Raw genomic sequence first — 57,671 nt, forward strand, 5'->3', positions numbered from 1 at the left:
AGCAGCGTTGTCATATCCTGATGAAGAGCAGAAGATGATTTTACTGCTAATATTGACTGGAGCACCCCTTGCTGAATCGGCAAATCTTTTTTTAAGGCAAATAGGAGTGCCTGCAGTCCTTTTTTGACATCAACTCCTTGAAGCTGTTCGATCCATTTCACTGCAGTTTTCAACTCTGTTTCGTTGATGACCGATTTTTCTTTTAAGAAGGCTGTAGCTGTTAGCATTATTTCAAGCCCATTTTTAAGTGACAGACCTTCTAATAATTTGGCTGCTGCATCCTTTAGCGTCTTGGGGTCTTGATCAAATTGTTGAACGGGCCTAAGTTTATTGAGGCTGCCTCCACCTACTTGTTCAAATTGGAACCAATAGAATGCATCTGCCTTTAGCTGAGCCGCTATCTGGGCTTTTATTTTAGTCGAGCCTATTTGAACAAGCGCTGTATCATCTCCAAGCATTTTGAGTACTTTGCCGAGAATTAACCGGTGCACATTTTCCTTACCTTCAGTATTTAGCGGAACAGATTCTGCTGTATTTAATCGGCTGTTCAGTGCTGTATGTATGTCTTCAACTCTTGTCATCCCAGGTAGCCTCCTTGTATCAAAAATTTATGAAATAACGGATTTAACTGGTGCAAACGATAATCGATGAATGGGGGTAGCACCATGTTTTTGAATAGCTGTCAGGTGATCTTTGGTCCCGTATCCTTTATGCTTTTCAAATTGATACTTAGGATACTGGCGTCCGTATTCTTCCATCATCTGATCTCTTGTCACCTTTGCAATACATGCACCAGCTGCAATGGATGCACTTTTTGCATCTCCTTTGATGATATTCTTCTGGTAAGTAGGAAGCGGGAGCGTCATCGCATCTATGAGTAGATAATCAGGTATATGAGTTAACTGCTCCACAGCTCTCACCATTGCCAATCTTGAAGCTTCGTAAATATTGATTTCATCAATCGTAGCCGCATCAACAATGCCGATTCCGACATCAAGTGCTTCCTCTTGAATCAGATCATAATAGGCCAACCTTTTTTTCTCAGATAATTGCTTTGAATCGTTTAAACCAAGCAGAACAGTCTCTTCTTTTAATATGACAGCTGCTGCGACAACTGGGCCTGCCAGCGGTCCTCTTCCTGCTTCATCTATACCAGCAATACACGTGTATCCCTGCGCCTTTGCTTGGTGTTCAAATTGCAGCATTTGATTCCATGCTGCATGTAGTTCTTGCTGCTTTTTTCTCTCTTTTCGCCACTTTTCGATGAGCTTTTGGACACTTTTTCTTGTATCATCTTTCACAAGCTCACGAATGTATGACTCGTCCTGGGCGTGCTCTTCTATGAGTTCTTTCATTCGTTTTACGGTGTACATCGACTTTTCGGCAGCCTCCTTTTTTATATCGGCAGTTTTTCACAAAAAATAAAGACCCGCATTGAGCTGCGTGTCTTTTAGCTTTCAGGCTTCTCGAAAGTGAGGGGACCAAATTTTTCAGTTCGGATATCCCGAATAATGATTTCGGTGGTTTTGTCGTAATTAATGAATCCTCCACTCATCAAACAGCCACGCTTTGTACCAATTGCATCAAACAGCTCAACCGTATCCTCAGGTATTTCTTTTAAGTCATAGCGTTTTTTTAATCGCTCTGGATAGTGCTCTTCTAGAAAACGCAGTGCATACACGGCGACATCCTGTAAGTTGATGATTGAGTCTTTGATTGCTCCAGTTACCGCTAACCGGAGTCCTACTTGCTCATCTTCAAATTTCGGCCAGAGGATTCCAGGGGTATCGAGCAGTTCAAGTTCTTTCCCCACCTTCACCCATTGCTGTGAAGTGGTAATACCAGGTCGATCTCCTGTTTTGGCGATGTTTTTCTTTGCTAATCGATTGATCAAAGTCGATTTTCCGACATTAGGAATTCCGATAATCAACGCTCGAATCGCGCGCGGCTTGACGCCTTTTGCTTCCATACGATCGAATTTTTCTTTTAAGATTTCTTTTGAAGTCGTGATGATCTGATTTAACCCTTGTCCATCGACAGAGTTAATGGCAAGTGACTTAACGCCTTGCTCTTCAAAATGAGTCTGCCACTCTTTTGTCATACGAGGATCTGCTTTGTCTGCTTTGTTTAAGAGCATGATTTTGTGTTTGTTTTGAAGGATTTCTTCGATCATTGGGTTTCTAGAGGACATCGGAATTCTTGCATCCGTTAATTCAAATACGATGTCGATGAGCTTTAATTTTTCTGTGACTTCTCGCCTTGCTTTTGCCATATGGCCTGGAAACCATTGGATCGTCATATGTGCCCCTTCTCTCTTCTATCGGTTGTCTCTATACATTGTACAAAAAAGAGCCTGTTACAGGTAACAAGCTCTTTCCTTTGATATCATTATCGTCTAATTTCTTTGATACGAGCCGCTTTACCGCGAAGTTCACGTAGGTAGTAAAGTTTTGCACGACGTACCTTACCGTGACGTACAACTTCGATCTTAGCGATTTTTGGTGTGTGTACAGGAAATGTACGCTCAACGCCTACACCGTAAGAAATCTTACGAACTGTGAAAGTTTCACTGATTCCACCACCACGACGCTTAATTACAACACCTTCAAAGATCTGAATACGCTCACGAGTACCCTCGACAACTTTAACGTGTACACGTAAAGTGTCACCAGGACGGAACGCAGGAAGATCAGTGCGTAATTGTTCTTTTGTGATTTCTTCAATTAAATGTTGCATCGTTTTCAACTCCTTCCAACAGATGCTCATGCCTCTTTCTTCACTGCAGCGGAACATCGTTTTCAAACTTGAATCGGCAAGCCGTCCAAGCCACAAGTAGTATCATACCACACCTCTATGCAGTGTGCAATACAATCTAGTCATTATGAAGCTGCCAAAGCCATCTTTTTTCTTCTTCCGTTAATGTTTTGCATGAATCAATCAAATCAGGACGTCTTGTATAGGTTCGCATCAAGGATTCTTTGCGCCGCCACTCTTCTATTTTGGCATGATTTCCAGAGAGCAGTACATCCGGCACTTTCAGTCCTTTATAATCAGCTGGTCTTGTATAGTGCGGGTGTTCAAGCAGACCTGTACTAAATGAATCTTCGATATGAGACGATTCTTTTCCAAGCACATGAGGCAAAAGCCTTACCACACTGTCTGCAATCATCATCGCCGGCAGCTCTCCGCCTGTGAGAACAAAATCTCCGATTGAGATTTCATCTGTGACAAGATGCTCCCTGATGCGCTCATCGTAGCCTTCATAGTGGCCGCAAATGAACATGAGATGTTCTTCTTTTGCAAGCTCTTCTGCTTTTTTTTGTGTATACCGCTCCCCTTGGGGACAGACAAGAATGATTCGGGGCTTCTTGCTCGCTTTCTTCGTCAAATCTTCTACCGCATCAAATACAGGCTGTGCTTTCAGTACCATGCCAGCACCGCCTCCATACGGATAGTCATCCACTGTCTTATGCTTATGATCCGAATACTCCCTAAAATTGACAACATCAAATGAGACGGCTTCTTTCTCCTGAGCTTTTTTTAAGATCGATGAGTGAAGCACCCCTTCAAACATTTCAGGGAATAGCGTTAAAAAGTCGATTTTCATTCGTCAATGAGCCCTTCCATCACTTCAATGTGTACTGTTTTGGATGAGATATCGATCTTTTTGACGACAGATGGAATATAAGGGATGAGGGCATCTTTTTTGCTTTTTCTTTCAACCACCCAGACATCATTTGCCCCTGGGGTTAAAATCTCTTTAATATGACCGATTAGTTTGTCCTGTTCATCATACACATTACAGCCAATGATTTCGTGAAAATAAAATTCCCCTTCATCTAATGAACTAAGATGTTCTTTTTCTACTTTTAAGATTGATTCTTTTAGTTGCTCTGCTTCATTTAATGAGCCCACTTCTTCAAATGTGAGCAAATCAAACTGTTTGTGCTGTCTATGTGATGCTACAGTGACCTTCAGCGGCTCCCTTTGACCTTGTTTAAAAATATAGAGGACGCTTCCTTTTTTGTAGCGTTCTTCTGGAAAATCGGTCTTTGACACAACGCGAACTTCACCACGCACACCATGTGTATTGACAACCTTTCCGACATTCAACCAATCTAGCTCCATGTTCTCAATCACCCCTGACGTATTTCAACGATGATGCCGTCTTTGACAACGATGACATTATCTTGCATTTTGTCATCCCATTTATCACCTATTTTCACTTCAACCAGTGCATCCACTTCTGTTTCTTTCATTTCACTTCCAAGAGGCAAAATATGTAGCTGCTCTACTTGAAAATCAATTTGTCTGATCTTCTCTTGCCTTTTATCAATGGCTTTTTGAAATTGAGGGATGGCCTCTTGCTGATGTGACTCTTTTTCGTGTTTCTTTAATTGAAAATAAAGTTGATTGCATTCACGTTCTAGTCTTTCTTTTTTCTCCAAAAAAGTCGTTAACAGTTTGTCCTTACTGCTTTCAGTTAATACTTGCATGACGGTGACATGTTGAATGATCTGCATCTTCCTTTTTGTCCCCCTATCCGAAGGCATTTGTCCTCTACAATATAACGAAAAATAGATTTGAACGTGTAAAAAAGGGGAGGTTCTATGCCCTCTCCCTTTTTAATCAGCAATCTCAAGTTGAACTTTCTTAGAAGACTCTGCACCTGCTGCAAAAATGACTGTTCGTATCGCTTTTGCTGTACGCCCCTGCTTTCCGATCACTTTTCCGGTATCTTTGGCATTGACAGACAGTGTATATATCACCTGCTCATCTTTTTCTAATGAAGAAACGTGAATATCTTCTGGGAAATCAACAAGTGGCTCAACGATGGACACAATCAATTCTTCCAAGGACAGCTTATTCATTATTTGCTGTTTTTCGCATTATGAAATTTTTCAAGAATTCCTTGGCTTGAGAAAAGGTTACGGACTGTATCAGATGGTTTCGCACCATTTTGAAGCCATTTAAGCGCTAATTCTTCGTTGATTTTCACCTCAGCTGGTGATACCACTGGGTTGTAAGTTCCAACTGTTTCGATGAAACGACCGTCACGTGGTGAACGAGAATCTGCTACAACAATACGATAGAAAGGAGATTTTTTTGCTCCCATACGTTTTAAACGAATTTTTACTGCCATTTTACTAGCACCTCCGAGAATATTTCAACAAAATAGTATATTAACAATGATAAAAGGGTTTGTAAAGTGTTTTTTCTTAACAACAGTTTTATCATGTATAACCAATTACATAAATGGTAATTTAAAACCTTTTTTCTTTCCTTTGGACATGTTGGTCATTTGCTTCATCATCTTTTTCATTTCGTCAAATTGCTTTAAAAGGCGATTGACTTCCTGTACTGATGTTCCGCTTCCCTTTGCAATCCTTTTTCTTCTGCTTGCATTAATGACCTCTGGCTGTTCTTTTTCTTCGGTCGTCATTGATTTAATGATCGCTTCGATATGATTGAGCTGCTTTTCGTCTACTTGAACGTTTTTGAGCCCTTTCATTTTACCAGCTCCCGGCATCATTTGGATCAGTTCATCAAGTGGACCCATATTGCGAACTTGGCCAAGCTGCTCGAGGAAATCATCAAGCGTGAAGCTCATTGTCCGCATTTTTTTTTCAAGCTCTTTTGCCTTATCTTGGTCTACGTTTGCCTGTGCTTTTTCAATAAGCGTGAGCACATCTCCCATGCCAAGAATTCTTGACGCCATCCGCTCTGGGTGGAATGGTTCAAGAGCATCAAGCTTTTCTCCTAGTGCAGCAAATTTAATCGGCGTATTTGTAACAGCTCGAATCGAAAGTGCTGCCCCGCCTCTTGTATCACCGTCTAGTTTCGTTAGAACAACACCTGTTAAGCCAAGCTGTTCGTTAAAGCTTTTTGCTACATTGACAGCATCTTGACCTGTCATGGAGTCAACAACAAGGAAAATTTCTTCTGGATTTGCTACTTCTTTTACTTTCTGTAGCTCATCCATCAATTCATGATCGATATGAAGACGTCCCGCTGTATCTAAAATCACATAATCGTGGTGTTCTTCTTTCGCTTTTTCAATCGCCTGTTTGGCAATTTCAACTGGGCTTACTTGATCACCTAACGAAAACACTGGCATATCAAGCTGTTTCCCAAGCGTTTGAAGCTGCTGGATAGCTGCTGGTCTGTAAATATCTGCAGCCACCATCATCGGTTTACGATTATGTTTTTTGCGAAGTAAATTGGCAAGCTTCCCAGTGGTGGTCGTTTTACCTGCCCCTTGAAGACCCACCATCATAATGACTGTTGGAGATTTTTTCGCCACGGCGATTTTACTTTCTTCTCCACCCATTAATTCAGTGAGTTCTTCTTTTACAACTTTAATGACCTGCTGTCCAGGGGTAAGGCTTTTCATGACCTCTTGTCCAGCTGCCCGCTCGCTTACTTTTTTCACAAAGTCTTTGACTACTTTAAAATTGACGTCAGCTTCAAGAAGGGCAAGGCGTACCTCGCGCATCATTTCTTTTACATCTTGCTCTGACACTTTTCCTTTGCCGCGGATTTTTGAAATCGTCTGCTGCAGTCGGTCGGCTAATCCTTCAAATGCCATACTGTGCCGCCTCCTAATCTAATTTCTCAAGCGATTCAATTAAAGCTTCTGCTTTTTCCTTTTGCGTGGAATCTGCTACAAGCTCTCTCATTTTTTTGAGAAGTTCTTTACGCTCTTTAAATTTCTTAAATAAGAGCAGCTTTTCTTCATATTGTTCAAGCATCGCTTCAGTCCGTTTAATATTATCATAAACAGCCTGTCTTGATACCTCATATTCATCCGCAATTTCACCGAGGGAAAAATCGTCTAGGTAGTAAAGCGACATGTAGCTCTTTTGCTTTGCGGTCAACAACGATTGATAGAAGTCAAACAAGTAGTTCATTCTCGTTGTCTTTTCAAGCGTCATGGGCTCTCTCCCCTTTGTTAAGTTCATTCCCTTTACAACTACTAAGTTTACACGGTTCTTATCTATGTGTCAAGTTTTTATCTTGTCAGTTCATGAGACAGCATGTAAATAAAAATGCCAGCAACTTAGCCTGCATTTTTTGTTAGTCTTCTTTATCAATGACATCTGAAAATAAACCGTACACATACGATTCAGCATCGAACTCTTGTAGGTCGTCAACCTTTTCACCTAAACCGACGAGCTTCACGGGGATGTTGAGTTCATTTCTAATCGCAAGAACAATCCCGCCTTTTGCAGTGCCGTCAAGCTTTGTTAAAGCGATCCCTGTCACATTTGTGGCTTTGGAGAATTCCTTTGCTTGTGCCATGGAGTTTTGTCCCGTCGTCGCATCAAGAGCAAGGAGTACTTCGTGCGGTGCATCTGGGGCTTCGCGCTCAATGACTCTCTTGACCTTTTCCAGTTCTTTCATCAAATTGACTTTGTTTTGAAGTCTTCCTGCAGTATCACAGATGAGGACATCCGCTTTTTTCGCTTTAGCTGATTGAACGGCATCATAGATGACCGCTGCTGGATCAGAGCCTGCTGTTTGTTTGACGACAGGAACGCCAGAGCGCTCTCCCCATACTTCAAGCTGCTCAATCGCCCCAGCACGGAACGTATCACCTGCTGCTAAAATAACGGATTTCCCTTCATTTTTCAGCTTGTTTGCCAGCTTACCAATTGTCGTGGTTTTCCCAACACCGTTGACGCCGACAAATAAAATGATATTTAAACGGCCGTTTTTGATATTCAGCTCAGAGATTTGTTCCTCTCCGCTATTGTAAATTTCAACAAGTTTTTCGGAGATGACCGCCTGTACTTCACTTGGATCTTGAATATTTCTTAATTTCACTTCTTTTTTCAGCTCATCAATCAGTTCCATCACAGTTGTGAAACCGACATCAGCACCGATTAAAACTTCTTCTAGTTCTTCAAAAAAGTCTTCATCGACCTTACGGTAGCGAGAAATTAGGTCGTTTACTTTCCCTTGAAATGAGTTTCTCGTTTTTTCAAGTCCATCTTTAAACTTTTCTGATACTGAATCGGTTTGCTGCGTAAATTTTTCTTTTAATTTCTTAAAAAAGCTCATTGGTTCAAAAACCTCCTTTAATTACTGAACAAGCTCTTTCGTTTCCTCTAATTTGACGGATACAAGTTTGGAGACACCTGATTCCTGCATTGTGACACCATACAAGACGTCTGCTTCTTCCATTGTTCCTTTACGGTGAGTAATGACAATGAACTGCGTTTCTTGGCTGTATTTCTTTAAATATTGTGCAAAGCGGAAGACATTGGCTTCATCAAGCGCTGCTTCTACCTCATCTAACACACAGAATGGAACAGGTCTGACTTTTAAGATAGAGAATAGTAAAGCGATCGCTGTTAATGCCCTCTCTCCGCCTGAAAGCAGGCTTAGGTTTTGCAGTTTTTTCCCTGGCGGCTGTGCAACAATATCGACTCCAGAGTTTAATAAATCGTTTGAATCTGTCAGCTTAAGGTCTGCTCTTCCCCCGCCAAATAATGCTTGGAAAACCGATTCAAAATGCCCACGGATTTGAGAGAATGTCTCAGAGAAGCGCTTTGTCATCTCTTGATCCATTTCTTCGATGACTTGGAATAACGTATTTTTCGCTTCTGTCAAATCATTTCGCTGTTCTGTTAAGAAGAGGTAACGTTCATTCACGCGTTCATACTCATCAATACTGCCTAAGTTCACTGTTCCAAGCTCTTCAATGGCTAGTTTGATCAGTTTCACTCGTTTTCTTGCTTCATCTGGTGTTAAGGTCAGATGATACATTTCTTTTGCTCCTTCAAACGAAAGCGCGTATTCTTCATTTAAATAGGCGATGAGGTTATCGAGCTCGACCTCCATTCGGCCCAGCTTAACCTCTTCATCTTTTAGGATTGTGGTGATCTGCTTGTAAAGTCTTTTTTGCTCTTTGAGTTCACGTTCAGCAAATTCTAATGTTTCAGAAAGTGACAGACGCTGTTTACGGCGCTCTGAAATGAGCGCTGTCGTTTTATTTTTATTTTCCAGCTTCTCTTTTGCAGCTTCTTCTAGCTGTTCTGCTCCGCTTGAGCTAGATGACATTTCACTTGTTAAAAGGGACAGATCTTCTTTTGTTTCCACCATCGTCTTTTCAGCCTCTTTTAATTCAGCCGTTAAGCTGGAAAGCTTTTCTTGTTCATTTGCTAAAGACTGCTCTTTTTTGGCAAGGGAGATTTTCAGCTCTGTTAATTTGGCAGAAATGGTTTCTTTCGTTGAGCTTTGGGTCTGCTTACGCTTGGTTAACGTGTTGATCTCTTCATCAAGAGACGTCAACTTCTCACCTATAGAAGCTTCAAGGGTTACCTGCTCTTTGTCCTTGCTCGCAAGTTCAGTAGAACGCTGCTGCAATTCTTCTTTTTCTTGATCATAGAGCTCGAGATGAGAATTAATATTTTTTTCTGCTACTTGCAATTCATATAGTTTCCCTTTCATCTCTTGCTGCTTTTCTCGAAGCGTTTCGCCGCGCTGACGCAACTCATTTAATTGGGTTTCGCTTGCTGCAATTGATTGCTTCGTTTCTTTTGTTTCTTTTTCAAGGATCGTTGTTTTTTCTTCCATTTCAAGGAGCTGCTTTGTTAATGTTTCGATCTCTCGGTTTCTTGAGAGGAGGGAGTTGTTCTTTTTTTTCACGTCGCCCCCAGTCATTGAACCACCTGGGTTAACGACATCTCCATCAAGGGTCACGATGCGATAACGATGTCCGAGCATTTTCGCCAGCTCATTTGCGCCTTTTAAGTCTCTGACGATAAGGACCGTTCCAAGCAAGCTTTGAATGACCTTTTGATACTTTTCATCAAAGGAAACGAGATGACTCGCTACGCCGATAAATGCAGCATGCTGCTCAGCTATTTGGACATCTCTAAACTGAATGGTTCTTTCTTTGATCACGTTTATTGGCAGGAAGGTAGCACGTCCAAAGGATTGCTGCTTTAAGTATCCAATGGCCTGTCTGGCTGCTGCTTCATGTTCAGTAACTATGTGCTGCGTGGCTCCACCTAGCGCAATTTCAATCGCTGTCTCGTGCTGTTGATCGGTTTGAATCAGCTCTGCAATGGCACCGTGAATACCGCCTAACCGATCCTTTGCCTTTAAGACCTCTTTGACTCCTTGGAAAAAGCCGGAGAAGTCTTCCTGCATTGATTCAAGCATCTCTTTTTTTGATTTTGCTTGCTGTACATATTGATAGGCTTGGTAAAGAGCCGTTTCTTTTTTCTCGTATTGACGTTTTATTTGCTCAAGCTTTTGTTCAGCCTCTTTAAATCGTTTCACCTGAGCCAAAATATCTTCTTCCAGTTTTGAAAGCTGCTTCTCAGCTTCCGTCTTCTTCTTTTTGACAGACACACGTTCTTCTATGTGTTTCTGGTTATTTTGCGTCAGACGCTGTAGCTGCATGGCCGCTTGGCGCTGCTGCTCTTCTAGAAATTTACGTTCATTGCGGATTGAAGCCTGCTCATTGAGTAGATCAAAATAGTCACTTTTCAGCTGTTCAATTTGACCTTCTACATCTTCACTATGAAGCGAAAGTTGATGCTGTCTTGTTTTCACTTCTTCTTTTAGCTGCTGCACTTCTTTTTGTAGGCTGTCCCGTGTGATTTTCTGTTGGGCAATCTTTTCGGTTAATAGTGCCTGCTTTTCGGTTAAACGAACGAGCGCTTCTTCCAACTGACTTTGGTTTGCTGTTGCATTTTTTTTTCGTTCTTTTAGAACTTCTTTTTTCCCTTCAAGCTTTTCTAATTCCTCACTTGTGAAAAGCAGAACTTCTTGCAGGTCATGTATCGATTCATCAAGCGCCTGAATTCGGTCTCTGGATTCCTCGTTTTTGGCTTCTTTTGCTTGAATGTCTGTGGACTGCTTCATTTCATCTTGTTTGAATCGCTCGACAGCTTCGCCTAGTGTTGTCCATTTTTCGTGAAGTACTTCGATATCATAGACAGTTAAAGCAATTTCTACATGTTCAAGCTCTTCTTTTTTTTGTAAATAGTCCTTTGCAATCGATGCTTGCATCCTTAATGGTTCTACTTGATCTTCTAATTCATGCAGAATATCTTCCACCCGGTTTAAGTTGTCCTGCGTTTCAATTAGTTTATTCTCGGCTTTTTTCTTTCTTGTTTTATATTTCAAGACACCTGCCGCTTCTTCAAAGATACTTCTTCTTTCTTCTGCCTTACTCGATAGAATCTCCTCTACCTTCCCTTGACTGATGATAGAAAAAGCTTCCTTGCCAAGGCCTGAATCCATGAAAAGATCGATAATATCCTTTAAGCGAACAGATTGATTGTTTATGAGAAATTCACTTTCTCCTGAACGATACACCCTTCTTGTCACACTGACTTCGTGAAAATCGATCGGTAAAAAGTGATCTTCATTATCTAACGTTAATGTCACCTCTGCTAAGTTGACTCTTTTTCTTGAGTCACTTCCTGCAAAAATGATGTCTTCCATTTTTCCTCCGCGGAGGCTTTTTGCTGATTGTTCTCCAAGTACCCAGCGGATGGCATCGGTAATATTACTTTTGCCACTTCCGTTTGGTCCAACAACAGAGGTGACACCTTTCACAAAGTCCACGGTCACTCGCTGTGCAAAAGATTTGAATCCTATCACGTCTAAGCGTTTGAGGAACATGAGAGTGATCCTCCTTATGTATTTAAAGTACTATCATCTTACCATATGAAGTGAGAAAAGATGATAGAAAACAGAGTGAAATCCCCCTGATTGACGAGGGGGATTTTATTGGTTCATATGATGTTTCTGCAATCTAGCAAGTGCTTCCTGTGCAGCGTGCTGTTCTGCTTCTTTTTTAGAGCGGCCGTTTCCAATTCCGAGCACTTCTCCGTGAATGGATACATTTGCTTCAAATTCCCTGTTATGTGCTGGTCCTTTTTCATGCAGGATTCGGTATTCTAGCACACCTTTTCCATCGCGCTGAACAAATTCTTGAAGTTGGCTTTTAAAATCCATCACATGTGAGAAGGCTCCGTCGTTAATTTTCGGATACACATAGGCTTCTAAGAATTGTTCAACAGGCTCCAGCCCCTGATCTAAATAAAGTGCTCCGATAAACGCCTCGAATACGTCAGCTAAAAGTGCTGGCCGCTTTCTACCACCTGTCATTTCTTCACCTTTTCCTAAAAGAACAAGGTCTCCGAAGGACAGCTCATGTGCTAGTGACACAAGTGACGGTTCACACACGATCGCCGCTCTCAGTTTTGTTAAATCTCCCTCGCTCATCGCTGGATATTTCGCAAATAAGAACTGGGAGATGGTCAATTCCAAAACAGCATCTCCTAAAAATTCAAGTCTTTCATTGTCCTCGTAAGGTTTTTTTCGGTGCTCATTCACATAAGAGGAATGTGTAAAGGCTTGATAGAGAAGTTTTTCATTTTTAAAGTGTACTGAAATGCGATGCTGGAATTCTCTAAATTGCTCTAGTTTCTTGCTCTGTTTTTGTTTGTCTTTATAGTGTTTTGGCATAGCAACCTCCAGGTAGGCTTAATTGCCTTTAAGGATACTGATTATATGGAGTCTCTCTTTCTACATGCAAGGAAACATTGCTCCCAGCATCTGAAAAAGGCTGACAATTGATCAGCTGAATGTGTTGAAACTAACATAAATTTTCAAAGTCCCGTCATGATAGTAGACGGGACTTTGTTACGCTTATTGCTGGCTATTTATGTAGTTCACAGCGTCACCGACTGTTGCAATTTTTTCAGCATCTTCGTCAGAAATTTCCATATCGAACTCATCTTCCAGTTCCATAACTAGCTCAACTACATCAAGGGAATCAGCGCCTAAATCTTCTTTAAATGAAGCTTCCATTTTCACGTCAGCCTCATCAACGCCAAGGCGGTCTACAATAATTTTTGATACACGCTCTAATACGTCTGCCATTGCCTTTCACCTCCCCTCAAAGTATTATAGTTGATTCGTTTTTAAAAAACTAGAGAAAACATAACGAAATTTTGATATTTCTTAGGACATGACCATTCCGCCATCTACTTGGATGGTTTGGCCTGTCATATAACCTGATCCCTCTGAAGCTAAAAAGACAACGACGTTGCTAATATCTTCTGGTGCACCAAAGCGTGCGAGCGGGATTTGCTTTAACATTTCTGATTGTACATTGTCATCAAGCTTGTCTGTCATATCTGTCGAAATAAAGCCGGGTGCTACTGCATTGACTGTAATATGACGGCTTGCCAGCTCTTTTGCAGTTGTTTTCGTTAAACCAATAACGCCAGCTTTTGCTGCGACGTAGTTCGCTTGTCCAGGATTTCCGCATACGCCGACCACTGATGCCAAGTTGATGATTCTTCCGCTTCGCTGCTTCATCATTTGGCGTGTCACGGCTTTTGTACAGTTAAAGACACCCTTTAAGTTTATGTTAATGACATCATCCCATTCATTTTCTTTCATTCTCATGAGCAGGTTATCCTTTGTAATACCAGCATTATTCACAAGAATGTCGATTGAACCAAATGTATCAATCGTTTGTTTCATTAATGCTTGTACTTCTTCAGCATTCGAGACATCAGCTTTGACAGCAAAAGCCTGTTGACCAAGTGCTTTGATTTCATCCACTACTTCATTTGCTTTCACTTCGTTTCCTGAATAGTTCACCACCACATTTGCACCATTTTTCGCTAAATCAATCGCAATGGAGCGGCCAATTCCGCGTGATGCACCTGTTACAATGGCTGTTTTATTTGTAAGCATCAAGAATCCCCCTTCAATGTTTGAATTGCTGCTTCAATTGTTTCTTGATCTGAAACGGAAATAGTCGTCAGACGGCGATTGACCTTCTTCACAAGTCCTGAAAGCACTTTGACAGGTCCAATTTCAATAAACGTTGTCACACCTAAATCGATAAGGCGTTCCACACTTTCTTCAAAACGAACTGGAGAATACAGTTGTTCAATGAGCTTTGTCTCAATTTCATCACGAGATGTCACGATGTCTGCTGTTACGTTTGAAATAACTGGCGTCTCGGCATCTGAAATGTCTAATTTTGATAAAACGTCTGTGAATTTTTCAGCCGCAGGTTTCATTAATGCAGAATGGAAAGGCCCGCTCACTTCAAGTGGAATCGCACGTTTTGCGCCCTTTTCTTTCGCTTTCTCTGATGCAAGTTCTACACCTTTTGCTGTACCAGAGATCACGATTTGACCAAAACAGTTTAAGTTAGCGAGTTCTACAAGATGACCGCTTCCTGTCACTTCTTTTGTCACTTCTAAAAGTGCCGCTTGGTCTAAGCCGAGAATCGCTGCCATAGCGCCTTCTCCTGCTGGAACGGCTTCATTCATTAATTCGCCGCGTTTTTTTACTGCATAAACGGCATCTTTAAACGAAAGAGCGCCTGCTGCAACAAGAGCTGTATATTCACCAAGACTGTGTCCTGCTGCATAATCTGCTTTGATTCCGCTCTCTTCAAATTTCTTTAAGATGGCGATGCTTGTCGTTAAAAGAGCTGGCTGCGCATTATATGTCAGCGTCAGTTCTTCTGCATCTCCTTCAAAAATCATAGAAGATAAATCAAAACCGAGGGTCTTGTCTGCTTCTTCAAACACAGCTTTAGATGCTGCTTCTTGGTCAAATAAATCTTTCCCCATGCCAATTTTTTGAGAGCCTTGGCCAGGGAATAAAAATGCGATTTTACTCATGCTGCTCTACCTCCATTAAGACTCATTCGTGTTTTCTTTTTGAACTTCTTGATAAATGATGGCTGAAACGTCTTTTTCAACGATATCGCGTGCCTGACGAATTGCATGGAAGATGGCATTTTCATCAGAGGAGCCATGCGCTTTAATGACAGGTGCTTTTAAACCAAATAAAGCGGCACCGCCATATTCGGAGTAATCCATTTTTGATTTCATCTGCATTAATTTCGGCTTCATCATGCCTGCTGCTATTTTTGCTGTGAAGCTGGATGTTAATGTTTCTTTCAGCATTTTAAATATGGAAAGGGCTGTGCCTTCAATCGTTTTAAGGACGATATTCCCTGTAAAACCATCTGTTACTACGACATCAGCTACACCTTCTAATAAGTCACGAGACTCGACATTTCCTACAAAATTTAAATCTGATGCTTTTAGTAATTCAAAGGTTTTTTTTGTTAAATCGTTGCCTTTTTTATCTTCTGTCCCTACATTTAAAAGTCCAACGCGCGGATTACTTTTCGGAAAGACACGCTCTACGTATATAGATCCCATCTCGGCATATTGCACAAGATGTTCGGGTTTGGCATCGACATTTGCGCCGACATCTAGCAGTAAGAATCCGCTGCCATCAAGTGTTGGCAAAGTTGGTGCAAGTGCTGGCCTGTCAATTCCATCGATTCTGCCTACGATAAACAGTCCTGCTGTCATAAGAGCTCCTGTATTTCCAGCTGAAATGCAGGCATCCGCTCTTCCTTCGCAAACTTCTCGCGCCATTTTCACCATGGATGAATCCTTTTTGCGTCTGACTGCTCGTACTGGCTCATCTGTCGGTTCAATGATTTCTTTGGCATCTAAAATCGTGATGCGCTCATGATTTGTTATGTATGGTTTGATTTTGTTTTCATCGCCGACAAGTGTAATGTCGATATCTGAAAATGCTACTAAGCTTTTTTGCACACCGTCAATAATGGCTTTAGGGGAATGATCTCCCCCCATTGCATCGACTGCAATTCTCATGTTATGTGCCACCTTTTACTTTTGTTTTGAGCGATACATGACGAAGTCACCTGAGAAGACAACTTCCTCACCCACATAGCTGTTTACTGCAACTACGGTTCTGCCTTTTTCTTTATTATGTGAGGCTACTTTGGCTTTTGAGACAACTCTTTCGCCTTGTTTGACCTGCCTTGTGAACTTGATATTCGCTTTTGCTGTTAAAGCCAGTTCATCGTCGATGACGGCAACTGCAAGCGAATTTGCCTGGGCAAAAAGATGATGTCCCCTGGCAATTTGGTTACGGCTAAATACATGTTCTTTTCTCACTTCAAAAATCGAAATGGCTTGATCATCAAGCTCTACATCAATCATTTCTCCAATCACCTCATCCAGCGGAAGTGACTTTACTTCATCCCCTAATGTCTTTTCGGCAACATGCTTAATTCTTTCGCGTAATTCAGGGATTGACAGCTCCAAACGATCAAGACGAACCGTTTGAATGCTTACACCGAATTTACCTGCCAATTCTTCATCAGTAATGAACGGAGTCGAGCTGATCGTTTGCTGGAGAAGCCTTTGACGTTCTTTTTTATTTAGTTTCATATGCAGACACCATCCGTACATTTATGACTAGGTACTAATAGTAGTATATAATCTCATAGATGATAAATCAATCCTTGTTTCAAAAAGACAAGAAAATTCCTCCAGCTCTTGATCAGCTTAATTTCTCTCCGCCTAGGACACCGCTATCTACTAGCATCTGCCGAAGTTCTTTGTATTCAGGCTCTGTCCAAAAGGAGTCAGATTGCACAAGGTCTGCCGCATCTTTTCTAGCGGTTTCAAGCGCTCTATAGTCATGGACCATATCTGCCACTTTAAATTCAGGCATTCCACTTTGCTTTTTGCCAAAGAAATCGCCAGGCCCTCGAAGTTCTAAGTCCTTTTCAGACAGCTCAAAGCCATCGGTTGTTTCGGACATGATCCGCATCCGCTCTTTCCCCGTCTCTGATTTCGGATCAGCCATTAAAATACAAAATGACTGATGCTCCCCGCGTCCGACTCGGCCTCTTAGCTGATGAAGCTGAGACAGTCCGAAGCGGTCCGCATCATAAATGACCATAATGGTGGCATTCGGCACGTTTACCCCAACTTCAACGACTGTAGTCGAAACGAGAATTTGGACTTCATTTGCGGTAAAGGCTCTCATCACCTGATCTTTTTCATCATTAGCGAGTTTCCCGTGCATTAAGCCAATCGACCATTTTCCGGGATACGCCTCCGTCAACATGTTATAAACATCAATCGCATTTTGAACATCCAGCTTGTCTGATTCTTCAATAAGCGGACAAATAATATACGCCTGTCTTCCCTTTCTCAGCTCTTTATCCACAAAAACAAGAATCCTCTCGAGCATGTCATGCTTCACCCAATACGTTTCGATTTGCTTTCGTCCGGCTGGCAATTCATCAATGACAGATACGTCCATTTCTCCAAATACAGTAATTGCGAGTGTTCTTGGAATTGGTGTTGCGGTCATAAACAAGACGTCTGGATCCTGCCCTTTACTTCTCAGTTTTTTTCGTTGTTCCACACCAAACCGGTGCTGTTCATCTGTGATAACAAGACCGAGCTGCTGAAATTCTACTTCATCTTGAATAAGAGCATGCGTCCCGACTAATACATCAATCTCGCCCTTCTTTAAACGTTCCAGCAATTCTCTGCGGTGCTTTCCTTTCACAGAACTAGTCAATAGAGCAATGTTCAAATCCCATTTTTCAAACAGCTGGTAAAGTGAATCTGCATGCTGCTCTGCCAAAATTTCTGTTGGCACCATCAGTGCACCTTGAAAACCGGATAAATGAGCGGCATAAAGCGCAATGGCGGCAACCGCGGTTTTCCCCGATCCAACATCTCCTTGGAGCAGCCGGTTCATGCGATACGGCGACACCATATCGGACATAATTTCATCAAGAACTCTTGATTGTGCTTTTGTGAGCGGGAAAGGCAGGTTATGAACAAATTCAAAGACAGCCTCTTTTGAAAATGGATGCTGGATGCCTGATGTTTTTTCTCGTTCTTTCTTTCTAATCGCCTGCATCTTCAGCTGAAAAATCAGAAATTCCTCGTAAACGAAGCGGCGTCTGGCTTGCTTGAGCGAGTCTCTTGTTTCAGGGAGATGAATGGTCTTTAATGCGTCTTGATAGGACATGAGTTTATAGGCAGATACAAGCTCCTTTGGCAGTGGTTCTTCGGCTTTGTCTACATAAAGTGACAGAGCTTGCTTTACAAAGCGTCTCATCATCTTCACTGTCACATTTTCTTTTACAGAATAGATAGGTTCTATGCTGCCATCTTGTTCGCGCGTGCCTTTTTTAAATTCCTGTACCATAATGGATTGACGGTTTTTATCCCATTTTCCTGTTATTGATACTGTATCACCTAAAACAAGACTCCGTTTTAAATAGGGGCGATTGAAGCATATGGCTGTAATCAAAAAACGACCGACAAGCAGCCTGAATGTCAGCCTGCTTCGTTTTTTTCCATAATAGGTGAGAACGGGCTCACTGTGCACTTTGCCTTCAACTGTGACACGTTCGTCATTCCTTACTTCTTCTAAGTTTCTAAGCTCATAGTCATCATATCGATAAGGAAAGTAGCCGAGTAAATCGGATACTGTATGGATTCCAAGTTCGTTTAATGTTTTTTCTGTTTCTTCTCCAATCCCTTTTAGGACAGAGACATTATCTTTCAGTTTCTGTATCACGAGATGAGGTCACACCTCCGAAAATCTTCTTTTCAAGCTCTCTTGCTGTCGGTGTTGCAGCGAGTCCGCCTTGCGCTGTCTCACGAAGAGCTGTTGGCATCGTTTGACCAATTTTATACATGGCATCAATGACCTCATCACATGGAATACGGCTTGTAATGCCGGCAAGTGCCATATCTGCTGCAATCATTGCATTTGAGGCACCCATTGCGTTTCGTTTCACACATGGCACCTCGACAAGTCCTGCTACTGGATCGCAAACAAGACCAAGCATATTTTTCAGTGTAATGGCCATTGCTTCAGCCGATTGCTGCGGCGTGCCGCCTGCCATTTCTACAATCGCTGCTGCTGCCATACCTGATGCTGAGCCTACCTCTGCCTGACAGCCGCCTGCTGCACCAGAGATACTTGCGTTATTTGCCACAACAAAACCAAATGCGCCAGAAGTAAATAAGAATCTAACCATTTGTTCCTTTGTTGGCTTTAATGTTTCTTTTACTGCAAACAGCGTTCCTGGCACAACACCTGCTGAGCCTGCTGTAGGTGTTGCACAGATGGTACCCATCGCTGCATTGACCTCGTTTGTGGCAACTGCCTTACTGACAGCATCTAAGATGGTATGACCAGACAATGTTTTGCCTGATGCGATATATGCTTGAAGTTTTACGGCATCTCCGCCTGTTAAACCTGATAATGATTTGACACCTTTTAGTCCGTTTTCAACCGCCTGCTCCATCACTTCTAAATTGCGATACATCTGCGAGAAAATCTCTTCGCATGACTTCCCTGTCACTTCCATTTCTTGTGAAATCATAATTTCTGAAATGGAGGTATTCCGTTCTTCTGTAAGCTGCACGAGTTCTTTGACGTTTTTAAACATCATACATAACCTCCTTGTTGTTACTCTGCAATTTGTGTGACTTGAATAATGTTAGGCAGCGTTTCAAGCTCTAAAAGGACATTAGGGTCAATATTTTGGTCCACTTCAATTGTCATCAATGCCTCTTGCCCGACATCTTTACGCGCCACTTCCATATGACCGATGTTAATAGCGAATTTTGCTAATACATTGGCGACTGCCGCAATCGTTCCGTAGCGATCGTTATGAACCACAAGAATGGCAGGGTGGTTTCCTGAAAGTCTGAGTTCAAAGCCATTTAATTCTGTGATTTCAATTTTACCTCCACCGATGGAAATCCCGATTAATTCAAGCTTTCCGTTCGCATCTGAAATCTCTACTTTTGCTGTATTCGGATGCGCTGGTACTGCATCTTCTTCTTTAAATTCGATGTCAATTTCCTTACTTTTTGCAATATCAATCGCTGTTTTGATTCGTTCATCAAATGTATCAAAGTCAAGAACACCCCCTATAATGGCTACATCTGTACCGTGCCCTTTATACGTATCTTTAAAAGAACCATAAAATGAAACGACAATTCGTTTCGGTTCTCTTCCGAATAAGCTACGAGCCACTCTTCCTATACGAGCCGCACCCGCTGTGTGCGAACTTGATGGACCAATCATAACGGGTCCAATAATATCAAACACACTTCTAAATTTCATAGGTCTTCCCCTCTCATAACCACTCACGTATTGGTTTGTTTCTTCCTTTAGACTAATGGATTCATTTGTTTCCCGCAACTCATTTCACCGATGAATCCTTCGTAAAAAATTGCAAAAGAAGAAGAAGAGCTTTATGTGCCCTTCTTTCATTATTCAACAGCAAAAATATATGAATAAAGCGGCTGTCTTCCATCGTGGACTTCAACTTCTACATCTTCAAATGTTTCCTCAATAAATGCTTCTAACGCTTCCATCTCCTCAGATGATGCGTCTTCTCCTTTAATAATCGTGACAATCTCATCGTCTTCTGTCACCATTTGGCTTAACAGCTCTTTGGCTGCATCCAATTGATTTTTAGCCGTTAAAGTGATTTTCCCATTGAATAGACCCATATAATCGTCTTTGGCAATGTCGATCCCATCTATTTGGGTATCTCTCACTGCAAAGGTAATCTGGCCGCTTTTTACATAATCAATCGCTTCTAACATTGCTGCTTCGTTGTCTTTGTTTGAAGCTGTTTCATTTAGAGAAAGAATTGCCGACATTCCTTGTGGTACGGTCTTCGTCGGAATCACTATGACCTCACGACTTGAGACAGTTGCCGCCTGTTTAGCTGCCATGACAATATTAGAGTTATTAGGTAAGATAAAAACGGTTTCGGCATGTATGTTTTCAATTGCTTTGACAATGTCTTCAGTGCTCGGATTCATCGTTTGTCCACCTTCGATGACGACGGAAGCCCCGATACTTTTAAACAAATCAGCAATTCCTTCTCCCATTGCGACACTCACTACTCCAAAGCGCTGCTTTTCAGCAGCAGGCGCTTTTGGTGCAGCAGACGAGTGATCTTTTTCTTCATTCACGATCGAGCTATGCTGGTCTCTCATGTTTTCTATTTTCATATTGATCAAGCTGCCGTAGCGCTGTGCATATGTTAAGACTTCTCCTGGCTGCTCTGCATGAATATGAACCTTCGCTAGCGTCTCATCAGATACCACAAGAAGGGAATCTCCAAATTCGCTTAAGTTTTCTCTGAAGGCATTTTCTTCAAAGGACTGTTTGTCATCTTCAAATTTCACCATAAATTCTGTACAATAGCCAAATTCAATATCTTCTGTGTTCATATGACTTTGTGCACTTTTATGATGCTCTGCACTGACTAGTTCTTTTAATGTTGGCAAAGAAGCTGTTTTAGGAGGGAGCTCTTCCCCTCTTAACGAAGCAAGGAAACCTTCATATACGCATAGAAGTCCTTTACCTCCACTATCTACAACGCCCACTTCTTTTAAGACAGGTAGCAGATCTGGTGTTCGATCAAGGGACGCTTTTGCCTCTTCAATCGTTAATTCAAGAACATGATCAATTTGATCTTCTGTCGCTGAAACAGCAACCGCTTTCTTTGCTGCATCCTTTGCAACCGTTAAGATCGTCCCTTCAATCGGTTTCATCACGGCTTTATATGCTGTATCAACACCCGCCTGTAAGGCAAGGGCAAATTCTTTGGCATCAATCGCCTCTTTTTGTTCTATATTTTTGCTGAAACCTCTGAAGAGCTGAGACAGGATCACACCTGAGTTTCCTCTTGCCCCCATCAATAGCCCTTTCGACAGAGCCACCCCGACCTTACCAATGTGATCGGTATTTGTTTCTTCAACTGCTTTTGCTCCTGAAGTCATCGACAAATTCATATTTGTCCCCGTGTCTCCGTCTGGCACTGGAAAAACATTTAACGCATCAACAATTTGTGCGTTTTGAGAAAGATGGTGAGCACCTGCAAGAATCATTTTTGCAAATGAGCGGCCATCAAGATTTCTAATAGACAATATAGTTCCTCCTTACTACGGGTTCGTAACTTTTACTCCTTGTACATAAATGTTGACTGAGTCAACAGAAAGTCCCATCGTGTGATGAATCGTATATTTGACTTTCGTTTGAACATTATGTGCGACTTCTGATATTTTTGTACCGTAGCTGACGATGATGTACATATCAATATGAATGCGGTCTTCTTTTTGACGCACAAGAACACCCCGGCTGAAGTTCTCTTTGCGGAGAATATCCGTCAAGCCGTCCTTCATTTGATTTTTGGACGCCATGCCAACAATACCATAGCAATCGATCGCAGCGCCTCCTGCCACCATTGCAATGACTTCATTTGATATATCAATTTGTCCGTATTTCGTTCTAAGTTCAATGGACACATTGGTTCCCCCTTTTTGAGAAATTGCCCTGAGTTATCACTATTTTACTATAAGACCCTTCTTTTTAAAAGAAATCATTAGTCTCGATTTTTTATCAAGTTGTCAAGGTATTTTTCTTGAAAGAGGAGTAAACAATCCTTGCAAACCCCTTGAAGCTGTGGTAAATTATTAAAGTATCTTGAGGCATCTCTAAGTACGTATATGAAGAATATGATGATGTTTTCGCAGTTAGGAGGGAAACAAATGGCACGTAAATGCGTTATTACAGGCAGAAAAACAAAAGCTGGGAACAACCGTTCTCACGCAATGAACTCTACAAAACGTACATGGGGCGCGAACCTTCAAAAAGTTCGTATTTTAGTGAACGGTAAGCCTAAAAGAGTATATGTATCAGCTCGAGCTTTGAAATCTGGTAAAGTTGAGCGTGTATAAGCAAGAGTAAACGCCTGCTACAGTTAATTGTAGCAGGCGTTTTATGTGGAAATAAAGGAGATTACTCATTAATCTTTCTTAAATGAACCAAGCATCGCACGGACAATGCCGCCAAGAAATCTAGGCAGTTTGATTGTATAAAATTTCATTTTGTCCCCCTCCTAAAAGTACCGCTACCAGCACAATTGAGCTTAATCAGCCATCCACATTGATAGGTTGGTCAATCTTTGCTTCTTACCATTAATAATATGCCTTCATGAAAAGAAAAAGTACCATTTGAGTGGATGAGTTCGTTACTAATACATAGTGTGGAACCAGGCTCAATATGACAATTTTTCAGTGGATATTTGAAACCTTTTAATGTCAGCTTTTCAACTGGTGTACCAAAGGAAAGAAACGATACATATTTTTTGTCTGAGTCTTGTTTGATTTCATATGTACCAGGTCCAAACATCTGAATGATATTTTGTTTGTCCACTAGGGTGATGTTCTGCTTGTGCTGAATGCCTTGGTAAAGGAGATGGATATTCCCCAGAAAATGATCAGCTCTTCCACCTGTGATGCCGTAAATTTGAATATGCGCCGGGTGCTGGTCCAAGGCCCAATGAAGCGCAAGCTCTAAATCGGTTTCATTTTTTTCTGCCTGAAATACATTCAGGGTAGGCAATGTCTTTTTTAGCTCGCGAAGCTCTTCTTCTGTCACACTATCAAAATCACCAAATGCTCTCGCAGGAACAATGCCGTGCTCTAGTAAGAAGAGGGTTCCTCGGTCTACACCGACCCAGAGAATGTCATCCTTTGATGCCTCATGTTCAAAGGCCGGGATATATTTAAAAGGACCGCCGGCTACAATATGTATGTTCATGTTATACGCTCCTCTCTATTTAAAAAGAACCAAAGATCACAATGACTTTGGTTCCTTTCTTTACGCTTCTCGAATCGCCTGAATGGCTGCTGCGCGGTTGTCTTTTCCATATACCGCTGAGCCGGCCACAAGTAAATTAGCGCCTGCTTCTTTACAGCTCTTTGCTGTTTCTACATTGACACCGCCGTCTATTTCAATGAGTAAGTCGGCTAATCCCTTTTGTTCACTAAGTACCTTGACCTCTTTTACCTTAGAGAGTACGGATGAAATAAACGCCTGTCCACCAAAACCAGGATTCACCGTCATGAATAACACCAGGTCCACATCCTCTAATACATGCTCAATTTGAGAAACGGGTGTATGCGGGTTGAGGACGACCCCTGCTTTTACACCTTGTTCTTTGATGTGCTGTATCGTCCGGTGTAAGTGCAGACACGCCTCAACATGAACAGAAATGATGTCAGCGCCCGCTTTTGCGAAGGCAGGGATATACCGGTCTGGCTGTTCAATCATTAAATGAACATCCAGCGGAAGACCTGTATGCGGCCTGATCGCCTCTACTACATTTGATCCAAATGTGATATTCGGTACGAAATGACCGTCCATGACATCGATATGAATATAATCCGCTCCGCCTTGTTCCACATCACGGATATCTCTCTCCAAATTGGCGAAATCTGCTGATAGAATGGATGGGGCAATATAAACCATGATTTAGTACCTCGGCTTTCTGTCTTTGATTTCAGTTAAAAACTCTAAATAATGCTGATAGCGATACTCTCTGATTTGCTCATGCTTTACCGCATCTTTGACGGCACAGCCAGGCTCTTTCACGTGTAAACAGCATCTAAACTTACAATCCGTACTCCGCTCTCTGATTTCTAAAAAGTACAGCCCTAAATCTTCCGCTTCGATACCGGCAAATTCGAGTGAGCTAAAGCCGGGTGTATCTGCAATGAGCCCTTCAGCTGTACGAATGAGTTCCACATGTCTTGTCGTATGTTTCCCCCTGCCAAGATGGGATGAAATATCATTTGTTTTCAGTGCCAAATCAGGGCTCATCGCATTTAAAAGGGAGGACTTTCCTACACCAGACTGACCTGCAAACACGGTGATTTTATTATGAAAATGCGGGATCAGCTTTTCAATTCCGTCCCCTACAATTGTAGAGGTTAAATGTACGTCATATCCAATTTGTCGATAGTCCTCTGCATATGCTTGTATTGTTTCACGCTCTTGCTCTGTCTTCAGCAAATCAATTTTTGTGATACAGATAATCGGCTCTATATGATTAGCTTCAACAAGCACTAGGAACCTGTCTAAAAGCGATGTGCTAAAGGTAGGCTCTGTCGCTGAGAACACAAGTACCGCTTGAGCGACGTTACTGATAGGTGGCCGAACAAGTTCATTTGTCCGCTCTTTTACTTCCAATAAGTAGCCTTCCTTATCGTTGTCTGCTTGATAGACGACATAATCTCCAACAAGAGGTGTAATTTTGTTTTTTCGAAAAATACCTCTTGCTCTGCACTGAATCACTTTTTCTTCAGACTGATCCAGTACATAATAAAAGCCGCTTAATGCTTTAATAATTTTGCCCTCAGGCATAAAGTCCCTCCTTTATTCATCATCAGGATATTCGATCGTTTTGGAGCTCACCACTTTATCATCAACCGTCACCTGATAATATCCTTTTTGACCTGGTTCAATTTTAAATTTTATGGTTCGTTTGGTTGGTGCAGTGATTTTAAAGGTTTCATATAAATCAGAAATGCTATGCTCTGCATCGTCAATGGAGATTTGGACATTCATTACTTGCCCTTCCGTTTCTGGTTCATATGGGATCGAAATCTTTTCCGTCACTGTTTTGGCCGGCTTTTTCTTCGGTCCAAGTGAAAATGTGATCTTGACTGTATCACCTATTTTGACAGTAGTTCCCGCACTTGGTTCCTGCTTCATGACCTCGCCTTTTGGAACATCATCAGAATACGCTTCTTTTTCATCAAGCTTGAGTCCATTGTCCTCTAAATAATTCGATGCAGCCTGTTTACTATATGTCGTTAAATCCCGCAATGTAATATCGGCAGGTCCTATGCTGACTGTCAAAGTCACTTCCTCATCAGCTGCGACAAGCTCTGTATTTGCTGAAGGTTTCTGTTCCAAGACAAGCCCTGATTCGGTGTCATTATCATTCACTTCCTCCACGACGACCTGTTTAAACCCTTTTTTCTCTAATAATTCTTTTGCCTTCTCAACCTTTTCGCCAGTTACATCAGGTAATTCGGTCTTTTCTTTGCCTGTACTTTTATAAAGCTGAATCTCCGTTCCTTCTTTTACCTTTGTGCCGATTTTCGGATCTGTTTTGACAACAAGTCCTTTTTCAACCTTCTCATCTGCGATATCAATGGGTCCAGAAACGACGGTCAATCCGGCTTTTTTCAAGGTATCTTCTGCTTTTTCAAACGTCATACCAGATACATCGACGACCTCAACATCTTTTGGAAAGAGCAATCCAGGAAACACAGTGATGGCTAAAATTGTTGCAGCTGTCAAAACAAATAAGATCGACGCCAAAATCCGCGGCCATTTTTTTCGTTTCTTTTTCGGTTTTTGTTTCTCTTTTTTCTTCGGTTTTTGAGGCGGATGGACGGCTGCTTTTTCATTGTGTTGGTCTACTTGATGATCTTTTATAATTGGGATGGCTTTCGTTGCTTCATGATCTTCTTCAATGACAAAACGCTTTTCTTTTAGTCTCGAAGGGTCGAAGGCTGTTTTTAAGTCTTTTTGCATTTCAGACGCATCTTCATATCGATAAAATGGATCCTTGGCCATCGCCTTTAAAATGATGTTTTCCACACTTTGTGGAACAGAAGGATTCCATCTTCTCACAGATGGCGGTTCTGATTGCAAATGCTTTAGCGCCACACTGACAGCTGATTCTCCTTCAAACGGCATGCATCCTGAGATGAGTTCATAAAGCACAATGCCTAGTGAATAGATGTCTGATTTTTTCGTTGCAAGACCTCCGCGTGCTTGTTCTGGAGATAAATAGTGCACGGAGCCTAGGACAGAATTTGTATGGGTGATGGTCGTTGAGCTGAGTGCCATAGCAATCCCAAAATCAGTCACTTTGATGTTCCCCATGTTGTCTATTAATATATTGTGAGGCTTAATGTCCCGATGGACGAGCTGTTTCGCATGGGCTTCTTCCATTGCCGCAACGATTTGCTCCATGATGCGAACGGCTTCTTTTGGATGAAGCGGTCCGTTGGCGTGTATGTATTCCTTCAGCGTCATCCCCTCGACATATTCCATGACAATATAATAAATGTCATCTTCTTCCCCTACATCGTAGATACTAACAATATTTGTATGATCTAAACTTGCCGCTGATTGCGCTTCTCGCCGAAACCGTCTAATTAAATCATCATCACTTGCAAAGTCAAACCGCAAAATTTTAATCGCTACTTCGCGATCTAAAATCATATCTTCTGCCAAATAAACGTTTGCCATTCCGCCTCCGCCTATGACACGAAGAATATGATAACGGCCGCTGATCCTTTTTCCGATCAACACTTGCTGTCACCCTCCTCTGTTTGGGAGGAGATTTCTAACAGTACTGCTGTAATGTTATCTTCACCGCCGTTGTCATTCGCTGTCTGAATTAACTCTGTTACTTTTTCATCAGGTGCAGTCGTTTGCGTTAAAATATGAACCAATATCTCTTCTTCTATTTTATTCGATAACCCATCTGAGCAAAGCAAAATTTGATCTCCTAGGTCAACTTCAAAGGTACGTGCATCGATTTGAACGTACTTGTCTGTGCCTAAGGCTTTTGTCAGTACATTTTTTCTTGGATGATACTCCGCATCTGCTTTTGAGATCTCACCCGTTTTCACAAGCTCATTGACAAGCGAGTGGTCATCCGTTAATTGGGTTAGCACTCCTTCTCTTAGTAAGTAGCAGCGGCTGTCTCCAATATGGGCAATAGTGACCGTTTGCAAATGAACAAGCGCACAAACAATGGTCGTTCCCATTCCTTGACACGCCTCATTGTTTTTCGCATGTTCATGTACTTGGTCATTAATTTCACTAATTTTTGAAATTAACCAGCTTTCTTGATCGGCTGGTTTATTTGGAATTGAAGATGTTTCCTCCCAGTGTTCTTTTAATGAAGAGACTACCATCTTGCTGGCTACATCACCAGCAAGATGACCTCCCATTCCATCTGCTACAACAGCGAGAAGTGTGTCTTCTTTTGCTTCAAAAATACCTGCATCATCTTCATTATGCTGACGGACTTTTCCTGTATCGGTTTGAAAGGCTGCCCTTATCAACATTCGTCACCTCGTCTCTTCCTGACGCTCCTTCGCTCTTAGCTGACCGCAAGCAGCATCAATATCATGTCCTTGCTCTCGTCTAATCGTTACATTTACGCCTCGTTCTTTCAGTGTTTTTTCAAATAGGAAGATTTGTTCTCTTGGTGTTCTGACATAATCTCTCTCCGGTACATAGTTCACCGGGATCAGGTTCACGTGGCATTTGATTCCTTTTAATAAATCAGCAAGCTCTTCAGCGTGATGAACTTGATCATTTACTCCGCCAAACAGGCCATATTCAAAGCTCACACGTCTGCCTGTTTTTTGAATGTAGTATTCAATGGCTTCCATTAATTTTGGCAGCTTATACGCTTTATTGATCGGCATCAGGCGGCTTCTAATCTCTGTATTTGGTGCGTGCAGTGAGACAGCAAAGTTGATTTGCATTTGCTCATCGGCAAATTGATAGATCTTTGGAATGATCCCGCTTGTAGAAACCGTAATATGACGCGCGCCAATATTTAAGCCATTGTCATGGTTAATGATTTTAAGGAATGCAAGCATTTCGTCAAAGTTATCAAACGGTTCACCAATTCCCATGATCACAACAGAGCTGACTCTTTCATCTGTTTCATCAAGTGCCTGCTGTACTTTTAATACTTGGGCAACGATCTCACCTGCTTCAAGGTTTCGTTTCAACCCGCCAAGTGTAGAAGCACAGAACGTACAGCCAATTCTACAGCCGACCTGTGTTGTGACACAAACAGAGTTGCCGTATTCATGACGCATGAGAACTGTTTCAATTGTATAGCCGTCGTGCAGTTCAAATAAAAATTTAATCGTTCCATCTTGAGATGTTTGTTTGATCACTGTTTTTAATGTGGTGATTGCAAATTGGCCCTTTAATTTTTCCCTTAAAGCCTTTGAAAGGTTAGACATTTGATCGTAGGATGTGACACGTTTCTCATAAAGCCACTCAAAAATTTGGGTTGCACGGAAAGGCTTTTCACCATGTTCTTTTAACCATTCTTTGATTTCATGAAGCTCAAATGAGTAGATCGACGGCATGTCTGTTTTCAGTTCTTTTCTTACTTTTTGTTTTTGTTCAGTCATTTTTTATCCCTTCTTTCTCATGCTGCAAATAAAGAAACCATCTGTTCCGAAATAATGAGGAAGAATTTGCACACTTCCGTTTTGAACAAACGGAGCAACCTGCTCAGGCAGCCGTTCATTAAGAGATAGATCGGGTTCGAATTCTTGGTGTTTCTGTAAAAACGCATGAATCACTTGTTGATTTTCTATTGGATCCATTGTACATGTACTGTATACAAGGATTCCCCTGGGTTTTAGAAGCGGGGCTGCTTCGTGTAGTATCGCTTGCTGAATTGTCGCAAGCCTTGCTGAGTCTTCTTTAGACTTTGTATATTTCATGTCTGGTTTTCTTCTGATGACGCCAAAACCTGAACATGGTGCATCAATTAGTATACGGTCAAACGAAGCTTCGCTATAATGTTCCGTTGCTTTCCTTGCATCAAGCGCTTTTGCCTCAATGTGAGTCAGGTTCAGCCGCTTTGCTGCTTGTTTAATGAGTTTCACTTTGTGTTCATGTAAATCAAGTGAAACAATTTTCCCCTCATCGTTCATTCGCTCTGCGATATGTGTTGATTTGCCGCCAGGCGCCGCGCAGGCGTCAAGTACCGTTTCTCCCGGTTGAGGGTCCAGCGCTCTTGCAACAAGCATTGAGCTTTCATCTTGAATGGTCACATAGCCTTTTTGAAAGGAAGGAATTGATACAATGGATCCTTTCATAAGCTTCAGTGCATCCTCAGATAAGTCGCCAAGCTCTGTTTCAATCCCTCCATCCATCAGTTCATGCTGTAATGTCACTCGATCAGTTTTCATTCGATTCACACGAAGGGCTTGCTTTGGCGGTACTAAATGAATGCGACACATGCTTTCTGCTTCTTCAAAGCCATAAGCTTGAACCCACTCCTTTACGAGCCATAATGGGTGGCTTGTTTCAATCGAGAGTCGCTTTACCGGTTCTTTGATTGCATCAAAAGACGGAACGCCTTCTCTTTGTACAGAACGAAGAACGCCGTTGACAAGTGATGAAATGCCTTTATGCCCGCCCTTTTTCGTTAGTTCGACTGCTTCATGGATGGTTGCACGATGTGGGATTTTTTTAAGGTAGACCATTTGATAAAGGGACATACGTAATAGCTGCATGACCCACGGGGCCACCTTTTGTGGTTTTTTCACAAAGGGAGCCAGCATATAGTCAAGTGCTAGCTTATTTTGCAGTGTACCGTACACAAGCTCCGTTAACAGTGGTTTGTCCTGATCAGCCAGCTCTTGATCTTTCATGACTGACTGCAAAAGCAAATTACTGTAAGCTTGGTTTTGTTCGAGTTTGATTAAAGCGTTTAGCGCTATTTCTCTCACATTACTTTTCTTCATTCATTAACCCTAATTTCTGTCCAATTTCTATATTTGCGCCTCTTAAGAAGTTTTCCCCGCTCATTTTTTTCTTTCCAGCTGGCTGTACACTTGTTAACAAAAGACCTTGCTGATTCCCAGTCGCAATAACTGGTCCTTGTTTTTGAAGCTCGATCACTTCTCCAGGCTCTCTTTGCACTTGAAGCGCAACTTTTTTCGCTTCCCAAATTTTCAAATTAGCGCCGTTCCATTCAGTATAGGCAACTGGCCATGGATTTAAGCCGCGAACTTGGTTGTAAAGCTCGTCTCCGGGTTTTGTCCAGTCTAATCTTTCTTGCTCTCGCTTAATATTTGGTGCATAGGTTGCCACCTCTTCATTTTGCGGGATCGGAGAGATGGATCGACTTAGAACGTTTGGAACAGTATCCTTTAGTAATGCTGCGCCTGCTATACTTAATTTATCATGCAATGTCCCCACGTTGTCTAATTCATCAATTTCTACTTCTACTTTGCTAATCATGTCACCTGCATCGAGCTTTTCAACCATGTACATGATCGTTATGCCTGTTTTCTTTTTACCTTGTAGGATCGCATAATGGATTGGCGCACCGCCTCTTAGCTCTGGCAGCAATGAGGCATGAACATTAATACAGCCAAATTCAGGCTCATCCAGTAATCTTTTTGGCAAAATTTGTCCAAATGCTGCTGTCACGATTAAATCCGGCTTTAGCGCAAGCACTTTATCGATTTCTTCATCAAGACGTACCTTTTCAGGCTGTAAAACAGGAATGCCATGTTTTAGGGCTTCTACTTTCACAGGAGGCGGTGTCAGCACTCGTTTTCTGCCTTTCGGGCGATCTGGCTGTGTGACGACCCCTGCGACTTCGTATCCGTCTGTAATTAGTGTTTCTAGCATAGGTACTGAGAAATCAGGGGTTCCCATAAATACAATACGTGCCATTTTCTTCACCCTTCCATTTCCGCAAGTTCTTTTTCTGTATAGGTTTGAATGATTTTCGACGTGAATAATACGCCGTCTAAATGATCAATTTCGTGCAATAATGCTCTTGCTAAAAATCCTTCTGCTTCTATTGTAAATGGTTTGCCTTTCTTATCAAAGGCTTTCACCTTCACATAACTTGCTCTTTCTACAGTGCCGTATAAGGATGGAAAGCTCAGGCAGCCTTCAATGTCTGTTTGGCTTCCTTTCACTTCAAGAATCCCGGGATTCACTAAGTCAATTCTGTCAGATTCTTCTCCTATATCTACAACTGCGATTCTTTTTGAGATGCCAATTTGCGGAGCTGCAAGTCCCACTCCATCTAGCTCAAGCATTGTATCGTACATATCATCTAGCAGTTTTTTGAGCTTTTTATCATAAGTATCGACAAGCGCTGTCTTTTGTTCAAGCACTTCTGCAGGATGTATGACTATTGGTTTTACTGCCACTGAAAGCCCTCCGTTTTACATCATCATATATGGATTCATATCTATTGAAATCATCAACTGTTTTTGTTCCATTTCTTTTTGATAATGATCTTGTATTTTCCGTAATAAACTTGCCAGTTCATTTTCCCTTTTGTATTTTATCACGCATTGATATCGATATCTATCTTTGATCTTAGCGATTGGAGATGCAGCCGGTCCAAGGATTCTTGTGTTCGGTGCACAGTTGATTTTCAGGAACTGAACAATGCTATCAGCGACATGTGCTGCCTTCTTCGCTTCTTCATGTGATACAGTTACCATTGCCAAAAAGTAAAATGGCGGATAGGACTGCTGACGACGATGCAGCATCTCCTGCTCATAAAAGGCTTCATAGTCATGGTGCTTTGTTAATTCAATGCTATAGTGCGAAGGCGTATACGATTGAATAATAACTGAGCCCACTTTTTCATGACGTCCCGCCCTTCCGCTGACTTGCGTGAGAAGCTGAAATGTTTTTTCACTTGCACGAAAATCAGGGATATGAAGGGACGTATCCGCACTCAGTACACCGACAAGTGTGACATCTGGAAAATCTAGGCCTTTTGCAATCATCTGCGTCCCTAGCAAAATATCCGCTTCTTTGTTGCCAAAAGAGGTTAAAAGCTTTTCATGCGCGCCTTTTCGAGAGGTTGTATCCACATCCATTCGGATCACCCTCGCTTCAGGCAATACCTTTGTGAGCTCTTCTTCAACACGCTGCGTGCCTGTACCAAAATAGCGAATATGTTCACTATGGCATTCTGGACATTCAACGGGTACAGGGGCTTCATGACCGCAATAATGACACTTTAGTCGTTTTTGATAGCGGTGATAGGTGAGAGAAATCTCGCAATGAGGACATTGCTCCACATATCCGCAATCACGGCACATCACAAAGGATGAATAACCTCTTTTATTCAAAAATAAGACAGCTTGTTCTTTCCTTTCAAGAACCTCTTTTAATCGGTTCATTAATTCTTCTGAAAACATGGACCGGTTGCCATTCCTTAATTCTTCTCTCATATCAATTAACGACACGTGCGGCAATTGCTGCTGGTTTACGCGGTGCTTTAGTGTTAGCAATGTATACACACCTTTTTTGGCACGCACATATGACTCAAGCGATGGTGTTGCACTTCCTAATACTACTGGACATTGATGCCGTCTTGCTCGTTCAATCGCCACATCCTTGGCATGGTAACGAGGCATTTCTTCTTGTTTATAGGAAGATTCATGCTCTTCATCTATGATAATCATTCCTAGATTTTCAAACGGCGCAAAAATAGCTGATCTTGCCCCTACGACAAGCTTGACTTCCTTGCGGTGAATTTTCCGCCATTCATCATATTTTTCCCCTGTCGATAATCCGCTATGAAGTACAGCCACATTTGAGCCAAATCGTTCTTTAAACCGCTGGACCATTTGAGGGGTTAAGGAGATTTCAGGAACTAATACGATCGCTTCTTTTCCTTTTTGAAGGACATGATCAATGGTTTGTAAATAAATCTCCGTTTTCCCGCTACCTGTCACCCCGTGAAGCAGAAAGGTTTTGTGCTTATGATCACTCACTGCTTGATGAATGTGTTTCGCCGCTTCTGCTTGCTCTGTAGTGAGATCGAGTGATTCAGATTGTGTAAACTCTCGGTCTTTATAAGGATCTCGATAGATCTCTTCATAGCTTTCTGTAAACAGACCTTCTTTAATAAAGGTTTTTAGCGTTTGAGAACTCACCCCTGTTTGCTGCTGTAAGTCTTTTGCTAAAAAGGTGGTCTCCTTCGAATGAAGTAAAAAGGACAGCAATTCTTTTTGTTTCACCGCATTTTTCTTTAGCTGCTGTTGCTTTTCTTCAAGCCTTTCTTTTGATAATGCGACCTGAAGCGTACGAACCTTTTTCTTTCCAGATTTTTGAGAGACATGATATCTCATTTCTAGATGGCCTTTTTGGACATGCTTTTGAACCTGTTTTAGTTGTTCAGGCGGGATGTCAGCGTAAAGAATACTTTCTTGCTGACCGAAAAGCTCTTTCAATGACTGCGGAAGTTCTTCATCTGCTAACATCTGAATTTCTTTTTCATATTTGGCCTTCATTGCTGCTGGCAGCATTGATTGAAGAGCCGTATTATGATAGGACAATGTTTTTTCCGTCAGCCAGTGGGAAAGCTCCAATAGCTCATCTGTCAGAACAGGAGATAAATCAAATAAATCCACAATGTCCTTGATGTTTCCTGTTTTTACGTCTGTTACATCTTTGACTTTTGTCACAAACCCTTGAATCTTTCTCGGACCAAAAGGAACGACGACCCTCATTCCTGCCTTAACGAGGTCTTTGAACCGATCTGGCACACGATAATCAAATGGCCGATCAACGGCTTTTGTCGTGACATCCACTATGACTTCAGTAATCATGCTCGATCACGCTCTTCTGGCAACAGCTGCTTTGCCTCCTTTAATATCTCAAAAGCGAGGTCTTTTTTGCTCATCATCGGCAGTTCTCTTTTTGTTCCGTCTGCTTTGATGATTGCAGCTACATTTGTATCCGTGCCAAAGCCTGCACCCTCTGCTGTTACATTGTTCGCGACAATCATATCTAAATGCTTGGATTGGATTTTCTTTTTTGCGTAATATTCTACGTCCTGCGTTTCAGCTGCAAAACCGACAAGCACTTGATGCTCTTTTCTTTCCCCTAGCTCTTTTAAAATATCTTTTGTCCGCATGAATTCAATCTCCAGTGCGCCATCCTGTTTTTTTATTTTGTGAGAATAATTCGTTACAGGGGTGTAATCGGCAACTGCTGCTGATTTAATCACAATGTCTGCTTCCTCGTACACATCTATTGCAGCCTGATACATGTCCTCAGCCGATTCAACGCGCACCACGTCTACATGGTCAGGAGCAGTCAAAGAAACAGGTCCTGAAATAAGCGTCACATCAGCTCCTATTTGCTGGGCAGCTTCTGCAATGGCATAGCCCATTTTGCCGGTAGATCGATTTGTAAAGAAACGGACAGGATCGATCACCTCTCGAGTAGGACCTGCTGTCACCACGACTTTTTTCCCTGAAAACGGCAAGCTTTTTGGCTCTTCGAAAAACGCACGAATATGCTCAACGATCTTCTCAGGCTCCTCTAATCTCCCTTTTCCAATGTATCCACAGGCTAAATAGCCTTCACTGGGCTCAATAAACCGGTATCCATCTTCATATAATGTGCGAATGTTCCGCTTCACAGCTGGGTGATCATACATATGCACATTCATCGCCGGTGCGATCCATACAGGTGCTGTTGAAGCAAGCAAGGTGGTTGTCAGCATATCATCTGCGAGTCCTGCAGCCATTTTTCCAATCGTATGTGCTGTTGCAGGGGCAACGAGAATGAGATCGGCCCAGTCAGCGACATCAATATGTGCAATGACTTTTGGATTGTTCTCTTTAAACGTATCGACATAGACCTCATTCCGAGATAGGGCTTGAAAGGTGAGCGGAGACACAAACTCACGGGCAGACTCCGTCATAATCACTCTTACATTTGCGCCTGCCTGTATGAGTTTACTAGTTAGTGCTGCTGTTTTATATACGGCAATTCCTCCACTGACGCCGAGCAAAATATTTTTTGACTGTAACATTTGTTTGTCCCCCTTAACGTCCTCTTTCACAAATTCGGTTACAATTCAAAAAAGTCAAAACCAATCGTAGTTTTGACTTTTTTGAACGTACCCTATCTGCGTTGCAGAAGCGATGGATTATTCTTGATCTTCTTTTTCAAATGTCAAAAGACCAGCGTCGATTTCTTCAAGTGCTTTCCCTACACATTTGTAAGACTTTGTATTTTCGATTTGTTGATCTTGAAGGATTTGCATTTCACGTGCCCGACGTGCAGACACTGTCACAAGCGTATATTTTGAATCAAGTTTGTTCATCAAAGAGTCAATTGAAGGATCTAACATGGTTTATTCTACCCCCAGCATTTTTTTATATCTTGGTGCGACTCTGTCTCTTCGCAAGTGCTCTGCAAGGACGATCGCTTTGATTCTTTCACAAGCAAGCTCGACATCATCGTTTTCAACGACATAGTCGTAAGCATCCATCATTTCAATCTCTTCTTTCGCAGCTGCCATTCGGTTTCGAATGAGGTCCTCAGACTCTGTACCACGTGTAATGATGCGGTTTTGAAGCTCTGAAAGACTAGGCGGTGCAAGGAAGATAAAAAGTCCTTCTGGGAATGCCTCTCTTACTTGAAGTGCACCCTGCACTTCGATCTCAAGGAAAACATCTTTTCCTTCGCTTAGTGTCTGTTCAACATAGTCAACAGGCGTACCGTAGTAATTCTCTACATATTCTGCCCATTCTAACAGCTTTTTGTTTTTAATCATATCTTCAAATTCTTCCCTGGTTTTAAAAAAATAATCGACACCATTTCTTTCACCTTCACGCGGTTTGCGCGTCGTCACAGAAATAGAGTATTCAAATTTCGTATCTTCTTGGGAGAAAATGGCTTGTCTGACCGTTCCTTTTCCAACTCCCGAAGGTCCAGAGAGAACGATTAAAAGTCCTCTTTCTTTCATAATGGCGTATTACCCCTGCCCTTCATCTATGATTTCTTCTTTTACAGAAAGTCTTTGCGCAACAGTCTCAGGCTGAACGGCAGATAAAATGACATGGTCACTGTCCATAATGACAACAGCACGGGTTCTTCTTCCGTATGTAGCATCTATGAGCATGCCTCGATCTCTTGCGTCTTGTATCATTCGTTTAATCGGTGCTGATTCTGGACTGACGATCGAAATCATCCGGTTCGCTGAAATGATGTTTCCAAATCCGATATTGATCAACTTTATGGTCATCTTCTTTCGTCCCCCTGTAATATAAACGTCTCTAGTCTCCCCGAAAGAGACGCACTGTAAACAGCATACACAATGACTATTCTATATTTTGCACTTGTTCTTTTATTTTTTCAATAGCACTTTTCATTTCAACCACCAGCTTTGTTAAATGGTGATGGTTCGCTTTTGATCCAATGGTGTTCACTTCACGGTTGAGCTCCTGTACAAGAAAGTCAAGTTTCCGGCCGACAGCGCCGCCTTGCGTCAGGATTTGCTGAAATTGCTGGAAATGACTTTTTAATCTCGTGATCTCTTCCGTAATGTCACATCGATCAGCAAAAATGGCAGCCTCTGTGACTAGCCGGTTTTCTTCAAGCGCCTCTCCGATCCATTCTTGCAATCTTTGATTCAATCGCTCTTTGTACTGACTCACAACCTCTGGTGCAAATTCTTTTATTTCTTCTGTATAGGCCTCTAGTTCAGATAGTCTGAGCTCACAATCTTTTTGAAGAGATGTCCCCTCTTGCTCCCTCATGAAGCAAAGCTCCTCGACAGCAGTTTCACAGGCTTCTATCAGCAAATGCTCCAGCTGCTCATTTCGGCTGACCGACTCTTCTACCTGAACGGCATGTTCCAGCTCAAGTAAGTCATGTGCATGCTTGATGCCAGAAATGTGATAGCGGTCCGCGAGGTCCTTTGCGGCTTTCATGTATTCATCAAGAAGCGACCAGTCAATCTGAAGAGACCGGCTTGCTAGTTTACCGCCTTCAATCGTAACAAACAGCTCAATTCTACCACGCTGAACGTGACGAAGAATGATTTTTTTCAATGTATCTTCTAAATATAAAAGCGGCCTCGGCAAACGGGCATGAACCTCTTTAAAACGGTGATTGACCGATTTTAGCTCGACTGACACTGTCAGTTCTTCATCGGTTTTACTCGCTTGGCCGAATCCCGTCATACTGCGTATCATGTCAAAACACCCAATTCTTTCATAAGAATAAAATGAAAAAGGTAATAGAAGACACTATTACCTCAAAATTATACCATAACGAATTATTTTTTTCTTGTCAAAAGTGATCCTGCCAGTAAAAAAGTTGGCAGTGCGGACATACCGATAATCAGCAGCCAATCAAATGGTGCAATTGCCACCGTTTTGAAAATTGGCTGAAGAGGCGGATAATAAATAACCACAAACATCAGAAGAAGAGATGACAAAACAGCTCCGATTAAGTATATATTCCCAAATGGATTACGTTCAAAAATAGATCGTTCACTGCGGCAGTCAAATACATGAATGAGCTGCGCCAACACAAGCGTGCTAAATGCGACAGTCTGTGCATATTGCAGTTCGTTTGGATCGCGGTAATATACAAACATAAATGCTAATAGGGTGGCTAGCCCGATGAGGAAGCCCCTTGATATGACCTTCCAGCCAAGCCCCCTCGCAAAAATTCCCTCTTTCATGTTCCGCGGCTTTCTCTTCATCACATCGCCTTCTGGCTTATCCATTCCAAGTGCCATAGCTGGTAGACCGTCTGTCACAAGGTTTACCCATAGAATTTGAATGGGAACGAGAGGAAGCGGAAGCGCAAGGAGCATCGCAAACAGCATAACCAAAATTTCTCCAACATTTGAGGCAAGCAAATAGCGGACAAATTTGCGAATGTTTTCGTAAATATTCCGTCCCTCTTTAATGGCGGATTTAATGGTCGCAAAATTGTCATCAAGTAAAATGAGGGAGGAAGCTTCTTTGGCTACGTCTGTTCCGGTGATGCCCATTGATATTCCGATATCTGCCTGTTTAATCGCGGGCGCATCATTGACTCCATCACCTGTCATCGCCACAATATGGCCATTTTTTTGGTAGGCCTTCACAATTCTCAGCTTATGCTCTGGAGATACCCGGGCAAAGACGTATACATTTTCAGCCATTTGCTCAAGCTTTTTGTCACTAAGCTGATCCAACGCTTTCCCGTCAAGCACCTTTCCTTGCTTTGGTAAAAGGCTCAAGTCCTTTGCAATGGCTTTGGCTGTTTCTACGTGATCTCCTGTAATCATAACGGTTTTAATTCCAGCATCCCGGCATTCTTTGATGGCTCGCCTAACTTCAGGACGAGGTGGATCGATCATGCCCTCTAACCCGATAAACGTTAAATCCATTTCAGCCTGCTGAACAGATGTGATTTTTTCTTTCAGACCAACTTTTTTATACGCAATGGCTATGGTTCTCAGTGCTTGCCTTGCTAAGCCTTGAATGGCGGCTTCTGTTTCTTGTCGATGGGTTTGAGTGAAAGAGGCTGTGCGTCCTCCGTGCATGATATGACTTGAACGGTTCATCAGCACATCTGGCGCACCTTTTGCAATAACATACCGCTCTTTCTCATTGGTTTCTATGACGACTGACATCATTTTTCTTTCTGAGTCAAAAGGAAACTCCTCTACTACGTGAAACCCTGCTTCTATAAATTGCTCAGTAAACCCCGCTTTACGCGCTGCGGTTAGAAGTGCCCCTTCTGTTGGATCTCCATCAAGCCTCATCTCCCCATCTTTTTCAACGATGGTCGATGTATTACAAAGCGCTCCATATAATAAAACCTTTTGTAGGCTTGGGTGTTTGTCAACATGGACAAGTTCTCCATTTAAGGTGAAATCACCAGACGGCTCATAGCCTGTGCCAGAAATATTCCACGTTTTCCCCTCTGCCCACACATGTGTCACTGTCATTTTATTTTGCGTCATTGTTCCTGTTTTGTCAGAGCAAATGATAGAGGCGCAGCCGAGTGTTTCCACTGCAGGGAGCTTTCTGACAATTGATTTTTGTTTAATCATCCGCTGCACACCTAATGAAAGTGCGACGGTTACAATAGCCGGCAGTCCTTCTGGAATGGCAGCAACAGCGAGAGAGACACCCGCTAAGAACATATGATACAAATCATGTCCTTGCACCACGCCAAGAACAACAACGAGCACAGTTAAAAATAAAGCAGCAACAATCAGGATTTTCCCTAGCTGTTCGAGACGTCTTTGCAGCGGTGTTTCCATATTACCTGCGGTATCCAGCATACCCGCTATTTGTCCCATGGCTGTATTCATTCCTGTACCGATGACAATACCCACACCGCTTCCTCTAGTGACAAGCGTTCCCATAAAGGCCATGTTCGTCAAATCTCCAAGCGATACATGGACTCGTGAAAGTGGACTTGCATGTTTGACCGCTGGGATGGACTCTCCAGTGAGGGCTGATTCTTCGATCTCTAAACTCTTTGTTTCTAGTAATCTGATATCTGCCCCAATCCGGTCCCCGCTTGAAAACTTCACAATATCCCCTGGTACGAGGTGTTTCGACGGGATTTTGACCCACTCATTGTTTCTCCTTGCATACACATGCGGAGTTGATAATTCCTTTAGCGCTTGTAGGGATTTTTCCGCCCGGCGCTCCTGGTAAAAGCCGAGTACACCATTAATGAGAACAATCGCTATAATCGCCACAGCATCAATGTATTCACCTAAAAAAGCAGAAATGATCGTTGCCGCAAGCAAGATTAACACCATAAAGTCTTTAAATTGTGCTAAAAAGAGGATCAAAGCCGACGCCTTTTTCCCTTCCTGCAATTCATTTGGCCCGTGCTTTTCAAGCCGCTTTTGTACATCTTTTTCTGACAGTCCGTCACCTATCGATGTATTCATTGTTTTTAATAAATCGGTTTGGTTCAGTTCATGCCAATTCATTTGACCTCGCCCACTCCTCTTTTGTTCTCTCTCATATGCAGTGTTCTATAAGCCAGTTTATTCAGACTCGTCCTAAATCATGCTATAATAATAAGACTGCCTAAAGAACGAGAAAGCGTAAGGTTCTTTCAGTAGATTTGTGTGAAAGAAGAGGGTGTATCCAACATGTCATTTGACGGCATTTTTACATACGGTATGACAAATGAATTACAAGACACTTTAACTGGCGGGAGAATTTCAAAAATACATCAGCCATATAAGCACGAGCTCATTTTTCATATCCGAGCAAACGGGAGAAATCATAAGCTCCTTTTATCGGCTCATCCGAGCTATGCGAGAGTGCAGCTCACTGAGCATCATTACGATAATCCAAGTGAGCCTCCAATGTTTTGTATGCTCCTGCGAAAGCATCTTGAGGGCGGATTCATTGAACGTTTTGAACAGGTTGGATTTGACCGGGTCATCGTGCTTCACGTACGAAGCCGAAATGAAATTGGCGATGAACAGACCCGAAAGCTATATATTGAAATCATGGGCCGGCACAGTAATTTGATTCTTGTTGAGGACGAAACGCAGCAGATCATTGACGGTCTGAAACATCTTTCTCCATCCGTGAACAGCTATCGAACGGTGCTCCCAGGTCATGAATACCTTCTGCCGCCCGCACAGCAAAAATTGAATCCTTTTGAAGTGACGAAGGGTGATATTTTAAAGCATTTGCGTTTTCAAGAAGGGAAAATTGCCAATCAAATTGTCGACACATTCTCTGGAGTTTCTCCTCTGTTTGCAAAGGAAGCCGTTCACAGAGCTGGCCTTGCTAATCAGGAAACGATTCCAAATACACTGCTAGATATGTTCCAGCTTATACGGACTCAGTCCTTTATACCGCAGTTCACAAGAAAAAATGGCAAAGAGTACTTTTATTTATTAGAACTTCAGCATGTAAGTGGCGACATGAAGACGTTCGATTCTCTTAGCCAGCTGCTTGATCGCTTTTATTTTGGAAAAGCTGAGAGGGACAGAGTCAAACAGCAGGCGGCTGACCTGGAACGGTTTGTTGTGAATGAAAAGAAGAAAAATGAAAACAAGCTGAAAAAACTAAAAAGAACCTTTGAAGAATCCCAAAAGGCACATAAGTACCAGCTCTATGGTGAATTGTTAACAGCCAATTTATATGCCATTAAAAAAGGTGATAAAGAAGCGACTGTCATCAATTATTACGATGAAGAAGGCAGAGAGATCACGATACCGCTAAAAACAAACAAAACCCCTTCTGAAAATGCGCAGGCATATTTTACAAAATATCAAAAGGCAAAAAATGCAGTAGAGGCGGTAAATGAACAAATCGAGCGGACACATGAAGAAATTATTTATTTTGAAGAGCTGATCCAGCAGCTGTCCTCTGCCTCACCAAAAGATTTAGAGGAAATGAGAGAAGAGCTTGTTGAAGGAAAATATTTACGCCCCAAACAAAAACGTCACGCCAAAAAGAAAAAACCGTCGGCCATTCAACTGGAAACGTATGAATCTTCTCAAGGCATTCCAATTTTGGTGGGAAAAAACAACAAACAAAACGAGTATTTGACCACAAAGGCTGCTGCTCGTGATGACATTTGGCTGCACACAAAGGATATTCCTGGATCACATGTCGTCATACGCCATCAAGCACCTGACGAACAAACCTTGCTTGAAGCCGCTCAAATTGCTGCCTATTTCTCTAAGGCACAGGAGTCAAGCTCTGTCCCTGTGGATTATACGACCATTCGGCATGTGAAAAAACCAAACGGAGCAAAGCCTGGCTTTGTTACGTATGATCAGCAGCAAACATTATTTGTCACGCCTGATAAAGATGTTGTACTAAAGCTGCGAACATAAAAAAAGCCGATAAAATCTTAAATAAGATTTTATCGGCTTTTTCTCTGTCGTGTTTTCCTTTCCACATAGAGGGCATCAAGGGCATCTACATCTTCTTGTTCAAGCAGATTCTCAATCGCTGAAGCCAGCTGCTTTGTCCGAGTAGGGCTTGCCCCGCTCGTTGATACTGAAATCGTCACTTTTCCTGCTTTGACAACCTTTGGCATGATCACATTACCGAGCTCTGATTGACTGACACAATTGACAAGCTGATGAGGCTGCGCTGTTTGCGTGATCCATTCGTTCACTGCAGGGTCGTTTGTTGCAGCAACAATGAAGAATGCACCTTTTAGATCTTCAGCGCTCACCTTTTTTTCCTTCCAATTCAGCTCATATGTATCAATGATACGCGCCATCTCATCACAAATGTGAGGACTAACGACCGTGACGCTACAAGACTCTGTACCTAATGCATTCGCCCTTCTTGCCGCTACCGATCCGCCGCCAGCGATGAGCACTTGTTTATTAGTTAGATCAAGATTGATTGGAAGCATGGCCTTCTCCTTGAAAACGAAACACATCCTCTTTGTTTAAAATGGTTTCTTTCACGCGTTCCATATAAGCGGCTTTCACATGGGGATGAAATCCAATATACCGGCATAAACGGACATCCTGAAGCCGTTCTCTCGCCTGATCTACTTCACTTTCAATCTCTTTCATTAAAATGCCCGTAAACAAAAGGTAAGGAATGATATACACAGGCTTATGCTCATCTAACGTTAACTGCGCTAGAACGTCTCGATAATTTGGCTCACATGCCGTAATAAAACATGGGAGAACCTCTGTACGAGGCAGCATGCTTCGGACGTCGTCTGCAATGCCAAATACGTCCCGCTTCACATCCGGATCAGAGCTACCGCGGCCAACTAAGAGGATCCTTGCTCTCTCACCTCGATAACCTGCCTCTTCAATCCTTACTACAACGGCTTTTGTGACTTCTTGATTCACGCCAATTGGTCTTCCGTATGTCACCTTGACTTGGGGGAATCGTTTTTTTACTTTCTCAATCTCGACTGGGATATCTGATTTCGCATGAACGGCAGTTAATAAGAGGAGCGGGACTATCGCTATGTGTGTTGCTCCTTTTTTCACGCAGATTTCAAACCCTTCTTCTATATAAGGCTCATTCAACTCTAAAAAACAAATCTCTTGTATATCTGCTTCAACTAACGGCATACAGCTTCTCATAAAAGAAATAGCTTTATCTTGTGCTTCTTTTACCCTGCTTCCATGCCCAACATAAAGTACAGCTTGTTTCATTTGACCCCTCCTTAATTTTGATCAGACGAAAAGACAAGATATATCCACGTGTTTTTCCCCTTCATCTCATTTTTCGACCAGTGCAGGTTCAAACCAGCTGAGCTTTTGATGAAAATGAACAACTTCTCCTACAACAATCAAACTCGGATGCTCGATTCCTTCTTTTTCAACTGTTTCAGACAGCGTAGCCACCGTGCAGCAAGTCGTCTTTTGCCTAGTAGTGGTTCCCCAGTGAATGAAAGCAGCTGGTGTGTCAGGATCACGTCCATTTTTCAGCAGAAGCCGCTGCACTCTTTCCACGTTTTTGACTCCCATATAGATCACAAGAGTATCAATGCCTGTTGCCAGCGCCTCCCACTTTTCTTCAAATTGTTCATCCTTTTGATAATGTCCTGTGACAAAGGCGACATTTGAGCTGAATTCACGATGCGTCACAGGAATACCCGCATAAGCAGCCGCTGCAATACCAGATGTAATCCCTGGGATGACCTCATACGTGATACCGTGCTCAGCTAAGCACTCTATTTCTTCACCGCCACGGCCAAATACAAAGGGGTCGCCGCCTTTCAAACGAACGACAACGTTCCCTTCTTTTGCATGAGCAACAATCGCTTCATTGATGGCTTCCTGTCTCATCGTATGGTGATTTGGCAGCTTTCCACAATATATCAATTCCGCCTCAGGTTTGGCGTGGGCGAGAATCTCTTGATTGACAAGACGATCATACAAAATGACATCTGCCTGCTGTATTGTTTTATGGGCCTTTAATGTAATTAAGTCTGGATCACCCGGTCCCGCACCAACAATGTATACTTTCCCCATCATGCTTTCTCCCCCTGCCATCAGGCGATTATTTCGTCGTTTCCTTTACATAATCAACAAGGTGCTGTTTGGATTCCTCGCGTGACAATTCACCTGTATCTAGGACAAGCTCAGGTGAAGCTGGTTCTTCGTACGGTGAATCAATTCCAGTGAAAAATAGAATTTCGCCGTTTCTTGCTTTTTTATATAACCCCTTTGGATCACGCTCTTCACACACATTGAGATCACATTTCAAAAACACTTCGTGAAATTCCCCATCTTCGACTAATTGTCGGACAATTTGGCGATCTTCTTGAAATGGTGAAATAAAGGCAGTGATGACAATTGTCCCTTGCGCAACAAATAGTTTCGCCACTTCTCCTATCCGCCGAATGTTCTCTTTTCTATCGTCATCTGAAAATCCTAAATCTTTATTGAGTCCATGTCGTACGTTGTCTCCATCAAGAACTGTGACTTGATAGCCCTGTTCAAACAGCTCTCTAGCCGCTGCGTTTGCGATCGTCGATTTACCTGAACCACTTAGACCAGTGAGCCAAATGATGCCGCTTGTATGATTATTTTTCTGTTGATATTCTTTTTTTGTAATAGATGAATCATGCCACACGATATGTTCGTTACTCATGTCATACACTCCTTTAAGATACCGTCTTTTTTAATCCTTTGATTAATGTTTCAATGACTTCTTTTCGGCTGAACGTACTCGGGGGTAATTCACCGTTTCTAAGCATTGTTCGAACCTTGGTACCTGAAAGAATGACATGCTCGCTTTTATCGTGCGGGCACGTTTTTGGCGTTGCCATCGCTTCACATGTATTGCAATAGAAGCTATGTTCAAATTTTAAAGGGGTGATACCGATCTCTTCACTCGTAAATTGATCAAATAGTTCCTGCGCCTCGTATGTGCCGTAATAATCGCCCACACCTGCATGATCTCTACCGACAATAAAGTGTGTGCAGCCATAATTTTTACGGACAAGCGCATGAAATATCGCTTCCTTTGGTCCAGCATAACGCATTGCAGCAGGAAAAACACCTAAAAAGACGCGATCTTTTGGATAATAACCGTTCAATAACACTTGATAGCTTTTCATCCTAACATCTGCTGGAATATCATCGGATTTTGTTTCACCAACAAGCGGATTTAAAAATAAGCCATCTACTGTTTCTAGTGCTGTTTTTTGAATATATTCATGGGCACGGTGGACTGGGTTTCTCGTTTGGAAACCAACAATCGTTTTCCATCCGTTTTCTTTAAAATGTCTTCTTGTTTCTTCTGGCTCATACGTAAACTGAGGGAATGGTTTTTCGCTTCGTTTCGTCAGTGTAATTTTACCACCAATATACGTGTCCCCGCGCTCAAATAATTTTTTCACCCCAGGATGATTCCGGTCATCGGTTTTATACACATTCACAGCTTCTTTTTCCTTATCTGGTGTATATTGATCTTCTACTTCAATGACCCCGTATACGGTTCCATTGTACGATAGACGTAAAATATCACCTTGATTGATCTCCTCTGCCTTTTCCTTTGTAACTGGCAGCGTAATAGGAAGAGACCAAACGACACCACTTGCAAGTCGCATACTGCTGACAACTGCTTCGTAATCTGCTTTTGTCAAAAACCCTTCAATTGGACTGTACCCACCAATTGCAATGAGTTCAAGGTCTGCAAAAGAGATGGCATCCAGTTCAATTTCTTTCGCAACTGTGCTGAGATCATATCCTTCATTTATTCGATTAATTAATACGCCACCATGTGGTGTTAAACTCATTTGTTCATCTTCCTCTCAATTTTCATATTTATTAGATGTTAATAGTCGGATTTGAGATTAAATCCCGCCGCCCTGTTCATGTATAGAGCTGCTTTCATTTTTGACTGCCTTCATCAGACTCAACGCACCGAGTGATGCAAGCAGTACACTTATCATGATAAAAATTGAATAGTAGTCTTCTTTTAAGAAAAGGCTTACCAGCAAATATGATAGGCTAAGTGATAAGAAGGGTGACACAACCCAGACCTTCAGCATTTTTTTCACGACATGCTTATGGAAAATGTTCGGTCCATCCTTAGCCATCCCGAGGCCAATAATGGACGAGGAGGTGATTTGGGTAAGTGGAACTGGCAACCCAAAAATAGAGCTGACGATCACAAGTCCAGCACCAGTACTAGATAACAAAATTCCTTCACCTGTTTGATAGCGGGTGATTTTCTTTCCGTTTGTTTCAAGTACTCTTCTACCAAGAAAAAGAGCACCTAGTGCAACGAAGGCCCCGCCATAAAGTGTCCCTTGACCAATGGACAAAACGCCTGAAGAAACAAGCGGACCTACAGCATTTGCAACGTTGTTCATCCCAGCTGAAAATGCCTCTAGAAACCCACTGATGATTAACACGATCGATAAAACCACTGTGCCTTTTTTTGATAATGGGCGTTTAGGGAACATTTTGATGATTTTGACCACAGCAAATGTAAACGCAAAAGCAACAATTGGAATGATGACCCAAAATGACACAATGACTAAAATAAATTTCACATATAATACTTTATATGCGACCGCAACACCAACGACAGCCCCTACTGTGACCTCACTCGTTGATAAAGGGATGGCCAATAAGTTAGCTATGAAGAGTGATAATGCAGCGGAGCCAATGATAATACAAACGATTTCAAGTGTAATCACAGATTCTGGCATAATCCCAGAGCTGATTGTTTTGACGACCTCAACTCCGCCAATCACTGAACCTGCTAAAATTCCAGCTGCACAAACGCTAAGTGCATAAATCGGCTTTTGAATGGCACCCGATCCATACGCTATCCCCATAGAAGCAGCTGCTCCGCTTGCGCCAATATTTAAAGCAAAGAATAAGCTAAATAAAATTGCGGCGATTTCCATAGATTATGCTCCCTTACTCATGTAATCCGCACTCTGTCTTTGCTGTACCTGACCATCTTCCAGAACGCAAATCATCTGCAGTGAAGGCAGGCTGTGTACATGGTGCACAGCCAATACTAGGATATCCTTGGTCATGAAGCAGATTATAAGGAAGATTCTCTCTAGACGCATATCTCCATATGTCCTTCCACGTCCAATGAATGAGCGGGCATACTTTCACTGATTTAAATTTTTCATCCTTATTTAAAAATTTAGTACCAGCTCGTTTTGGTGATTGCTCTCTTCTTAAGCCAGAAAGCCATGCCGGATAGTCAGATAGTGCTTCTTGCAAAGGAATGACCTTCCGCATATGGCAGCAGCTTTGAGGATTTGTTTCCCATAATTTATCACCATGCTGCTCGTTTTGCTGTTCAACCGTCAGCTCAGGTGTTTTCAGCACGATGTCTAAACCGGAGTATCTTTCCTTAATTGCATCAATTGTGTCGTATGTTTCCTTGAAATGTAGACCTGTATCTAAAAAGACAATTCTCGCATCCTTTTTGACTTTCGCAATTAAATCGATTAGGACAATGCCCTCAATGCCAAAACTGCATGCATAAACAAGTTGATCACCATAATGACCGTACGCCCATTTCAGCACGGATAGGGTTTCTTTATACAAATCTTCCTCTTGAAACGTAATGGACGGCTCTTGCCAATTTTCATAAGTTAACATTGTTTCTCCCCTTCCGGAGTACTCGTCATCTTGAATCGCTCGCACTACTTTCATCTAACTTTTTCATTTTTCTCTACTTACATCAATTGTTCTTCCACCTCATTGTTAAAATAAAAAAACTTTCTTTCAGTCCGAAAGAAAGATGAGGAAGCTTACGGTTTCCTTATCTTTCAAAACAGAATCATTTTGCAGGAAGTAGCACCTTGCTAATTGCAGGTTGCCGGGCTTCATCGGGCCAGTCCCTCCACCTCTCTGGATAAGAGTTTTAATTTGTATTAAATATTAACACAATTCCAATAAAAGTCAACCCGACTTTATTGATAGGATTAGTTTCCATTGGAATTTGAGTCTATTTTACTATTTTAACCAAATGAAAAAGCTATGCAGCTAGGCACAGCTTTTAGTCCGTTTCTTCCATCCAAGATGCAGAGGAAGGATCTTGTCTCCAGCGTTTTAATTTATTCATAGCCGAAGGCTCGATTGCTTTTAGCTCTAGAGCCACTTCTATCAGTGTGTCATAGTCTGTTAGTGTGACATATGGAATGTTTTTTTTCTGAAAAGCAGCAACTGCCTTTGGCAGTCCGTATGTGAAAATAGCCACAACGCCAAGTACGTCACAGTCTTCTTCTTGAAGTGCAGCGACAACTTCAAGGACACTGCCCCCAGTTGAAATGAGGTCTTCTACAACGACAACCTTTTGGCCAAACGATACGGCCCCTTCAATTTGATTCCCTTTACCGTGTGCCTTTGGCTTACTTCTGACATAACACATCGGAACGTTCAGACGGTCTGCCGCTAATGCCGCATGCGGAATGCCTGCTGTTGCAGTACCTGCGACCACCTCCGCTCCCTCGAAATGAGTAAGAATCAGATCTTTTAGTCCATCAGCAATGTCCTGTCTCACTTCTGGGTACGACAAGGTCAGGCGATTGTCACAGTAAATCGGTGATTTGATGCCGCTAGCCCATGTAAACGGTTCGTCTGGTTTTAATGCGACAGCTTTGATTTGCAATAGATGTTGAGCAATTTTCGTTTTCATCCGGCAGTCACTCCCACTCTTTCTTAATTTGATAATAAGCTTCCAAAGGGTTTGCGGCTTTCGTGATGGATCTTCCAACAACAATTTGTGAAACACCTTGCTCTTTTGCAAAGGCAGGTGTCGCCACACGCTTTTGGTCATCGGTTTGATCATTCGTTAAACGAATCCCTGGTGTCACAGTGAGAAAGGAAGGTGAGATTTGCTCATGTAGCGATTTTGACTCATGAACAGAACATACAACACCGTCGAGTCCGCTCTCGTACGCCATTTGCCCGTAATGTAGCACAGTCTCTTGCAGTGGCCGGTCAATTAGTAATTCTTTTTTCATGATGTCTTCAGACGTACTTGTGAGCTGAGTCACAGCAATAATGACTGGTCTGCTTTGTCCAGCAGGCGTTCCGCTTTCAAGCCCCTCTACCGCAGTTTGCATCATTCTTTTCCCGCCAGATGCATGCACATTGACCATATCAACGCCAAGCGTGGCAAGCCGGTTCATTGCTTTTTGCACCGTTGTTGGAATGTCATGTAACTTCAAGTCAAGGAAAATACGACAATTTTTTTCTTTCAGTGTTTCAAGAATAGCAGGTCCTTCTTGGTAAAAAAGCTCCATGCCGACCTTCACAAATAATGGTGTCCCTTCAAAGGGATCTAAAAAGGCAAGCGCCTCACGCCCTGATGGAAAATCAAGCGCGATGATGGGCAAGTGCTTCATTCTTCCAGCTCCTTCCAATACATTCCTCTACAGATGAATAACCATAAGCCGCTAACACATTCGGCAGCTCTTCAATGATTTCTGGGCAAATAAATGGGTTCACAAAATTAGCTGTCCCGACAGCTACTGCACTGGCACCTGCTAATAAAAATTCAAGTACATCTTCAGCACTTTGCACCCCTCCCATCCCGATAATCGGAATAGAAACCGCTTGACTGACCTCATGCACCATTCGAACTGCGACAGGTTTTACAGCCGGGCCTGATAATCCGCCTGTTTTATTGGCCAAAATGGGTTTCCCTGTTTTTAAATCAAGACGCATGCCAATTAAGGTGTTAATCATAGTGAGCCCATCCGCTCCAGCAGCTTCAATCGCTCTAGCAATCTCAACAATATTGGCTACATTAGGAGACAGTTTCACATAGACAGGAACGGAAGAGACTTCCTTGACCTCTTTTGTCAATGTCGCGGCCATCTGCTGATCCGTACCAAATGCGATCCCGCCTGTTTTGACATTCGGACAGGAGATATTCAGTTCGAGGGCATGGACATTCTTTGCTTGACTGATTTGTTTTGCTACTTCGACATAATCATCAACCTGCGAACCTGCAACGTTTGCAATAATCGGTGTTTCAAACCGTTCAAGCCAAGGCAATTCATTTTCAAGCACCCCGTTCAGACCTGGGTTTTGAAGGCCGATCGCATTCAGCATACCGGCTCCAGTCTCGGCTACCCTCGGTGTTGGGTTGCCAAATCTCGGTTCAAGGGTGGTGGCTTTGATCATGATGCCGCCAAGCATAGATAAATCATATAATGAAGCAAATTCTCTTCCGAATCCAAAGCATCCTGATGCAGGAATAATTGGGTTCTTTAAAGATAAACCGGGTAATTCAACGCTTAACATGACAATGCCACCTCCTCTGCTTTAAAGACAGGTCCATCAAGACAAACTTTGACGTAAGGCTTTTCGTGCTGATCGGTATGACAAACACAAGCAAAGCATGCACCAATGCCGCAGCCCATTCGTTCTTCCATTGAAATATAGACTGGCTTATCCGGATATGTGTCCTTTAGTGCTTTTAGCATAGGTGTCGGTCCGCATGAAAGCAGCACATCAAAGCTTAAGTTCTTCTCTTCGATGACACTTGTCACGAAGCCTTTTGAACCGTACGTTCCATCAACAGTCGCGATAAAAGTATTTCCGAGTGCTTGAAATGTCTCCTCGTAAAATACGTCCTTTTTCGATTGAAAGCCGAGGACATGTTTCACGATAACGCCTTTTTTCTTTAAACGCTTCGATAGCTCATATAGCGGCGGCACACCAATTCCTCCACCGACCAGTAATGCCGTCTGCCCGGGCTGAACGACTGAAGGATCGTATCCGTTCCCAAGCGGCCCTAATACATCAACTGATTCTCCCGCTCGCTTTTGGGAAAGGAGCTTTGTGCCCTCTCCCTCTGCGCGGAAAATGATGGTTGCTTCTTTTTTCTCGGCATGAATGTTGGCAATACTGATCGGTCTTCTCAGTAGCGGTGTCATGGATTCGCTGACCTTTATATGAAGAAACTGTCCAGCCGTTTGAAATGATTCCACAAGGTCACCTTTTAATGTCATTTCGTAAATATGATCAGCGATCTCTCGGTTAGAGACGACCGTCAAGTATGCTTTTTTCATATTGTTACTGTCACCTCAGCATTCGTTTTCACTTCTGGCATTTCGTCTGCTCTAAATGTCATGCTCTCCAGCACTCTTAAAATGGCTTCTGCCGTATCTAGTGACGTTAAGCAAGCCACTCCATTTTCAACAGATTCACGTCTGATTTTAAAGCCATCTCTTGCCGGCTGTTTTCCTTTTGTCAGTGTGTTGATGACAAATTGGGCTTCACCGTTTCGAATGACATCGAGAAGATTCTTTCCTTCTTCTCCTATTTTGCCGACAACACTTGATGGGATGGATGCTCGTTTTAAGTATTTAGCTGTTCCTTCTGTCGCTAAAATATGATAGCCGATGGAATGGAACCTTCTTGCAATCTCAAGTCCTTCTTCTTTATCCTTGTCAGCGACTGTCAAGAGAACCGTTCCGTCATTTGGAATTTGAATCCCTGATGCAATCAATCCTTTATAGAGGGCTTTTTCGATTGTGACATCTTTCCCCATGACTTCACCTGTTGATTTCATCTCAGGCCCAAGTGTAATATCCACTCTTCTTAGTTTTGCAAAAGAGAAGACTGGGACTTTCACGTACACCCCATCTTGCTCTGCGCGAAGTCCTTCTTGATAGCCATAGTTTTTGAGCTTGTCACCTAAAATGACTTTTGTTGCTAGATTCGCCATAGGAATGCCCGTAATTTTACTTAGGAATGGGACCGTCCGGCTTGAACGCGGATTCACTTCAAGCACGTACACTTCTCCTTTTGATAGAACAAATTGAATGTTAAGCAGCCCAATAATGTTGAGTCCTTTTGCGAGTTTCATTGTGTATTCTGCGATCTTCGCTTTGATGTCTTCAGATAATGTCTGCGGCGGATAGACCGCAATGGAGTCACCAGAGTGAACCCCTGCTCTTTCAATATGTTCCATAATGCCTGGGATCACGACAGTTTCTCCGTCAGATACTGCATCTACTTCAATTTCTTTTCCTGTCAAATACTTGTCAATTAAAACTGGGTGTTGCGGATTAACTTTCACCGCATTCTCCATATAATGAAGGAGCTCGGCTTCTTGGTACACAATTTCCATCGCCCGACCGCCTAACACATAGGAAGGACGGACAAGGACTGGGTAGCCGATCTGATTTGCAATCGATACGGCCTCTGGCACAGAAGTGGCTGTTTTTCCTTTTGGCTGAGGAACGCCGAGTGTTTCTAATGTTTGTTCAAACTTGTCACGGTTTTCCGCCCGGTCAAGGTCTTCAAGAGAAGTCCCAAGAATCTTAACCCCTCTATTTGATAATTCATCTGCTAAGTTGATTGCTGTTTGTCCGCCAAACTGAACAACGACACCTTCTGGTTTTTCAAGGTCGATGATGTGCATCACATCTTCTACAGTGAGTGGTTCAAAGTAGAGTTTATCTGAAATACTGAAATCTGTTGAGACTGTTTCAGGGTTGTTGTTAATAATAATGGCTTCATACCCTGCTTGTTTGATCGCCCACACAGAATGGACGGTCGCATAATCAAATTCAACCCCTTGTCCAATTCGGATTGGACCTGAGCCTAGTACGATGACACTTTTCTTGTCTGTTTGTTCTGATTCATTTTCATCTTCATATGTGCTGTAGAAATATGGTGTTTCTGATTCAAATTCAGCCGCACATGTATCAACCATTTTATAAACTGGAACGATGCCTGCTTCTTGTCTTAGATTATAGACATCTGCTTCGTTCATGTTCCACTCGCGGCTAATATAGATGTCTGAGAAACCTTTATGTTTCGCTTCTTTTAATACGTCTACATTGCCTTTCTTTTCTTTTAACGTCTTTTCAAATGCGATGATGCCTTCTAGTTTATGAAGGAAGAAATAATCAATTTTTGAGAATTCATGAATCTGTTCGACTGTATAGCCCCTTCTAAGCGCCTCAGCGATATAAAATAGTCGCTCGTCTCCTGCTTTGATAATTCGCTTTTCGAGTACTTCGTTTGTGATGTCAGCTTCATCTTTTAATTCAATATGATGCACATCCGCTTCAAGTGAGCGTACAGCCTTTAAAAGAGACTCCTCTAATGTACGGCCGATCGCCATGACTTCACCCGTTGCTTTCATTTGAGTACCAAGACGTCTGTTGGCAGATTCAAATTTATCGAACGGCCAGCGCGGGATTTTTGAAACGATATAGTCAAGTGCTGGCTCGAAAGCGGCATATGTTTTACCTGTGACTGGGTTCATCATTTCATCAAGCGTTAGGCCGACAGCAATTTTCGCTGCAAGTTTTGCAATTGGATATCCTGTCGCTTTAGATGCAAGCGCAGAAGAACGGCTTACGCGCGGGTTTACTTCGATGATATAGTATTGAAAGCTGCTCGGGTCAAGCGCCAGCTGTACGTTACAGCCGCCTTCAATGCCAAGTGCGCGGATCAGCTTGAGGGAGACATTACGAAGCAGCTGATATTCACGGTCACTTAAGGTTTGGCTTGGCGCAACGACAATACTATCACCTGTGTGGATGCCGACAGGATCAAAGTTTTCCATGTTGCAAACAACGATCGCATGGTCACCACTGTCACGCATGACTTCATATTCAATTTCTTTAAAGCCTGCAATACTCTTTTCAAGTAAGCATTGTGTGACCGGGCTTAGCTTAAGACCGTTCTCGACGATTTCTTTCAGTTCTTGCTCGTTTGTACAAATTCCGCCGCCCGTTCCGCCTAATGTATAGGCTGGTCTTACAATGACAGGGAAGCCGATTTGATTCGTAAACGCCATCGCTTCTTCAAGATTATGAATGATTTCACTTTCTGGTACAGGTTCATTTAGTTCGTTCATCAGATTACGGAATAAATCTCTGTCCTCTGCTTTTTGAATAGCTGAGAGCTTTGTTCCAAGTACTTCAACGCCGCATTCAGCTAATACGCCAAGGTCTGATAATTCAACGGCAAGGTTCAGCCCAGTTTGTCCGCCAAGTGTAGGTAAGATCGCATCAGGACGTTCTTTTCGAATGATTCGTGTTAAAAATTCTGGTGTCAGTGGTTCGATGTATACCTTGTCCGCCATTTCTGTATCTGTCATGATCGTCGCAGGATTGGAATTGACAAGAACGACTTCATAGCCCTCTTCTTTTAGTGCTAAGCAAGCCTGTGTGCCTGCATAGTCAAACTCCGCTGCCTGACCGATGATGATGGGACCTGATCCGATAACTAAAATCTTTTTGATGTCTAAGCGTTTTGGCATACTTCTTCCCCTTCTTTCTCAGTCGTATGAATCATTTCCATGAATTGATCAAATAAGTAATTGGCATCTTCTGGACCAGGTGACGCTTCTGGGTGATACTGTACAGTGAATGCTGGTGCTTCTTTATGCTTTAATCCTTCAACCGTATTGTCATTTAGTGCAATATGAGTGACTTCGAGTAAGTCTTCGTTAATCGCACTTACCGTGTAGCCATGGTTTTGAGACGTCAAGGTCACCTTTCCAGTGGCTAGTTCTTTGACTGGGTGATTTGATCCTCTATGGCCAAACTTCATTTTTTCTGTACTAGCACCGCAAGCAAGAGCGAATAACTGGTGTCCTAAACAAATACCAAAGAGTGGTACCTTTCCAATGAGCTGTTTAATCATTTCAACCGCTTCTGGTACATCGACTGGGTCCCCAGGTCCGTTTGAAAGCATGATGCCGTCAGGCTTTAACTGCAGCACTTCATCTGCAGTGATATTGTATGGCACCACAACGACATCACAGTCACGCTTATTGAGCTCGCGCAAAATGCCGTGCTTCATGCCGAAATCCACAAGCACAATTCTTTTTCCTCTTCCTGGGCTTGGGTACGCATTTTTCACAGATACTTGACTCACTTGATCTGTTGGCATCTGCATCGTTTGAAGGCGGCGCACAACATCATCCACTTGTTCACCCGGTCCTGCAAAAGCCCCTCTTAATGCCCCTGCACTTCGAATCATTCTTGTCAGCTTTCGTGAGTCGATTCCGCTAAGACCCGGAATGTTTTTCATTTTTAAGTATTCATCGAGTGAATATGAAGAGCGCCAGTTTGAGGGCTTTTCACAAAGCTCTTTCACAATCAGCCCTTTCACAAACGGTGTGATCGATTCAAAATCATCACGGTTAATGCCATAGTTGCCGATAAGCGGGTAAGTGAGTGTGACAATTTGTCCGCAGTATGATGGGTCAGACAAAATCTCTTGATAGCCCGTCATCCCTGTGTTAAAGACGACTTCTCCGACTGACGCTTTTAAGCTGCCAAAGCCTGTCCCTTCGAATACTGTTCCGTTTTCTAGCACTAAGCGTCTCTTCATTTTACTAGTCTCCCCTCTTCATAAACGACTTTCCCAGATGCAAGTGTCATGACCGGCCATCCTGATACAGTCAATTTGTCAAACGGTGTATTTTGTCCTTTAGATAAGAAGCTTTTTTTATCGATTTCCATTTCTTTGTTTAAATCAATCAGTGTGATATCAGCTACTTGGCCCTCTTCTAGCTTTCCGTATGGAAGAGAAAAGGCTTTTGCTGGTTTGATGGTCATATAATCAACGAGTTCTTTTAAAGTCCATTCGCCTGTTTTCACAAAGCGTGTGTACAGAAGCGGGAAGGCTGTTTCAAGGCCTACAATCCCAAAAGGTGCACACTGCATCGTTTCATGTTTTTCTTCTTCTGTATGCGGCGCATGGTCTGTCGCGATGAAATCAATCGTTCCATCTAAAAGTCCCTCGATGAGTGCCTCGCGATCCTCTATCCCTCTTAGCGGCGGGTTCATTTTATAGTTTGTATCAAGACCCGGGATGTCCGTATCACATAAAAGCAAATGATGGGGCGAAACCTCAGCCGTCACACGAATGCCTGCTTTTTTTGCATCACGAACGACTCGCACAGATTCTTTCGTACTGATATGACATACATGATAATGACAGTTCGCTGCTTCTGCTAAGAGAACATCTCTTGCAATATGCACCGATTCACAAATGGACGGTATTCCGTTTAACCCATTTACTTGTGAAAATTCCCCTTCATGAACGCACCCTCCGTAAATAAGCGAGTTATCTTCACAGTGCGCCACAATCGCTTGATCAAGGCTAGCTGCCTTTTTCATGGATTCGTACATCATACCCGCTGTTTGGATGCCAACTCCGTCATCCGTAAAGGCAAAGGCACCTGCTTCTTTTAACGCTGCAAAGTCCGTCATTTCTTCTCCAATTTGTCTAGTGGTAATAGAGGCGTATGGCAGCACTCTTACAGATGAGGTCTCTTCGATTCGATTCATGAGCCATTCCATTTGCTCTTTTGTATCTGGAACTGGTCGTGTATTAGGCATAGCAGCAATCGTCGTATAACCGCCTCTTGCCGCTGCCTTAGAACCTGTTTCAATGGTTTCCTTTTTCTCTCCGCCTGGCTCTCTTAAATGCACATGCAGATCAATCAAACCTGGTGACACAAATAGTCCTTTAGCATCAATGACCTCTTCTCCGTCTTCTCTTTCTAAGTGACCAATTGCTTTGATCACTTCTCTTTCTACCCTAATATCCTGCTGCACTCTTTTCCCTGTGCTTGTTAAGATAAAACCGTTTTTAATGAGATATGACATAGACAGAATCTCTCCCTTTTTGATGTAGTCTGCTATTTTGAAAAGCTCTTTTTAAAACAGCCATTCGGATATACACACCATTTTCCATTTGTTTGAAAATCCTTGACTGCTTTGATTCCACTAAAGAATCATCGATTTCAACACCTCTGTTCACAGGTGCTGGATGCATAATAATGGCTCGTTCTTTCATTTTGCTTGCCCTATCTACTGTTAATCCATAGGTAGATAAGTAATCCTCACTGCCCATCTTTTCTGTATGCCTTTCATGCTGAATTCTCAGCAGCATCACCACATCAGAGCGTTTGATGGCTTCATCAACTTCGACATACGTTCCGTGAGGGTTTTGTTTATCTTGGAAGGAAGTTGGTCCTGAAAAGAGCACTGTTGCTCCTAGTCTTGAGAGGACCTCAGCATTCGACCTTGCCACCCGGCTATGTTTGATATCTCCATGAATCGAAATCGTTAAGCCTTCAAAACCGCCAAACTCTTCGAAGATCGTCATTAGGTCAAGCAGTGATTGTGTAGGGTGCTGTCCGCAGCCATCTCCAGCATTGATGATTGGAATCCCTACCTTCCCAATTAGCTCGTTGTAATATTCATCGGTGCTGTCCCGGATGACACAAGCCTTGACTCCTATGGATTCTAGCGTTTTAACAGTATCGTAAAGCGTCTCTCCCTTTTGAACAGAGGTACTTGCTGCATCTAGGCTAAGCACATTCATTCCAAGCTTCTTTTCCGCTACTTCGAAGCTAAAGCGTGTTCTTGTACTTGGTTCAAAGAAAAGGTTCGCCACAAAT

At 42.4% G+C, this 57,671-nt stretch carries 58 protein-coding genes and 1 riboswitch (2 of these 59 only partly in view); of the genes, 2 read left to right on the top strand and 56 right to left on the bottom strand.

From position 1 onward, the window contains the following. The 24 genes from WAX46_RS00950 to WAX46_RS01065 form a co-directional block, all read right to left on the bottom strand. On the bottom strand, nt 1-581 hold the 5' portion of the coding sequence (locus WAX46_RS00950; protein WP_336493213.1) for a glycosyltransferase. 1,144 nt of this gene lie to the left of the window's left edge; only the first 581 of its 1,725 coding nucleotides appear in the window; the start codon lies at nt 579-581; its stop codon lies beyond the left edge, outside the window. 27 nt (nt 582-608) lie between these two features. After that, complete coding sequence (locus tag WAX46_RS00955; RefSeq protein ID WP_336493214.1) at nt 609-1,373, bottom strand: ribonuclease HII; 765 nt, start codon at nt 1,371-1,373, stop codon at nt 609-611. A gap of 77 nt (nt 1,374-1,450) precedes the next feature. Then, nucleotides 1,451-2,299 carry a ribosome biogenesis GTPase YlqF gene (gene ylqF / locus WAX46_RS00960; RefSeq protein WP_336493215.1) on the bottom strand — a complete coding sequence of 283 codons (849 nt, stop codon included), beginning with the start codon at nt 2,297-2,299 and terminating at the stop codon, nt 1,451-1,453. A gap of 89 nt (nt 2,300-2,388) precedes the next feature. Further along, a complete protein-coding gene (gene rplS, locus WAX46_RS00965) occupies nt 2,389-2,736 on the bottom strand; it encodes a 50S ribosomal protein L19 (RefSeq protein ID WP_008354510.1) in 348 nt (115 codons plus the stop codon). Nucleotides 2,737-2,872: 136 nt separating this feature from the next. Beyond that, nucleotides 2,873-3,607 (bottom strand): tRNA (guanosine(37)-N1)-methyltransferase TrmD, encoded by a 735-nt coding sequence (gene trmD / locus WAX46_RS00970; RefSeq protein WP_226566428.1) that lies wholly within the window; start codon nt 3,605-3,607, stop codon nt 2,873-2,875. Next, nucleotides 3,604-4,128: a ribosome maturation factor RimM gene (rimM, locus tag WAX46_RS00975; RefSeq protein ID WP_226566429.1), complete on the bottom strand. Its 525-nt coding sequence runs from the start codon at nt 4,126-4,128 to the stop codon at nt 3,604-3,606. Before rimM ends, trmD begins: the two co-directional genes overlap by 4 nt. An 8-nt stretch (nt 4,129-4,136) precedes the next feature. Beyond that, entirely contained in the window at nt 4,137-4,523 is a 387-nt protein-coding gene (locus WAX46_RS00980) for a YlqD family protein (protein WP_226566430.1), read from the bottom strand. A gap of 102 nt (nt 4,524-4,625) precedes the next feature. Further along, nucleotides 4,626-4,871, bottom strand: coding sequence for a KH domain-containing protein (locus WAX46_RS00985; protein ID WP_226566431.1), 246 nt, complete (start codon nt 4,869-4,871; stop codon nt 4,626-4,628). After that, nucleotides 4,871-5,143 carry a 30S ribosomal protein S16 gene (rpsP, locus tag WAX46_RS00990; RefSeq protein ID WP_008344841.1) on the bottom strand — a complete coding sequence of 91 codons (273 nt, stop codon included), beginning with the start codon at nt 5,141-5,143 and terminating at the stop codon, nt 4,871-4,873. The genes WAX46_RS00985 and rpsP overlap by 1 nt, the downstream gene beginning before the upstream one ends. Nucleotides 5,144-5,248: 105 nt before the next feature. Next, a complete protein-coding gene (gene ffh, locus WAX46_RS00995) occupies nt 5,249-6,589 on the bottom strand; it encodes a signal recognition particle protein (protein WP_226566432.1) in 1,341 nt (446 codons plus the stop codon). Nucleotides 6,590-6,602: 13 nt separating this feature from the next. Then, the gene (locus WAX46_RS01000) at nt 6,603-6,935 is read right to left on the bottom strand and encodes a putative DNA-binding protein (protein ID WP_226566433.1); all 333 of its coding nucleotides are present in this window, start codon (nt 6,933-6,935) and stop codon (nt 6,603-6,605) included. Between the two features lie 142 nt (nt 6,936-7,077). Beyond that, complete coding sequence (gene ftsY, locus WAX46_RS01005) at nt 7,078-8,064, bottom strand: signal recognition particle-docking protein FtsY (protein WP_226566871.1); 987 nt, start codon at nt 8,062-8,064, stop codon at nt 7,078-7,080. Between the two features lie 21 nt (nt 8,065-8,085). Beyond that, nucleotides 8,086-11,646, bottom strand: a complete 3,561-nt coding sequence (gene smc, locus WAX46_RS01010; RefSeq protein ID WP_336493216.1) for a chromosome segregation protein SMC — start codon at nt 11,644-11,646, stop codon at nt 8,086-8,088. 105 nt (nt 11,647-11,751) lie between these two features. Then, nucleotides 11,752-12,495 carry a ribonuclease III gene (rnc, locus tag WAX46_RS01015; RefSeq protein ID WP_226566873.1) on the bottom strand — a complete coding sequence of 248 codons (744 nt, stop codon included), beginning with the start codon at nt 12,493-12,495 and terminating at the stop codon, nt 11,752-11,754. Between the two features lie 183 nt (nt 12,496-12,678). Further along, the gene (gene acpP, locus WAX46_RS01020) at nt 12,679-12,912 is read right to left on the bottom strand and encodes an acyl carrier protein (protein WP_003212028.1); all 234 of its coding nucleotides are present in this window, start codon (nt 12,910-12,912) and stop codon (nt 12,679-12,681) included. Nucleotides 12,913-12,993: 81 nt separating this feature from the next. Beyond that, entirely contained in the window at nt 12,994-13,737 is a 744-nt protein-coding gene (fabG, locus tag WAX46_RS01025; RefSeq protein WP_226566874.1) for a 3-oxoacyl-[acyl-carrier-protein] reductase, read from the bottom strand. Beyond that, entirely contained in the window at nt 13,737-14,681 is a 945-nt protein-coding gene (fabD, locus tag WAX46_RS01030) for an ACP S-malonyltransferase (protein ID WP_336493217.1), read from the bottom strand. Before fabD ends, fabG begins: the two co-directional genes overlap by 1 nt. A 15-nt stretch (nt 14,682-14,696) precedes the next feature. Beyond that, nucleotides 14,697-15,695 carry a phosphate acyltransferase PlsX gene (gene plsX / locus WAX46_RS01035; RefSeq protein ID WP_336493218.1) on the bottom strand — a complete coding sequence of 333 codons (999 nt, stop codon included), beginning with the start codon at nt 15,693-15,695 and terminating at the stop codon, nt 14,697-14,699. A 15-nt stretch (nt 15,696-15,710) separates the two neighbouring features. Then, nucleotides 15,711-16,277, bottom strand: coding sequence for a transcription factor FapR (gene fapR / locus WAX46_RS01040; protein ID WP_226566877.1), 567 nt, complete (start codon nt 16,275-16,277; stop codon nt 15,711-15,713). 112 nt (nt 16,278-16,389) lie between these two features. Continuing rightward, complete coding sequence (recG, locus tag WAX46_RS01045) at nt 16,390-18,438, bottom strand: ATP-dependent DNA helicase RecG (protein WP_226566878.1); 2,049 nt, start codon at nt 18,436-18,438, stop codon at nt 16,390-16,392. Next, a complete protein-coding gene (sdaAA, locus tag WAX46_RS01050) occupies nt 18,416-19,318 on the bottom strand; it encodes an L-serine ammonia-lyase, iron-sulfur-dependent, subunit alpha (protein ID WP_226566966.1) in 903 nt (300 codons plus the stop codon). The genes recG and sdaAA overlap by 23 nt, the downstream gene beginning before the upstream one ends. A 20-nt stretch (nt 19,319-19,338) precedes the next feature. Next, entirely contained in the window at nt 19,339-20,001 is a 663-nt protein-coding gene (gene sdaAB, locus WAX46_RS01055; RefSeq protein WP_226566879.1) for an L-serine ammonia-lyase, iron-sulfur-dependent subunit beta, read from the bottom strand. A gap of 149 nt (nt 20,002-20,150) precedes the next feature. Next, the gene (locus WAX46_RS01060) at nt 20,151-21,824 is read right to left on the bottom strand and encodes a DAK2 domain-containing protein (protein WP_226566880.1); all 1,674 of its coding nucleotides are present in this window, start codon (nt 21,822-21,824) and stop codon (nt 20,151-20,153) included. Between the two features lie 15 nt (nt 21,825-21,839). Then, entirely contained in the window at nt 21,840-22,202 is a 363-nt protein-coding gene (locus tag WAX46_RS01065) for an Asp23/Gls24 family envelope stress response protein (protein WP_226566881.1), read from the bottom strand. 243 nt (nt 22,203-22,445) lie between these two features. On the opposite strand from WAX46_RS01065, the gene rpmB reads away from it, so the two are divergent. Then, nucleotides 22,446-22,634: a 50S ribosomal protein L28 gene (gene rpmB / locus WAX46_RS01070; protein WP_226566882.1), complete on the top strand. Its 189-nt coding sequence runs from the start codon at nt 22,446-22,448 to the stop codon at nt 22,632-22,634. A gap of 68 nt (nt 22,635-22,702) precedes the next feature. Here the strand turns inward: rpmB and spoVM are convergent, their stop codons facing one another. The 17 genes from spoVM to WAX46_RS01155 form a co-directional block, all read right to left on the bottom strand. Continuing rightward, complete coding sequence (spoVM, locus tag WAX46_RS01075; RefSeq protein WP_008354550.1) at nt 22,703-22,783, bottom strand: stage V sporulation protein SpoVM; 81 nt, start codon at nt 22,781-22,783, stop codon at nt 22,703-22,705. 71 nt (nt 22,784-22,854) lie between these two features. Continuing rightward, nucleotides 22,855-23,499, bottom strand: a complete 645-nt coding sequence (locus WAX46_RS01080) for a thiamine diphosphokinase (protein ID WP_226566883.1) — start codon at nt 23,497-23,499, stop codon at nt 22,855-22,857. Between the two features lie 60 nt (nt 23,500-23,559). Then, entirely contained in the window at nt 23,560-24,210 is a 651-nt protein-coding gene (rpe, locus tag WAX46_RS01085) for a ribulose-phosphate 3-epimerase (RefSeq protein WP_336493219.1), read from the bottom strand. 3 nt (nt 24,211-24,213) lie between these two features. Then, the gene (gene rsgA / locus WAX46_RS01090; protein WP_226566885.1) at nt 24,214-25,104 is read right to left on the bottom strand and encodes a ribosome small subunit-dependent GTPase A; all 891 of its coding nucleotides are present in this window, start codon (nt 25,102-25,104) and stop codon (nt 24,214-24,216) included. 12 nt (nt 25,105-25,116) lie between these two features. After that, nucleotides 25,117-27,072, bottom strand: a complete 1,956-nt coding sequence (gene pknB, locus WAX46_RS01095) for a Stk1 family PASTA domain-containing Ser/Thr kinase (RefSeq protein WP_336493220.1) — start codon at nt 27,070-27,072, stop codon at nt 25,117-25,119. After that, nucleotides 27,066-27,836, bottom strand: a complete 771-nt coding sequence (locus WAX46_RS01100) for a Stp1/IreP family PP2C-type Ser/Thr phosphatase (RefSeq protein ID WP_264188623.1) — start codon at nt 27,834-27,836, stop codon at nt 27,066-27,068. The genes pknB and WAX46_RS01100 overlap by 7 nt, the downstream gene beginning before the upstream one ends. Nucleotides 27,837-27,839: 3 nt before the next feature. After that, on the bottom strand, nt 27,840-28,928 hold the full coding sequence (gene rlmN, locus WAX46_RS01105) for a 23S rRNA (adenine(2503)-C(2))-methyltransferase RlmN (protein WP_226566887.1): 1,089 nt from the start codon (nt 28,926-28,928) through the stop codon (nt 27,840-27,842). 3 nt (nt 28,929-28,931) lie between these two features. After that, nucleotides 28,932-30,275: a 16S rRNA (cytosine(967)-C(5))-methyltransferase RsmB gene (gene rsmB / locus WAX46_RS01110; RefSeq protein WP_336493221.1), complete on the bottom strand. Its 1,344-nt coding sequence runs from the start codon at nt 30,273-30,275 to the stop codon at nt 28,932-28,934. Beyond that, the gene (gene fmt / locus WAX46_RS01115; RefSeq protein WP_336493222.1) at nt 30,262-31,215 is read right to left on the bottom strand and encodes a methionyl-tRNA formyltransferase; all 954 of its coding nucleotides are present in this window, start codon (nt 31,213-31,215) and stop codon (nt 30,262-30,264) included. Before fmt ends, rsmB begins: the two co-directional genes overlap by 14 nt. A gap of 5 nt (nt 31,216-31,220) precedes the next feature. Next, complete coding sequence (gene def / locus WAX46_RS01120; RefSeq protein WP_336493223.1) at nt 31,221-31,703, bottom strand: peptide deformylase; 483 nt, start codon at nt 31,701-31,703, stop codon at nt 31,221-31,223. A gap of 15 nt (nt 31,704-31,718) precedes the next feature. Continuing rightward, nucleotides 31,719-34,127, bottom strand: coding sequence for a primosomal protein N' (priA, locus tag WAX46_RS01125; protein ID WP_226566891.1), 2,409 nt, complete (start codon nt 34,125-34,127; stop codon nt 31,719-31,721). Next, entirely contained in the window at nt 34,124-35,341 is a 1,218-nt protein-coding gene (gene coaBC, locus WAX46_RS01130; protein WP_226566892.1) for a bifunctional phosphopantothenoylcysteine decarboxylase/phosphopantothenate--cysteine ligase CoaBC, read from the bottom strand. Before coaBC ends, priA begins: the two co-directional genes overlap by 4 nt. Nucleotides 35,342-35,458: 117 nt before the next feature. Next, nucleotides 35,459-35,662, bottom strand: a complete 204-nt coding sequence (gene rpoZ / locus WAX46_RS01135) for a DNA-directed RNA polymerase subunit omega (protein ID WP_226566893.1) — start codon at nt 35,660-35,662, stop codon at nt 35,459-35,461. A 3-nt stretch (nt 35,663-35,665) separates the two neighbouring features. Beyond that, nucleotides 35,666-36,280, bottom strand: coding sequence for a guanylate kinase (gene gmk, locus WAX46_RS01140; protein WP_226566894.1), 615 nt, complete (start codon nt 36,278-36,280; stop codon nt 35,666-35,668). Between the two features lie 9 nt (nt 36,281-36,289). After that, nucleotides 36,290-36,559, bottom strand: coding sequence for an extracellular matrix/biofilm regulator RemA (gene remA, locus WAX46_RS01145; protein WP_008344898.1), 270 nt, complete (start codon nt 36,557-36,559; stop codon nt 36,290-36,292). A 76-nt stretch (nt 36,560-36,635) separates the two neighbouring features. Further along, nucleotides 36,636-37,511 carry a YicC/YloC family endoribonuclease gene (locus WAX46_RS01150; RefSeq protein WP_226566895.1) on the bottom strand — a complete coding sequence of 292 codons (876 nt, stop codon included), beginning with the start codon at nt 37,509-37,511 and terminating at the stop codon, nt 36,636-36,638. Between the two features lie 83 nt (nt 37,512-37,594). Then, the gene (locus tag WAX46_RS01155; RefSeq protein WP_226566896.1) at nt 37,595-40,270 is read right to left on the bottom strand and encodes a calcium-translocating P-type ATPase, SERCA-type; all 2,676 of its coding nucleotides are present in this window, start codon (nt 40,268-40,270) and stop codon (nt 37,595-37,597) included. Between the two features lie 165 nt (nt 40,271-40,435). Between WAX46_RS01155 and WAX46_RS01160 the strand changes: the two genes are divergently transcribed. Next, the gene (locus WAX46_RS01160) at nt 40,436-42,145 is read left to right on the top strand and encodes an Rqc2 family fibronectin-binding protein (protein ID WP_226566897.1); all 1,710 of its coding nucleotides are present in this window, start codon (nt 40,436-40,438) and stop codon (nt 42,143-42,145) included. A gap of 29 nt (nt 42,146-42,174) precedes the next feature. Here WAX46_RS01160 and WAX46_RS01165 read toward each other — a convergent pair whose 3' ends face one another. From WAX46_RS01165 to WAX46_RS01235, 15 genes are all read right to left on the bottom strand, one after another. Continuing rightward, entirely contained in the window at nt 42,175-42,678 is a 504-nt protein-coding gene (locus tag WAX46_RS01165) for a precorrin-2 dehydrogenase/sirohydrochlorin ferrochelatase family protein (protein ID WP_226566898.1), read from the bottom strand. Then, nucleotides 42,659-43,444: a sirohydrochlorin chelatase gene (locus WAX46_RS01170; RefSeq protein WP_226566899.1), complete on the bottom strand. Its 786-nt coding sequence runs from the start codon at nt 43,442-43,444 to the stop codon at nt 42,659-42,661. The genes WAX46_RS01165 and WAX46_RS01170 overlap by 20 nt, the downstream gene beginning before the upstream one ends. 66 nt (nt 43,445-43,510) lie before the next feature. Beyond that, nucleotides 43,511-44,266, bottom strand: coding sequence for a uroporphyrinogen-III C-methyltransferase (gene cobA / locus WAX46_RS01175; protein ID WP_336493243.1), 756 nt, complete (start codon nt 44,264-44,266; stop codon nt 43,511-43,513). Nucleotides 44,267-44,294: 28 nt separating this feature from the next. After that, complete coding sequence (cysC, locus tag WAX46_RS01180) at nt 44,295-44,888, bottom strand: adenylyl-sulfate kinase (protein ID WP_226566900.1); 594 nt, start codon at nt 44,886-44,888, stop codon at nt 44,295-44,297. A 13-nt stretch (nt 44,889-44,901) separates the two neighbouring features. Continuing rightward, entirely contained in the window at nt 44,902-46,038 is a 1,137-nt protein-coding gene (gene sat / locus WAX46_RS01185; protein ID WP_226566901.1) for a sulfate adenylyltransferase, read from the bottom strand. Between the two features lie 57 nt (nt 46,039-46,095). Next, entirely contained in the window at nt 46,096-47,160 is a 1,065-nt protein-coding gene (locus WAX46_RS01190; protein WP_226566902.1) for an inorganic phosphate transporter, read from the bottom strand. Nucleotides 47,161-47,173: 13 nt separating this feature from the next. Continuing rightward, the gene (locus tag WAX46_RS01195; protein ID WP_336493224.1) at nt 47,174-47,875 is read right to left on the bottom strand and encodes a phosphoadenylyl-sulfate reductase; all 702 of its coding nucleotides are present in this window, start codon (nt 47,873-47,875) and stop codon (nt 47,174-47,176) included. 160 nt (nt 47,876-48,035) lie between these two features. Then, nucleotides 48,036-48,138, bottom strand: a riboswitch (SAM riboswitch). 137 nt (nt 48,139-48,275) lie between these two features. Further along, nucleotides 48,276-48,914, bottom strand: a complete 639-nt coding sequence (gene pyrE / locus WAX46_RS01200; protein WP_336493225.1) for an orotate phosphoribosyltransferase — start codon at nt 48,912-48,914, stop codon at nt 48,276-48,278. Between the two features lie 7 nt (nt 48,915-48,921). After that, entirely contained in the window at nt 48,922-49,626 is a 705-nt protein-coding gene (pyrF, locus tag WAX46_RS01205; RefSeq protein ID WP_226566905.1) for an orotidine-5'-phosphate decarboxylase, read from the bottom strand. Beyond that, nucleotides 49,598-50,530, bottom strand: coding sequence for a dihydroorotate dehydrogenase (locus WAX46_RS01210; RefSeq protein WP_336493226.1), 933 nt, complete (start codon nt 50,528-50,530; stop codon nt 49,598-49,600). Before WAX46_RS01210 ends, pyrF begins: the two co-directional genes overlap by 29 nt. Further along, on the bottom strand, nt 50,524-51,300 hold the full coding sequence (locus WAX46_RS01215) for a dihydroorotate dehydrogenase electron transfer subunit (RefSeq protein ID WP_336493227.1): 777 nt from the start codon (nt 51,298-51,300) through the stop codon (nt 50,524-50,526). The genes WAX46_RS01210 and WAX46_RS01215 overlap by 7 nt, the downstream gene beginning before the upstream one ends. Then, complete coding sequence (carB, locus tag WAX46_RS01220) at nt 51,297-54,512, bottom strand: carbamoyl-phosphate synthase (glutamine-hydrolyzing) large subunit (protein ID WP_226566908.1); 3,216 nt, start codon at nt 54,510-54,512, stop codon at nt 51,297-51,299. Before carB ends, WAX46_RS01215 begins: the two co-directional genes overlap by 4 nt. Beyond that, nucleotides 54,497-55,591, bottom strand: coding sequence for a carbamoyl phosphate synthase small subunit (locus tag WAX46_RS01225; RefSeq protein WP_336493228.1), 1,095 nt, complete (start codon nt 55,589-55,591; stop codon nt 54,497-54,499). Before WAX46_RS01225 ends, carB begins: the two co-directional genes overlap by 16 nt. Beyond that, nucleotides 55,588-56,874 (bottom strand): dihydroorotase, encoded by a 1,287-nt coding sequence (locus WAX46_RS01230; protein ID WP_336493229.1) that lies wholly within the window; start codon nt 56,872-56,874, stop codon nt 55,588-55,590. Before WAX46_RS01230 ends, WAX46_RS01225 begins: the two co-directional genes overlap by 4 nt. Beyond that, nucleotides 56,858-57,671 carry the 3' portion of an aspartate carbamoyltransferase catalytic subunit gene (locus WAX46_RS01235; RefSeq protein ID WP_336493230.1) on the bottom strand. 110 nt of this gene lie beyond the right edge of the window, so the window shows 814 of its 924 coding nt (coding positions 111-924); its start codon lies beyond the right edge, outside the window; the stop codon is at nt 56,858-56,860. The genes WAX46_RS01230 and WAX46_RS01235 overlap by 17 nt, the downstream gene beginning before the upstream one ends.

The organism is Bacillus sp. FJAT-53060 (genome assembly GCF_037104745.1).
GTDB lineage: Bacteria > Bacillota > Bacilli > Bacillales > Bacillaceae > Bacillus > Bacillus stratosphericus_B.

What these genes read in the sequence shown, in the direction of transcription:
- WAX46_RS01215 (WP_336493227.1), bottom strand. Translation starts at nt 51,300, where the DNA reads ATGAAAAAAGCATACTTGACGGTCGTCTCTAACCGAGAGATCGCTGAT.
- cysC (WP_226566900.1), bottom strand. Translation starts at nt 44,888, where the DNA reads ATGAGTAACGAACATATCGTGTGGCATGATTCATCTATTACAAAAAAA.
- WAX46_RS01150 (WP_226566895.1), bottom strand. Translation starts at nt 37,511, where the DNA reads ATGATACGCAGTATGACGGGATTCGGCCAAGCGAGTAAAACCGATGAA.
- rsmB (WP_336493221.1), bottom strand. Translation starts at nt 30,275, where the DNA reads ATGAAGAAAAGTAATGTGAGAGAAATAGCGCTAAACGCTTTAATCAAA.
- fmt (WP_336493222.1), bottom strand. Translation starts at nt 31,215, where the DNA reads ATGGCACGTATTGTATTTATGGGAACCCCTGATTTCTCAGTACCTATG.
- rpmB (WP_226566882.1), top strand. Translation starts at nt 22,446, where the DNA reads ATGGCACGTAAATGCGTTATTACAGGCAGAAAAACAAAAGCTGGGAAC.
- WAX46_RS01155 (WP_226566896.1), bottom strand. Translation starts at nt 40,270, where the DNA reads ATGAATTGGCATGAACTGAACCAAACCGATTTATTAAAAACAATGAAT.
- sat (WP_226566901.1), bottom strand. Translation starts at nt 46,038, where the DNA reads ATGAGTTTAACACCACATGGTGGCGTATTAATTAATCGAATAAATGAA.
- rpsP (WP_008344841.1), bottom strand. Translation starts at nt 5,143, where the DNA reads ATGGCAGTAAAAATTCGTTTAAAACGTATGGGAGCAAAAAAATCTCCT.
- WAX46_RS00980 (WP_226566430.1), bottom strand. Translation starts at nt 4,523, where the DNA reads ATGCAGATCATTCAACATGTCACCGTCATGCAAGTATTAACTGAAAGC.
- sdaAB (WP_226566879.1), bottom strand. Translation starts at nt 20,001, where the DNA reads ATGAAATTTAGAAGTGTGTTTGATATTATTGGACCCGTTATGATTGGT.
- spoVM (WP_008354550.1), bottom strand. Translation starts at nt 22,783, where the DNA reads ATGAAATTTTATACAATCAAACTGCCTAGATTTCTTGGCGGCATTGTC.
- rpoZ (WP_226566893.1), bottom strand. Translation starts at nt 35,662, where the DNA reads ATGTTAGATCCTTCAATTGACTCTTTGATGAACAAACTTGATTCAAAA.
- fabG (WP_226566874.1), bottom strand. Translation starts at nt 13,737, where the DNA reads ATGCTTACAAATAAAACAGCCATTGTAACAGGTGCATCACGCGGAATT.
- rsgA (WP_226566885.1), bottom strand. Translation starts at nt 25,104, where the DNA reads ATGCCTGAGGGCAAAATTATTAAAGCATTAAGCGGCTTTTATTATGTA.
- fapR (WP_226566877.1), bottom strand. Translation starts at nt 16,277, where the DNA reads ATGAAACTAAATAAAAAAGAACGTCAAAGGCTTCTCCAGCAAACGATC.
- remA (WP_008344898.1), bottom strand. Translation starts at nt 36,559, where the DNA reads ATGACCATAAAGTTGATCAATATCGGATTTGGAAACATCATTTCAGCG.
- rplS (WP_008354510.1), bottom strand. Translation starts at nt 2,736, where the DNA reads ATGCAACATTTAATTGAAGAAATCACAAAAGAACAATTACGCACTGAT.
- WAX46_RS01160 (WP_226566897.1), top strand. Translation starts at nt 40,436, where the DNA reads ATGTCATTTGACGGCATTTTTACATACGGTATGACAAATGAATTACAA.
- smc (WP_336493216.1), bottom strand. Translation starts at nt 11,646, where the DNA reads ATGTTCCTCAAACGCTTAGACGTGATAGGATTCAAATCTTTTGCACAG.
- trmD (WP_226566428.1), bottom strand. Translation starts at nt 3,607, where the DNA reads ATGAAAATCGACTTTTTAACGCTATTCCCTGAAATGTTTGAAGGGGTG.
- sdaAA (WP_226566966.1), bottom strand. Translation starts at nt 19,318, where the DNA reads ATGTTTAAAAACGTCAAAGAACTCGTGCAGCTTACAGAAGAACGGAAT.
- WAX46_RS01195 (WP_336493224.1), bottom strand. Translation starts at nt 47,875, where the DNA reads ATGTTAACTTATGAAAATTGGCAAGAGCCGTCCATTACGTTTCAAGAG.
- pyrE (WP_336493225.1), bottom strand. Translation starts at nt 48,914, where the DNA reads ATGAAAACGAAAATTGCTCAACATCTATTGCAAATCAAAGCTGTCGCA.
- ftsY (WP_226566871.1), bottom strand. Translation starts at nt 8,064, where the DNA reads ATGAGCTTTTTTAAGAAATTAAAAGAAAAATTTACGCAGCAAACCGAT.
- ffh (WP_226566432.1), bottom strand. Translation starts at nt 6,589, where the DNA reads ATGGCATTTGAAGGATTAGCCGACCGACTGCAGCAGACGATTTCAAAA.
- WAX46_RS01210 (WP_336493226.1), bottom strand. Translation starts at nt 50,530, where the DNA reads ATGTTAAGCGTTGAATTACCCGGTTTATCTTTAAAGAACCCAATTATT.
- carB (WP_226566908.1), bottom strand. Translation starts at nt 54,512, where the DNA reads ATGCCAAAACGCTTAGACATCAAAAAGATTTTAGTTATCGGATCAGGT.
- WAX46_RS00955 (WP_336493214.1), bottom strand. Translation starts at nt 1,373, where the DNA reads ATGTACACCGTAAAACGAATGAAAGAACTCATAGAAGAGCACGCCCAG.
- priA (WP_226566891.1), bottom strand. Translation starts at nt 34,127, where the DNA reads ATGATTACTGAAGTCATAGTGGATGTCACGACAAAAGCCGTTGATCGG.
- fabD (WP_336493217.1), bottom strand. Translation starts at nt 14,681, where the DNA reads ATGAGTAAAATCGCATTTTTATTCCCTGGCCAAGGCTCTCAAAAAATT.
- rlmN (WP_226566887.1), bottom strand. Translation starts at nt 28,928, where the DNA reads ATGACTGAACAAAAACAAAAAGTAAGAAAAGAACTGAAAACAGACATG.
- rpe (WP_336493219.1), bottom strand. Translation starts at nt 24,210, where the DNA reads ATGGTTTATATTGCCCCATCCATTCTATCAGCAGATTTCGCCAATTTG.
- WAX46_RS01170 (WP_226566899.1), bottom strand. Translation starts at nt 43,444, where the DNA reads ATGAAACAAGCTGTACTTTATGTTGGGCATGGAAGCAGGGTAAAAGAA.
- WAX46_RS01190 (WP_226566902.1), bottom strand. Translation starts at nt 47,160, where the DNA reads ATGGAAATCGCCGCAATTTTATTTAGCTTATTCTTTGCTTTAAATATT.
- WAX46_RS01225 (WP_336493228.1), bottom strand. Translation starts at nt 55,591, where the DNA reads ATGAAGAGACGCTTAGTGCTAGAAAACGGAACAGTATTCGAAGGGACA.
- pyrF (WP_226566905.1), bottom strand. Translation starts at nt 49,626, where the DNA reads ATGAAGCACTTGCCCATCATCGCGCTTGATTTTCCATCAGGGCGTGAG.
- coaBC (WP_226566892.1), bottom strand. Translation starts at nt 35,341, where the DNA reads ATGTTACAGTCAAAAAATATTTTGCTCGGCGTCAGTGGAGGAATTGCC.
- acpP (WP_003212028.1), bottom strand. Translation starts at nt 12,912, where the DNA reads ATGGCAGACGTATTAGAGCGTGTATCAAAAATTATTGTAGACCGCCTT.
- WAX46_RS01080 (WP_226566883.1), bottom strand. Translation starts at nt 23,499, where the DNA reads ATGAACATACATATTGTAGCCGGCGGTCCTTTTAAATATATCCCGGCC.
- ylqF (WP_336493215.1), bottom strand. Translation starts at nt 2,299, where the DNA reads ATGACGATCCAATGGTTTCCAGGCCATATGGCAAAAGCAAGGCGAGAA.
- WAX46_RS01165 (WP_226566898.1), bottom strand. Translation starts at nt 42,678, where the DNA reads ATGCTTCCAATCAATCTTGATCTAACTAATAAACAAGTGCTCATCGCT.
- WAX46_RS01230 (WP_336493229.1), bottom strand. Translation starts at nt 56,874, where the DNA reads ATGTCATATCTCATTAAAAACGGTTTTATCTTAACAAGCACAGGGAAA.
- WAX46_RS01100 (WP_264188623.1), bottom strand. Translation starts at nt 27,836, where the DNA reads ATGTTGATAAGGGCAGCCTTTCAAACCGATACAGGAAAAGTCCGTCAG.
- gmk (WP_226566894.1), bottom strand. Translation starts at nt 36,280, where the DNA reads ATGAAAGAAAGAGGACTTTTAATCGTTCTCTCTGGACCTTCGGGAGTT.
- WAX46_RS00985 (WP_226566431.1), bottom strand. Translation starts at nt 4,871, where the DNA reads ATGAATAAGCTGTCCTTGGAAGAATTGATTGTGTCCATCGTTGAGCCA.
- WAX46_RS01000 (WP_226566433.1), bottom strand. Translation starts at nt 6,935, where the DNA reads ATGACGCTTGAAAAGACAACGAGAATGAACTACTTGTTTGACTTCTAT.
- cobA (WP_336493243.1), bottom strand. Translation starts at nt 44,266, where the DNA reads ATGGGGAAAGTATACATTGTTGGTGCGGGACCGGGTGATCCAGACTTA.
- rimM (WP_226566429.1), bottom strand. Translation starts at nt 4,128, where the DNA reads ATGGAGCTAGATTGGTTGAATGTCGGAAAGGTTGTCAATACACATGGT.
- plsX (WP_336493218.1), bottom strand. Translation starts at nt 15,695, where the DNA reads ATGAGAATTGCAGTCGATGCAATGGGGGGAGATCATTCCCCTAAAGCC.
- rnc (WP_226566873.1), bottom strand. Translation starts at nt 12,495, where the DNA reads ATGCCAAAACACTATAAAGACAAACAAAAACAGAGCAAGAAACTAGAG.